The organism is Mycoplasma sp. 6934 (genome assembly GCF_055523595.1).
Genome location: NZ_JBVFVE010000001.1, coordinates 1 through 57,671, shown reverse-complemented (window position 1 = coordinate 57,671; position 57,671 = coordinate 1). Strand labels below are relative to the sequence as shown.

Here is a 57,671-nt window from a genome sequence, read left to right as displayed (position 1 = left end):
GAAGGTAAAACAGTCCGAAAAAAATTTCCCAGTTTAATTTTGCCAAACTAAAAAAAGTTATATATAATATAACCAAGAAATAGGAGAATAGATGAAAGTAAATATTGCAATTGATGGCCCTAGTGGTGTAGGCAAATCCACTGTAGCAAAGGAATTAGCAAAAATCTTGGGCTATACTTTTATAAACAGCGGAAGCATCTATAGGGCAATTACTAAAAATGTTATTGATAAGGGTATTGATACTCGTGATGCACAAAATGTAATCAAAACCTTAGAAAACGGAATGATTAAATTACTAGAAAATGATAAAGTGCAGCTATATGGAGTTGATGTTTCAACTAAACTAAGAGCAGATTATATTTCGCAAGTAACACCAAATATAGCTAAAATACCAGAAGTTCGTAATTATGTAGTGAATCAAATAAAAACCATTACAAATCAAAATAAAGGTTATATTATTGATGGTAGGGATACTACCTTTAAAATTATGCCTCATGCCGAAGTTAAAATTTTTCTCTGAGCTTCCGCCGAAGAAAGAGCTCACCGTCGCATGGAACAAAACCGAGAGCTCATGTATAATGTTAATTTTAATGAAATCTTGTTAGATATTCAAAAACGTGATGAACAAGATATGAATCGTGAAATAGATCCTTTGCATAAAACTCATGATTCTACCTTTATAGATTGTACAAATTTAACACTCGAAGAATTACTTAATGTAATTTTAAAAATTGTAGAAAGTAAAACAATTAACTAATGAAAAATACAGTAGCAATAATTGGAAAACCAAATGTTGGTAAAAGCACTTTATTTAATCGTATTATAGGTAAAAAGATTTCAATTGTATACGATGAACCAGGTGTAACCAGGGATCGCTTATACGAAACAATTTCATGATCTGGTGAACAAATAAAATTAATTGATACTGGTGGGATCGAAATTGAAAATAAACCATTTCAACAACAAATTCAAATTCAAGCTAAAATTGCAATTGAAGAAGCTGATGTAATTTTATTTATTTTTGATGGAAGAACTGAAATTTCAAATGATGAACTTTTCATCATGAATACTTTAAGAAAAAGTAACAAACCCATAATTGCCGTTGCCAATAAATTAGAAGCAAACCAAGATTTTGATTATGGTTGATATGCACTAGGCGTTGATGAAATCTTTCCTATTTCTGCATTACATGGTGAAGGTGTCGGTTCAGTTTTAGATGCTTGTATGAAGTATTTAGATTTTTCTGAACCTGATGATCAAGAATTATTTAGTCTAGCAATTATTGGTAAACCTAATGCTGGCAAAAGTTCACTTCTTAATAATTTAACAAATGAAAACCGTTCAATTGTGTCCGAAATACCCGGAACTACAAGAGATAGTGTTAAATCAATTGTAGATATCAATGGCACAAGCTATAGGGTTATTGATACAGCTGGAATTACAAAGAAATCTAAATTAGTCGAAAGTGTTGATCACTATGCTTTATTAAGGGCTATGAACTCTTTAATGGAATCAGATCTTTCACTTGTAGTAATTGATGCAACTCAGCCTGAAATATCTCATTTTGACTCAAGAATAATTGGTTATGCTTTAGATCATAATAAACCAATTATTATTGTGATTAATAAATGAGACTTAATTAAAAAAGAAACTAATACAATGGCTCAATACGAAAAAAAACTGCGTGAAAAATTTCATTTTGTCCCTTGAGTACCAATTATATTTATTTCTGCTAAATACAACCAAAGAATAAATAAGCTTGGTGATAAACTAACCGAAGTTAGGGCAAACCTAGAAAGAGATATTAAACCTTCATTATTATCCACTCTTATTTTAGAAACCCAAAGCATTCAACCAGCACAGCCCTTTAATGGTGGACGTTTAAATATATATTACGCCCGTAAAGAGCTTGCCAAAATTCCAACCTTTACCTTTTTTGTAAATAATAATAAGTTTGTTCATTTTTCTTATGAAAGATTTCTAGAAAATCAACTTAGACAATCATTTAATTTTGATGGTTGTCCAATTAAATTAAATTTCAAAAATAAGAATGGAATTGAATAAATAAAAAATATTTTTAAGTAAATTTTAAAAATATTATAAAATAATAAAAAATGTAGATAGAACAAGGAGCATATTATGCGTAAAATCGTAAGATTAAAAAATAAATTACGTCTTGAAAAAAGAAGACAAAAATTAGCTAAAGAACACGCTAGAGACGTAAGAAGACAACAAAGAAACGCTGAAGCATCAGCTTAATACCTAAAAAATAAAGCTCACAAATATGAATGAGCTTTATTTTTAGTTTGAGGTTTTTAGTCCCTAATATTAAGCATTTAAAATATATAAGATTATTAGTGAAGATTTATAATAGATAAGTTTTTTGCATATTCTTAATCTTTTCAAGTATATTAGATATAAAATATTTTCTGTTAAAATTAATTTATTATATATTGAGGTAAACAATATGAATAAAATTGAGAAGTTAATTAAAGAATTATGTCCAGGTGGTATTGAGTATAGACTGCTAAAAGAGTTGTGTTCAATAACAACAGGTAAATTGAAAACTGGGCAGAAAAATGAAAATGGCCAATATCCATTTTTTACATGTAACATGCAAACGTTTAAAATTGATAAATATGCTTTTGATACTGAGGCAATTATCATTAGTGGTAATGGTGTAAATGTTGGAAATATAAAATATTATGACGGTAAGTTTAATGCCGAACAAAGAACATATGTTTTATTTAATTTTAATGAAATATCTCCAAAATTTATAAAGTATTACTTATTAACTTACTTTAAACAATACATTTCAAATAAACAGATAAAAAATTCTGCAATACCATATATAACATTACCTATATTACAAAACTTTGAAATACCAACACCGCCCCGCGCGATCCAAGATGAAATTGTGAAAATTCTTGATAATTTCACAGAACTTACAACAGAACTTAAATACCGTAAGCAACAATATGAGTATTACAGAGATAAATTATTAACTTTTGATGAATCAAAAGTTAAGGTTGAGTATAAAAGAATTGATGAATTATTCAAATTAAGCAGAGGAATCGTTATCTCTAAAGATTATATTAGAGATAACCCTGGAGAATATCCAGTATATTCATCACAAACCGAAAATAACGGTGAACTAGGCAAAATTAATACGTACCAATACGATGGAGAATATATTACCTGGACCACAGACGGAGCACATGCCGGAACAGTATTTTATCGTAATGGTAAATTTAATATTACTAATATTTGTGGATTATTAGACCTTAAAACTAATGATAATATAAAATACCTATATTATGCATTATCCATCCGTACAAAAGAACATGTAAATATCGGAATGGGTAATGCCAAACTAATGAGCAATGTTATGGCTGGAATTCAAATTCCCCTTCCACCTCTTCCAGTCCAAAACCGCATTGCTGAAGTATTAGACAATTTCGAGCAAATTTGTCATGATCTCAAAATTGGATTGCCTTCTGAAATATCTTTAAGACAAAAACAATATGAATATTATAGGGATCTCTTGTTATCATTTAATATTAATGATATTGAGAGAGAGAGAGAGAGAGAAGATAATTCAGGATTAACCAAATTATTTGAATATGTCTTTGGGAATATGTTTTTAAATTCTTTAATTAGATCTAAAACACTTAAAGAATTAGGTAAATTTTATGGTGGACTAACAGGTAAAACCAAAGACGACTTTAAAAATGGTAATGCTAATTTTATAACATATATGAATGTTTTTAAAAATCCAGCTGTAAATTTTGATTTAACTAATAAGGTAAAAATACTGCCAAATGATAAGCAAAGAAAATTAGAATACTTAGATGTGATCTTTACTGGTTCTAGTGAAATCAAAGATGAAGTAGCTATGTCTTCAGTTGTAACGCAAGAACTAATTGGAGATTATTATTTAAATAGTTTTTGTTTTATCTTTAGATTAAATAATAAAGAGTTATTTAATCCAAATTTTCTCAAACATTTGTTTAGATCTACAAATGTACGTAAGCAATTAATCAAAACTTCGTCAGGTGTAACTAGGTTTAATGTTTTAAAAAAATTAATGGAAAATGTTTTGATACCTCTCCCTCCTCTTCAAATTCAAAACAAAATTGTTGAGATCCTAGATAATTTCTCTGACTTAACAAACGATTTAACTAAGGGCTTACCAGCTGAAATAAATCTTAGACAAAAACAATATGAATATTATAGGGATAGATTATTGAATTTTAAAGAAGTAAAATAGCACCTTTTATCCCTGAATCCTAATTGTTAACTAAAGATATAGACCAAATTAATGAAAGTTATAATATATCTAGGTTTAACGAGAATTATTTTAAGGGTATTAACTTAGTCTATAACCAATTTGTCAAAATAACCAATATTTATGAATTTAAGAATATTATCATTGATAGATGAAAAGAACTTTACAACAAAACTGATGTAAATATGACTGATACAGAAATAAAAGAAATGTTTGAACAAATATATTTAAAAAAATAAAGATATAACAAATGTATTAAATAATAATGATTTATATATTCTTGAAAATAAACATGACATTAATGAGGAATGGTGAGCCACAAAAATTGTTCCATTTTATACTAATGATAATATATTAATCAATGTGATTCTAGCTAGCCGTTCTTCAGGATTGCCTGATTCTATGACCCGAATTACTTCATGGGCTGTTTTTAAAATTGCTAAAAACAAAAATGTTGCTTTTAATACTCCAATCAAATATAATAAAGATTCACATGATCCATTTGAATACATTAAAACAATGACCAAATGATATGATAAATAATTTACTAAAAAAACAAAATAAAAAAATTCTTTATCTCAACAAACAAAGTTTATTAGATAATACAATGCGATAATCTAATAGTAAATATCTTTATTAGATTATCATCATACAAATGCACCTGAATCAATTGCCTAAATTATTTAAGTTTTATTTACATCTGTTGCTGGTAGTCTTTTATGGTATTGTTACTATAATAATATAAACCTCTAATATACCCAAGAATTTAAATAATATTATTAAAATTAATTTGAAAAACTCATTTGCGCTACAAAAGCGACATGAGTTTTTATAATTCCATAAACAACAAAATACTTATATGAATAATATAATTTTCAATAAAATTGCCTGTTTCTGGGCATTTATAGATTTCATAATAATCCCTTTAGAAAAAATAAAAAAACCAAAAAATTAAAAACTTTTTAAATTATAATTAATATAGATTTTTAAGAAATGGAGGTTAATTAATGGATAGTTATAAAACATTATATCGCAAATATCGTCCTAAAACTTTTGAGCAAGTTGTAGGTCAAGAACACGTTGTACAAAGTTTAAAAAATGCTCTTGCGAACGGTAAAATAGCCCATGCTTATTTATTTTGTGGTCCAAAAGGAACTGGAAAAACTTCATTAGCAAAAATATTTGCTTCTGTTTTAAATTGTTTGCATAGTGGTAATCCAACTAAGGCCTGCGATTTATGCCTAATTGATAGTGATCGCAGTTTTGACATTATTGAAATGGATGCTGCTTCAAATAATGGTGTTGATGAAATAAGATTATTAAAAGATAAAATTGAGCAATCACCAATTAATTCAAAATATAAAATTTATATTATTGACGAAGTGCATATGCTTACTAAATTTGCATTTAATGCTTTATTAAAAACACTTGAAGAACCTCCGCATCATAGCATTTTTATCTTAGCTACAACCGATCCTCAAAAAATACCTTTAACAATTCTTTCAAGGGTCCAAAGATACAATTTTAAACGCATGAGTGATTCAAACATTATATCTCATTTAAAAGATGTTTTAGACAATGAAAAAATAAGTTATGAAGAAGATTCGTTAAAAATGATTGCTCTTTTAGCTACTGGTGGCATGAGGGATGCTTTATCAATCGCAGATCAAGCAAGTTCTTTTAATGATAACCACATTAGCCCAGTTGCGCTTGAATCTAATTTTGGACTTTCATCCATTGATAATTACATAACCTTGCTTAATGCTATTTTAAAACATGATTTAAATAATCTTATTAGATTACTCAATGAATTTAACAATAATGGATCAGATGCTTCTTATCTCGTTCGTGCATTAATGAATATTTCTAAAGAATGATTGTTATACTACAAAACAAAAGATGAAGGTTTTTTAGCTTGAGCCTCTAAAACTCAAATACTTAGCATTACCTTAGATTCAAAAAATGCAGTTATTTTATATGATCATTTTTATAAATTACTAGTAAATTTACAAAATCACGAAAATCCATATGAATTATTACAAATTGAATTTATTTCATTAATGGATAATTTAAATCCAAGCACAACTATAATTCCAGAAGTCGCCCCTAAAACTGATCTACCGCCTAAAGAAGTAATAAAACCAAAATTAGAGCCTGTTATAGAACATAATACAAAATCTGACCACCAAGACTTTTTTGCACAAGTGAGTGGTGATAATTACTTTAACGACAAATTTATTTTTAGGAAACTAGACTTAGGACAAGAAACAAAAACAATCACTCCTGAATCACAAGCCATAATCAATGATGTTTTAGAAGAACTCAATAATCAAAAAAATAATTCAACAAATTTCAAACCTTCAAATCCAATAATCTATGATGAGACAACTTATAATGATATTGTTAATGTTTTTCTGTATGCTCAATTTGAAAAACATCAACAAAAACAGGATTACACACAAAAATATACTAAATTAAAACAAGATGCAGAAATGATCTCTACAGTAGTAAATCAAGAGTTTTACGAACAAAAAAACTTACTTAAAAATGCGACTATTTGGATTGCTAGTAAAAATGCAATTGTCTTTTTTGTTCAAGATGAATTATCTTACCTTGAGAAACTACGTTTACAAAGCAAAGACCATAATATGCAATATTACATTTCTGAAATATTACAAGACACATTTAAAAAACTATATTTCTTAAATGCATCAGATAAAAGTATTATAATTAAAAAAATTAATGCACTAAAAGGGGCTGATGGCAAAATTAAATTGCCAGCTAGTTTAAAAGAGCCTCAACCAGAAATTTATATTAACCCAAGGAAATAAAAAGGAATAAATATGAACCCAGAATTATTAAAGAAATTTAAAAACTTACAAAAAGAATTAGAAGACAAACAAGCACAGTTAGCAGCAAAAGAGTTTGTTATTGAAAAACAAGGAATTAAAATAACTGCATTTGGAAATAACGAAATTAAAAATATTGAATTAGATGATATGTTAATTGATCCAGATGACAAGGAACTACTTCAAGATCTTCTTGTTGTTGCACTTAATGAATTAATGGATGAAATTAAAAAACAACAAGATGATATGACTCCTGCAATGCCTGGTGGCTTTCCATTTTAATAATGTTTCATTCAGAAAAAATTACTGATACACTTCTTAAATTAACAAAACTTCCTGGAATTAGTAAAAAAACTGCAGAAAGAATTATTTACTGAATTTTAGAATCTTCTGAACAAGATGTTAATTTATTAGCAAACTCATTAAAATCATTAAAATATGATGTTGTTTATTGCAAAATGTGCACTGCACCATTATTTGATAAACAATCTTGCGAAATTTGTAATAGTTATGATAGAGAAAATAAATTACTAATTGTTGAATCATTGCAAATTATGCAAAAAATTGAAAAAGCAAAGTTTTATAAAGGCAAATATTTTGTATTTCGTAAAAAGTTGCTTTCAGAATACATTATTAAAAAAGAACAAAATTTAATTAATGAATTAGTCGAATACTCACAAAACTTTGATGAAATCATCCTTGGGCTTTCTCCCAATATGGATGGTGAAATCACCAAACATGTGCTAAAGAACTTTATTGAAACTGTGAATCAAAAAATAACTGAACTAGCTGTGGGTTTACCAGTTGGTTCTTCAGTTGATTATATTGATGAATTAACCTTGAAATTATCTTTAGCAAATCGTAAAAAAACAATTGAATAAAGGAATAAGATATGTTTATTACATTTGAAGGTTTAGATGGTAGTGGTAAAACTACAGTACTTAAAGAATTCTCTAAAAAACTTAGAGAATTCTTTCCAACTAAAGAAATAATAGAAACAAGGGAACCAGGTGGCAAAGATCTTGTAGTTGCAGAAAAACTCCGTGAAATTATATTAGATCCAAGTAGCGATCTATCTCCTGTGGTTGAGGCTATGCTTTATTCAACAAGTCGCAGAATTCACTTAGAAAAAGTGGTTTGGCCGTCTTTAGAACAAGGTAAAATAGTTGTTTGTGACCGTTACATTGATAGTTTTTATGCATATCAAGGTTTTGCACGTGATTTAGGGTATCAATTTACCAAGGATTTAACAAATCTTATAATCAATAAGTCAATTCCTGATATTACAATTTTTTTAGATATAACTCCTGAGGACGCTAAAAAACGGAGAGATAGCTCAAGACTTTTTGAAGATCGCTTGGAAAATGAAAAACTGGAATTTCATCATAAAGTTGATCAAGGATTTAAACACTTAATTAATGAAGAGCCAAAGCGTTTTATAGTGGTAAATGGGTTGAACTCTCCTGAAGAAGTTTGTGATGAAATTTTTGAAAAACTTAACAAGAATCAAAAGTTCCTTGATTTTATCAATAATTAATTATGCAAAATATTTATCAAAAAATTAATAAACTTATAGCACAAAATAAACTAGCACACTTATACATATTTGATACTAAGAAAATCTTTAATACAAAAGTGCAAATTGCAAAGCTTATTTTTATATTAAATGACCAGGAATTACCTGATACAAATCTAGAAAACTTGGATCTACAGTCTTTATTCCCAAATATTTACTATTTAGATGGAAGTATTGACAAACTAAAAAAAGATACAATAGAATCTTTTTTTAATAATTTGATACTTAATAACATTGATTCAAAATATAAATATAAAATAGCTATTATTGAAAACTTAGAAAATACTCAAAAAGAGTCATTAAATAAGATTTTAAAAGAAATTGAAGAGCCTTCTGACAATATTGTTTTTTTTCTTTTTTCCAAAAAACCAAAAGAACTATTACCAACAATTTTATCAAGGGCACAATTACTTCAATTAGAAACTGACAATGATGAAATATATACTAATGATGGTTTTAGTGTAATTGCAAAATCTTTTTCAAATTATGATCAAAAATTAATCCATGAATATAGTTCACAAGACTATGAAGATTTATTTTTAAAATACACTAAAACACTTAAAAATATTATTAAAAATAAATCTAAATTTAGTTTGCTATATTTAGATTTAAATGAAGATTTATCCAAAGAAAACCATAATAAAAATAAATTTATTTTAAATATTTTAAAGTATGCAATTTTAGGAACTCAAGACAACTCTAACTTTAATAAAAACAAATATATTATGCAACTAAACAATTTAAAAAAAGATTTGTGAAATTCATATCCAAGGGTTGGTAATTGAATTAAAGATATAAATAACTTCTTTCAATCTTTAAAACTAAATGCTAATTTTAAAATTCAGAAACAAGTTTTATTATTAAAATTAGGAGAAGTAAATGACTAAGATTTATATTGTGGGCACCCCCATTGGTAATTTAAATGACATAACATTAAGGGCGCTTGAGACATTAAAATTTGTTGATGTAATTGCTTGCGAAGATACTAGAGTTACACAGAAATTACTTGATAAGTTTCAAATAACTAATAAAAAATTAATTATCAATAATGCTTTTACAGAATCCAAATCTGTAACAAAAATAGTTGAATTAGTTCAAGATGGAAAAAATGTAGCAATTGTTTCTGATGCAGGAATGCCAGCAGTTTCTGACCCAGGTTTTAGTATTATTACATTTGCAAGAGATGAAAATATTCCTGTAGAATTTATTCCAGGTGTAAGTGCTCCAATCTTAGCTTTTGTCGGTTCAGGTTTTAGTAATACTTTTACTTTTTTAGGTTTTGTCAAAGATAAAACCGCCCAAAGAATTAAGGATTTTCAAACTTTAATTAAAGAGTTTAATCATACCTATATTTACTTTGTTTCGCCTCATAAATTATTAAACGTATTACAAGATCTTTATGCTGTCTTTAACGATTCAATTAAAGTATCCTTAGTTAAAGAATTAACAAAAATTCATGAAAATTGATTTATTGATAACCCCTCTAATTTAATTAAATATTTATCTAGTCTAGAGACAATTAAAGGTGAATTTACTATGTGCATAATGTTACCCAAAGATAAACATAAAAAAATAAATAAGTATCAACACTTTTCAAAACACAAAAATTAATTAAACTAGGAAAAATATTTAGATAATTTAAAACCTAGCAGAAAATCCTTTTCTGCTAGGTTTTATTATTTGTAAAATTTAAATACTATTTAATAATAAATATTTTTTTTACTTTTCTTGTTTTTTGTCTTGGAAGATAATATATTTTTCAAAAGTAGGAATAAAAGCGTTGTTTTGTTCTTTTAATAATTTATGCGCTAATTTTTTCATTAACACAGCATCAGCTGCACGCCTCACATCAACTTGATTATTATTTGGATTATTTAAAAATGATTGCACTCTCTTAATCTCATAATCTAATTCTTCATTCGTGATGCTCATTTCAAACACTTTTGCAACATAATTAAACCAAAAGTAATTTAAAATTGAATTTTTAACAATTTCGTATTTGTTACCCGTAAAATCTGGAGCAAAATTAAATGCTTCAATATCACTTTGAATTAATTCTTCAGGTAATTCAATTTCTTTGTTAGCTTGACGAATGCTATCAATTACTCTTCAACCATATTCAAATAAAGCTTCACTAACAATTTGTTCCATTAATGAATCATGGATAAATTCTTTAACATCTTTTAAGGTATTGATATTCTCAATCCCTATTTTTGATGCATTTAAGTCTGTAATTGGCTCTTGAACCATTTTAAATACTTGTTTAACATTAATTTCTAAGTTGAATTCGGGGTTAGGTGCAAAAGTAAATGTTTCACCATTTTTCTTAGTTAAAATAACATATTCAAGGTTTTCTTGCGGAACATCTTTTGAAGCAATAATTTCAAAATGTTGAGTTGAATTATTTTTAACGTCTTTCACCTCCAACACAACCACATCGCTATGTTCAATTTCTGACCCATCATCTTTTGGTTTTCTAAATTTAAAGTTGGTAATATATTGCTCAGTAAATGATGCAATTTCTAGTTGATAATTTGGTCTTAAATTAAACGGAAGCATTTTGTATGCATCATTTGTAAAGTCTTTTAGGTCATCTTTATCTATATAATATGATTTAAAGTCAAAGCTAAGTTTGTTGATATCAACAGTTTTGTTAATAACCATTGGTCTAAAATAAAATACATAATCATTAACTTTTTGAGATAAAGCATGAAATTCGTTATTAATAGCAACTTGAATATATCCATTTGATGCAAAGTCTAAAATTGCTTGTTGGTTAACTTTTTGCTTTTGATTTTCTAAAAACTTTAATGATTCATTTTGAATCTTAATTCATTCATTACCTTCAACGGTAATATTTTTAATTGTATGTTTCATTATTCTCCTAATCTAATAATAATTATATAAAAACTATCCAAATTATATGGATAGTTTTTTTATTATATTTATTTTCTGTTAAGACCTTCCCATTTTCAGTATCTAACTTCATCAATATCAATACCAACTTCTTTAATATATTTATTGTGGTAAGCAACTTTTTGTTCCATTAAGTTAACAAAGTCTTTTGCAGCTTCACCATACACAGCTTGAGCAGCAGTTTGAGAAATGTGGAATCTGTCCATTTCTGACATTAAACGAATATCAAATGATGTTGTAATATCACCATGTTCTCTGTAACCATGAATAAATAAGTTGTGGTTTTGACGTGAGAAGAAGATATCTCTAATAAGTCCTTCAAATCCGTGGAATGCAAATACAATAGGTTTATTTGTTGTAAATACACTATTGAATTCAGCGTCAGATAATCCACGAGGATCGATGCTTTGGTGTCTTAATTTTAATAAATCAACTACATTAACAAATCTAATTTTAAGATCTGGGAAATGTTTGTTAAGAATTGAAATAGATGCTAAAGCTTCTAAGTTTGGTTCAGTACCTGATGCCACCACAACTAAATCTGGTTCTTCACCAGGTTTTGTAGTTGAAGCTCAATCAATAACTTTATAACCTCTTTCAACTAATTCTTTAGCTTCTGCAACTGAGTAAAATTGTTCACGAGGTTGTTTAGAAGCAACAATTAAGTTAATAACATCTCTTTCTCTAAATGCTTTATCTAGGACAGCTAATAAAGTATTAGAGTCAGCTGGTAAGTATTCACGAATTAATTCTGGACGTTTATCAGCTAAGTGTCCTAAGATACCAGGATCTTGGTGTGTATAACCATTATGATCTTGTTGGAATGCTGTTGAAGTGGCAATAATATTTAATGAAGGGTAATCTTTTCTTCAATCAATTTTACGAGCTTTAACAACTCATTTCATGTGTTGAGTAAGCATTGAGTCAACTACTCTTAAAAATGATTCATATGAAGCAAAGAATCCGTGACGTCCAGTTAATACATAACCTTCTAAGAATCCCTCTGCTTGGTGTTCAGATAATTGTGAATCAATTAATCTACCAGCAGGACTTAAAAATTCATCTAATTCTGGATCAATTTTTTCCATTCATTGTCTATTTGTTACTTTGAAAATATCAAATAGTCTGTTTGATTTAGTTTCATCAGGTCCAAAAGCACGGAAGTTAGTTGGGTTACGTTTGATCATGTCTGCAAATCATGTCCCAGCTGTAACCATGTCTTGTCCTTTAATTTCTCCTGGTTTTGAAAATTTAAGAGCAAAATCTTCTCAATTTCCAAAGTTAAGAAGTGTAGGATTAACACCACCATTTGCAACTGGGTGCATTCCCATTCTCTTCAAACCTTTAGGAGCAATTTCGGCAAATTCTTGTTTAAATGAACCATCTTTATTAAATAATTCATGTGGATGATATGACATTAATCATGTCTTTAATTCATCCATCATTTTTGGGTTTTCTGATGTAACAGGCAAGGGAACTTGGTGAGCTCTAAAACTTCCTTCATAAGTTAAGCCATTGATCTTGTTTGGTTGTGTTCAACCTTTAGGTGTTCTTACAATAAGAGCAGGTCAAATCGGTTTTTTAGCTTCTTCAGCTGGTTTTAATCTAGCTTCTGCTTGAATTTTTTTAATTTTTTCAATAGCTAAGTCAAATTTCTTAGCCATTTGCTCGTGAATGCTGACTTGATCATTAACATCAGCTTCTACAAAAATAGCTTCCCAACCATACCCGGCTAACATGCTTTCAATTTCTTTGTTAGATTTTCTTGCAAAAATAGTTGGGTTTGAAATTTTACCACCATTTATGTGTAAAATTGGTAATACAGCACCATCGTTAACTGGGTTGATAAATGATGTTGCAAATCATCCTGCAGCTAATGGACCAGTTTCAGCTTCTCCATCTCCAATAACAGTAGCCGCAATAATATCTGGGTTGTCCAAAATAGCTCCTGTAGCATGTGAAAGTGCATATCCTAATTCACCACCTTCGTGAATTGAACCTGGAGTTTCTGGTGCCGCATGTGATGCTGTTCCACCAGGGAATGAGAATCTTTTGAACATTTTAGTAAGACCATCTAAGTCCTTTGTGATTTCTGGGAATAATTCTGTATAACTTCCATCTAAGTATGAGTTAGAAATCATAACTTGTCCACCATGTCCAGGACCTTCGATGTAAAACATTTCTAAGTCATATTTATTAATAACACGGTTTAAGTGTGCATAAATTAAGTTTTGTCCAGGAATTGTTCCTCAGTGCCCAATTGGGTACATTTTGATATCTTCTGGTTTTAGTTCTTCTAATAATAATGGGTTTTTTCTTAAGTACATTTGACCAACAGATAAATAGTTAGCTGCTCTCCATCAAGCGTGCAATTTGTCTAAATATTTTTTGTCGTCAAAATTTGATTTATTCATATTTTCTCCTTGAATTTTGTGATATAAAACAACATATAGATAACTTCAACTAAATCTATATGTATAAATATTTTACCGAATTTTAAAATATTAATAAATAAAAAAGCAATTAAAGACTAAAAATTTGCTAAGGTACAAATAATAAATTCATTTTTTTAATACTAAAAACTAGATATTTAAACCATTAAATTTTTAGTAATTTTTAGCTGTTTTTATTCTAATTTTTTTCTGGTATAATTACATATAACTTAATAAATACATTAAGCAATACTAGTATTAAAATTAACGCTAATAATAATATTTTAGTAAATCAATATACTAAAAATTATGGACAGGATCTAGGTGTAAGACTAGACTAAGGTTGGTTTTAGCGCTAAAACATACATTAATAAAAATTATATATAACAAAATAAATACAAATTTCAGAAAGGAATAAAAAATGGCAAAATTAGATTTTGACCGTAGTAAAGAACACGTTAACGTTGGTACTATTGGGCATGTTGACCACGGTAAAACAACATTAACTGCTGCTATTGCTACAGTTTTAGCTAAAAAAGGATTATCAGAAGCTCGTGATTATGCTTCTATTGATAATGCACCAGAAGAAAGAGCACGTGGGATTACAATTAACACCTCACACATCGAATATCAAACTGAAAAACGTCACTATGCTCACGTAGACTGTCCAGGTCACGCTGACTACGTTAAAAACATGATTACCGGTGCTGCTCAAATGGATGGGGCTATCTTAGTTGTTGCTGCAACAGATGGACCTATGCCTCAAACTCGTGAACACATTCTTTTATCTAAACAAGTTGGTGTTCCTCGTATCGTTGTTTTCTTAAACAAAGTTGATATGTTAGAAGGTGAAGAAGAAATGATCGAATTAGTTGAATTAGAAATTCGTGGTCTTCTTTCAGAATATGGATTTGATGGAGATAATGCTCCAATTATCCGTGGATCAGCTTCAGAAGCTTTAGCTGGAAATGCTAAATATGAAGAAAAAATTATGGAATTAATGGATGCTGTAGATACATACATAGAAACTCCAGTTAAAGAATTTGAAAAACCATTCTTAATGGCTGTTGAAGACGTTTTCACAATTACAGGACGTGGAACTGTTGCAACAGGACGTGTAGAACGTGGAACTTTAAAATTAAACGATGAAGTTGAAATCGTTGGACTTAAAGCTACTAAAAAAACAGTTGTTACAGGAATTGAAATGTTCCGTAAAAACCTTAAAGAAGCATTGGCTGGTGATAATGCAGGATTATTACTTCGTGGTGTAAACCGTGATGAAATTGAACGTGGTCAAGTTTTAGCAAAAACTGGTTCAATTATCCCTCACACAGAATTCGAAGCAGCTATTTATGTTCTTAAAAAAGAAGAAGGAGGGCGTCACACTCCATTCTTCAAAAACTATAAACCACAATTCTACTTCCGTACAACAGACGTTACTGGTGGAGTTGAATTCGAAGCTGGACGTGAAATGGTTATTCCAGGTGAAAACGTTAACTTAAAAGTTAAATTAATCGCTCCTATCGCAGTTGAAGAAGGAACAAAATTCTCAATTCGTGAAGGTGGACGTACAGTTGGTGCTGGTTCAGTAACAAAAATTATTAAATAATTTTGTTGCAAATTTATATCAAAAAACTACAAGTTTCCTTGTAGTTTTTTTCTTTTAGCTATTTTTAAATTTAAATTCTTCAGGAATTGTATTAAGTCCATTAGGGAATAGGTGTGTTTTAAGATTTGGATTTTCTTTTAATAATGCCTCACGGTATGATTTACCTACTTTTTGATCCTTCCCGCCTCCATAAATAACATCATACTGTGGCAAGTTGTATGAACCATAAAGTTCTTGGTAATTAAACCCTTCTGATCTAAAAGCTGCGGCAATTCCTGTTAATGCTGATTGATTTACACTATGGAAAATTCCAACGAGTTTATTTTCCTGGTTTCTAACTGAAGAACCTGATGCGCCACCACCGGGAGCAAAACGTCTTGGCATATATCCTAGATTCATAGCAACATATTCTTTACCATCATCCGAAGAACGATAAGCGCCAGCACCAGATAGTGGTGCATTTAAAAATTGATCCACAATGCCTGGTTTGTCAATAAAAGTACGATAACCTAGTGCATATGATAGTCCGTATCCTAATTCATAATTTAATTTAGATGCTTCATCATTAGTTGGGCCAGGCTTTTTGTAAAGATCGTATGAAGCATTAGTTCACAAGCTATAAGTATTTTTTGCATTTGCAATTAATACTTCATCTTCATATTTATCTAAAAAGAAGTCAAAAAATCCATTTGCTTGAGTTTGCGGATAACCAAGTGCAAACAAACTGTCATATTCACGTAATTTTTGTAATTCATTTTTATTTAATGATAAAGGTATGTCAATTTTTTTGTAGTTATGTAAATAATCATAATTAACAAAAGATATTTTTTTATCATTTTTATCTGCATAATTATTAGTAATACTTCTAATTTGTTCTTCGGTGAAGTTGGTTTTGCTAAAATCAACTTCGAATACTGCAAAGTCAATGAATTCTTTTTTATCAAATGTTTTATCGGCTAAAAAGTCAGATGGGTCTTTTTGTAAATAATCACGACCATCAAAAATACGTTTTAGTGAAAGTTTATTATTTCCAGCAAAATCTAATGATACATATCTATCATCATGAGGTACAGTTTCCAATTTTTGATAAAGTGATGGGTTGTTTTCATTTAAAACAGTTAATTGGAAATTTTCAAAATTATCTTTATCCATTCCGTCAAGTACGTGTAAATTAGTTGCAAAATAAAATTTCTTAGGATATTGACCTTGAGGGGCTAATTCATGGTCAATTATTCATGCCGTACCTGCACGAGGTGTAACACTACGGTATCAATTTTCCAAGTGTCTAAAGTTAGTTGTTTCTTTAACTCTTTTAGTAATATTTGCTTTTGTTTTTTCGCTTAATCCTGCGGTATTATTCATTTTGTCTAAAATAAGATTTTGGCGACCAATAATATATTCATCATACAAGGAAGAAGCTTGTTGATAATCTGAATTTTCAGCTAATATTTGATTTCAACCTTGGGAAATTAATTCATCGACAACACCAGGGGTCTTAATATTTCTGTCTAGTTTATCTTTTAGCTCTTGTTTTTTCGCAGAATCTTTTATTTTTTCAAATAAATTGTGAACTAATTTATCATCATTTTTTAAGATTTCTTTTGCTAAGTTTCTTTCTTGTTCATTAATAGAAACAGATCAATTGGTTAGTTTAAATTGATATGTTTGAGTTGCCATCGTTGCATATTGTTCATTAGTAATAGTTCTGGCTAAACCAATATTTTTAAATGTTTCCTTGTTGTATCCATCTACCCACGAATAAGTTTTTGGTGCCTCAGCTTTTTGCATATTTAAACCTATAAAATTTCCAGCCTCATCATATTCAGGAATTGTCATTCCTAAACGATTAGATCTATCATAAGTTGGCACTCCTACTTCATTAGCTTTAAGATCAAACTTTTGCTTATCGCTAGTTTTTATATTTGTTTCTCTTAATTGGGAATTTCTCGCAAGACCTTGGTCGTATTGTTCCATGTCCTTTTCATATCTTTGTTTTTGTGTAGAACTAACATATTTACCTCACTCAGATTGTGAGGCGCTTCGCTGTTGAATTATAAAATTATTTTCAGCTTTAAAACCAGATACTTCAAAATTAAAATATTCTTCAGTATCTCTATAACTAAAGATTAATCTAACTGTATTTTGTTCAAGCGACACTGCATTTACAAAGAAAAACTTGTCTGAATGAGCTTCTTTAAGCGAAACTTCAAGTTCATTAGAAGCAAGTTGATCACTAAATTGTTTGCTTGTTAATTGTTGTTTAAAATTACTTGAATCAATAAAAGAACCATTAACTTTAAATAATTCTTCAAAACTTTTCCCATTTACATATTCTTTTACAGATTGTAATGTAGGGAGTTGTGTTTTAAAAATATTTGGATCAACTTCTCGAAGATTAGATCCACCACCATTATCAGGAGGATTAGGTGTATCATTATTTGGCGGTACTAATGGTTCACTTGTACAACTTGTTAAAACAAGAAAACCAAATGCACTTAAAACAGCGCTATTCATTAATAGAAATTTTTTATTTATTTTTTTCATTTATTCTCCTTATTAATATAAATTCAAATTCATACTATTATATATATTATTATATATGATTAATGGTATAATAATACAAAAGGATACAAATTTATGTTAAAAGTTATAAACCATCCTATTATTAATATTAAAATAGATCAACTAAGAAACATAGAAACAAATCATACACATTTTAGATCAATTATGCATGATTTGTCACGTTTGCTTGTATACCCAGTTATGCAAGATTATATAACAACTAAAACTCAAAAAATTAGTGGAACAAATACTGAATTTGAAGCTAATTCATATCATCAACCTATTTTATTAATTCCAATATTACGGGCAGGCCTTGGTATGGTTCAGGGCTTTAGTGAACTATTACCTCATGCTAAAATTGGTCATATAGGTTTATACCGCAACACTAATGGAAATATTAAAGAATATTTATACAAATTACCAGAAATAAGCAAAAATGCAAAAGTTATTTTACTTGATCCAATGCTTGCTACAGGGGCATCTTTAGAAATAGCGATTCAAAAATTAAAAGATGATGGATTTAGAGATATCATTGTTGTTAATTTAATAGCATCTAAATGTGGAACAGATGTTATTCACAACAAACATAAAGATGTTAAGATATTTGTTGCAGCACTTGACAAAGAATTAAATAACAAAGGATATATAATCCCTGGACTTGGAGATGCTGGGGATCGTTTATTTGGGACAAAATAATCCTATTCACTTTTGAATAGGATTATTTTATAAAATTAAAGTATTATTATATAAAAATATTTCTAAGAAAATATGAAATTATGTATAATTTAAGTAGTGTTTTTTGGAAAAGTCACTTGCGAGATATTAACAAAATAATTGCGTTTTAATTTTAACATAAATTTTACATAAAAAATGTATGCGAAAACAGAAAACACGGCAGTGTTTTCTCGTCGGTTTTGCTTACTTTTGTCAAAAGTAAAGGCTCCTTTGATTGCAATCAAAGGCGGGGGATTAAAAAAATTTTAGGTTATCTTATATTGCCGGACAACTTGTCGATAGTTATTTATTTTTTTCATCATATAATCAATTTCTTGCTGAGAGTATTTATCTAGACTTTTTCCTTTGGGAATGTAATACCTAATTAAGCGGTGCATATTTTCTATTGAACCTTTTTGTCATGAACTATATGGTTGGCATTTAAATAATCTTTCAGTTGGAATGACCTGGTGCAATAAGACATTTTCACTACCATTATCAACTGTTAAAGTTTTAATGTCTAAGTTATGTTTCTTGATTAGTTTGATAAGAGTTTGTTTTGTAGCTTTGGAGTTGCGTTTTGAAAGCATAGCATAAGACTTTCTGCTTTGCCGTTCAATTATGGTTACAATACAATATGCGTCATTGATTTTGCCAATAACGGTGTCTAATTCAAAATGGCCGTGTTCAAAATAAATCCGGACAGAAAAGTTAACATGTAAATGTTAGCTTTTCTGTTACCATTCGTTGGTACCAACGAAGAATTTTTTTGAAAGGATAAATTATGTCAAGACATTTAAAGAAAGAAGAATTTGCAAAAATATATGAAGAATATCAAAAGTCAGGTTTCCCAGGTGCTTTTCGGGCTATTTACCAAATATCACCAGAAACAAAAAACTTACAAAGAAATAGTGTAAAAGTTAGAATTAATAAAATAATTAAGTATTATAATTTAGGTATGGAAGACTTATTGCAGACAAAGAAAGGTGAAAACCGTAAAAAAGGAAGCGGCAAACCTAAGACGAAAAGAGAACCAAATTGAGATATTTTTGATCGTGATGATTTGTTACAAATAGCTAAAAGATATTATGAAATTACCAACGAATTACCTAAAAGTAAGAAAGTTATTGAATCTAAAAGTTTTAGTATAAGTTATGTTAAGCTTGCAGAAGTTTTTGGCATTTCTAGACAAACAATTTCTAAAACTCAAAATATTAAAATTGCACAAAAACTCCCTAAATATAGTGATGTAATCGAAAAATCGTTCGCAGAAACAAAGTCAAGATATGGAAGGTTAAAACTAAGTGTTTACATATCTAAAAAATACAAAATAGATATAAACGAACGTTCTTTAGGGAGATATATGAACCTTTTAGGCCTAAAATGTAAGCTTAGACAAAAATCAAAACGAAAAGAAATTAAAAATCTATCTACTCAGATTGATAACTTCGTAAATCGTGATTATAATGATCAAAACAATCGAAATATTTATGCAACTGATGTTTCATATATAAAAGCGCCAAAAGATGTGTTAGAATCACACGTTTATTTGTCTGCAATTTTGTCTCATAAAACTAAACAAATTATTGGTTTTAAATTATCAAAAAGTAATAATCTAGAACTAGTTTTAGACAATTTAAATTCATTAAAGCAATACAAATCCAAAAATTTTATCATTCACTCAGATCATGGCTTTCAATATACACATCATCAATATATTAAAGAAGTTAAAAATCTTGGTGGGATTATTTCGTTATCAAGAGTGGGAAATTCTCTTGATAATCGAGAAATTGAATATTGGTTTGGAATCATTAAAACTGAATTATTAAATGATTTAGATTATTCAAAAATAACATTTAATGAACTTAATGATATGATACAAGAATATGTAATTTGGTACAACAATGACCGAATTCAATCAAACTTAAACTGAAAAACTCCACAGCAATTTGCTATGGAATTATAAATAACTAAAATGTTAAATTTTGCTGTCCATGTTTAAAATCCGAATATTTTTAATATAGAGAAAAAGAGGTATTTATGAGACATTTAACGACTAAAGAATGAGTTAAAATTTTTGACTTATATGATAAATACTTGAACCTGGGAATAACCAAAGCAGAATTTGAAAATTTCTGTTTTGACATCAGAAAAGCATACTGAAATAAAGAATCAATGAAAAATATGTTAAAGAAAAGAAAACTGTATAATTTAAATATGAACATAGAATCACAAAGCGGTAAATCACCCAAGAAAGATAAAGGTGTTGGGAGAAAGAAAAAGAAAGTTCTCGATTATACATGAATTAATACTCTTAAAGATGATGAAAAAGATGCAGTTATAAAATACTACTATCGAATTTTTAATGAAAATAATATTGATGCAGATATTAAAAATATTAAAGAAATTGAAAATCTTTCATCAAAATACAAGGCAAAAATTTTTTTAATAGCAAGATCCACATATTATGAGAAATTGAAAGATAACAACAAAGCTAAAGAGATAAATGTCAAACACAAAGAAATAATTTTTAAAAGTTTTGTCGAAAATAAAGAAAGGTATGGACGAAGGAGGCTTGCTAAATATATTTTCCAAGAATATAATATTCAAATAAATCCTAGAACCCTTGGGAATTATATGAAAAAACTTAATTTAAAAACATTTGTTAGACAAAAACGTAAAAACAAAGAATCTAAAAATACTTGTGTTAAAGTGCCTGATTTAGTAAAACGAGATTATAATTCAATCAACAATAATATATATGCAACAGACGTGACCTACATACCAGCACCAAAAGACATTGAGCAAAATCATATTTATTTATCCGCAATTATCGACCATAAAACTAAGTTTGTGACCTATGAATTATCTCTTAGAAATGATACTGAACTAATTTTAAATAATATCAGTAATACAAAATTCAAAAAAAATTTTATTTTACATTCTGACCATGGATCTGCTTATTCGTCTGTTGAATATACTAAAAAAATAGAATTGCTAAAAGGTAAAATATCAATGTCAAGAATTGGCAACAGTCTAGACAACCGTGAAATTGAATATTTCTTTTCAATTCTTAAAAGCGAGATTTTTCCAAATTTTGATCAAACCTGTAAAAGGCTTACTTTTATTGAATTATCACAAAAAATCAAAGAATTTATAAACTGATATAATTATAAAAGAATAAGATAAAAAACCTTCCAAAAGCATTCCGTTTGGCTTAGCCAAATGGTATGGTTGGGGAAGGTAAAACCGTCCGAAAAAAATTTCCCAGTTTAGGTTTGGTTTGTTTTTTCTTCCTAATGCCATATTTGCCTTCAGATTTTTTAACAATATGGTCAAAATCAAGGAAATAAGGGTATTTTTTAATTATTTTATAAATTGTACTAGGTGAGGGAGCAAATTCATCAGGGGATAATTTTTTAAAAGAATTCACAAGATAGGTAACTGATTTCTTAACTTCTTTTTGCTGCAAATTCTTTTTATTTCTATTTTTATTGTATGTATTAAGCTCACTATACCAATATTTTCTGTAGGCCTTTCATTTCTCTTTAATTGTATCACTTACAAAAAAGAGTCGCGAAAACGAATAGCCTGATAAATGTTCGTATAGCTTGGTAAAATTAAGGGTTTTAACCCGCATTACTCTTTTTGAACACTTAGGACAAACATAGCGATTTTGTTTATCTAAACTAAGTGGTCTGCGATTTGTAATAATTTGGATTTTACTTTTTATACTTCGAATGTCTCTATCAAAAATCTTGGCTACTTCTTGGATTGAGAAGCCTTCATAAAGTTCTTGTAAAATATTATAAAGTTGTTCTAGATCGATTTGGTTTGCTCGTAATTTTCGATGCGACTCAAGAGCTCCTTGCATCTTCAAGATAGTGTTGTAATTCTCTTCGATTTTAAAATGTTGATATTTATTTTCTTTTCGATATTTGTCAAAAACACAAATATATTTTTCTAAATTTTTCATATAATTTTAAAGTCTCCTTTCATTTTTTAAAAATTATTAATACAACTATTTTATTACAAGGCAGACAAAAACAATGTCACATGCAAAAAACTTGCATGTGACATTAAACACGGACAGCAAAATTTAACATTTTAGTTATTTATAATTCCATAGCAAATTGCTGTGGAGTTTTTCAGTTTAAGTTTGATTGAATTCGGTCATTGTTGTACCAAATTACATATTCTTGTATCATATCATTAAGTTCATTAAATGTTATTTTTGAATAATCTAAATCATTTAATAATTCAGTTTTAATGATTCCAAACCAATATTCAATTTCTCTATTATCAAGCGAATTACCCACTCTTGATAAGGAAATAATTCCACCCATATTTTGAACTTTTTTAATATATTGATGATGTGTATATTGAAAGCCATGATCTGAGTGAATGATAAAATTTTTGGATTTGTATTGTTTTAATGAATTTAAATTGTCTAAAACTAGTTCTAGATTATTACTTTTTGATAATTTAAAACCAATAATTTGTTTAGTTTTATGAGACAAAATTGCAGACAAATAAACGTGTGATTCTAACACATCTTTTGGCGCTTTTATATATGAAACATCAGTTGCATAAATATTTCGATTGTTTTGATCATTATAATCACGATTTACGAAGTTATCAATTTGTGAAGATACATTTTTAATTTCTTTTCGTTTTGATTTTTGTCTAAGCTTACATTTTAGGCCTAAAAGGTTCATATATCTCCCTAAAGAACGTTCGTTTATATCTATTTTGTATTTTTGAGATATGTAAACACTTAACTTTAGCCTTCCATATCTTGACTTTGTTTCTATGAACGATTTTTCGATTACATCACTATATTTAGGGAGTTTTTGTGCAATTTTAATATTTTGAATTTTAGAAATTGTTTGTCTAGAAATGCCAAAAACTTCTGCAAGCTTAACATAACTTATACTAAAACTTTTAGATTCAATAACTTTCTTACTTTTAGGTAATTCGTTGGTAATTTCATAATATCTTTTAGCTATTTGTAACAAATCATCACGATCAAAAATATCTCAATTTGGTTCTCTTTTCGTCTTAGGTTTGCCGCTTCCTTTTTTACGGCTTTCACCTTTCTTTGTCTGCAATAAGTCTTCCATACCTAAATTATAATACTTAATTATTTTATTAATTCTAACTTTTACACTATTTCTTTGTAAGTTTTTTGTTTCTGGTGATATTTGGTAAATGGCTTGGAAAGCACCTGGGAAACCTGATTTTTGATATTCTTCATATATTTTTGCAAATTCTTCTTTCTTTAAATGTCTTGACATAATTTATCCTTTCAAAAAAATTCTTCGTTGGTACCAACGAATGGTAACAGAAAAGCTAACATTTACATGTTAACTTTTCTGTCCGGCTTTACATTTCCAATTAATAATAATTTAAGTAGACAAAAAAGCAATAATTAATATTTTAATTAAAATTTAAAATATAACTAATACTTTGTTTTGTGTCTGTTTAAAAAATTAAGAAAGGAATTTATGTGAAAAAAAATACACATTAAGAGGAAATTTTTGTTGCCAATTTTATCAATGATAGCTATAACATCCTTGATTTTTGTTATTCCGGATAGTTACAAAATACAAAAATCAAATTTATGATATCAAGATTTAACTAATGGTAAATTTGAAGTTAGAGATCAATTTTTCATAAAGTCCACTGAAGATAACTCTACAACCGACCAAGTTTTTATTAACAATAATTATGAACTTAAACTTTTATTAAATGTTAACCAAATTACAGATAATGAAAATATTATTTTAAGCTACAATGAAAGTTTTTTAAAGAAAATCCAGAATTTAAGTTTAAACTACTCATCTAGTGACACAAGTAGCATTATGCCGGTAGCATGATTCTATTTTAACAATGAAAATGATCGTGAAATTTTTGTTAATACTATAAAAGATTGGCCTGAAATTCACAAATTTATAATATATAAAAATGAAAATATTGCACCGCAAAGATCAACATTTGATATAGATTATCCAGATTTATACAATCCAGAAAGTCCAGATGGCCCTTATTTAAATATATTGCATAATAACTTAAGGCATTTTAAAAATTCAGTTATTAAAAATGCTGAAATCGTGGGCGTAAATAATTCGAACACCTCAAACATAGGTACAAACAACTCTAAAATTGGAATATTAGAATTTTCTAAGGGTTATAATGATAAAAGATTTTACAAATATTTTCCAAAAGGAATTGAGATAAAAAACAATGCAACTATAAACAATATTCAAACACAAACACATGCAGCAATGGTATCTATGATAGCAGGTGGTGAATATGGAATTGATAAGAATTCTAAGATATATTTGAGTACATTTAACTCAGATAATGAGTGAACTAAGTCAATTGAGCAAATGGTAATTAATGATGGTGTAAGGTTGATAAATCATAGTTATGGAACTAGTTATGGTGAAAATGGTGAATTTTATAAACAATACAGCGAAAACTCTTATTATTTAGATTATATTGCAAGAAAATATGGTGTTATTAATGTTTATTCCGCAGGAAATGATGGACACAAAGAAAATCATTTAATTGATAATCACAAATTATCATTTAATTCCATTATGGTCGGTGCACTTAGTGATTATGCTTCAAAAAATACATTAAAAACAAATAATTATGCTGCATATTCAAGTTTTAACTTAGAAACCCGTTATAAAGATCTACCAAAGCCTCTTGTTGTAGCACCAGGTTATTTTTACCAGTTATACTATAAGATGAAAGATGTTGGCGCATTTACACAATATGCTAATGGAACCAGTTTTTCAGCACCAACCGTCACAGCACTAATTTCATTATTGTTACAAAAAAGATCAGATATTAATAATAGTGAATTTAAAATTCCGATTATAAAATCAATATTATCAGCATCATCAATTAGCCCAAAACTATCATACACAAAATACAAAGGTAGTGGATATGAGGAGAAGTTTGGTGCGGGAACAGTTAATTTTCAGTCTATGTTAGAGGCTGCTAATAATTATTCTACAGTTAAAGTACACCCAACACAAGATCGTGGCACTATCTTGACAAGTAATGAAATTTTTTTAAATACTAACCAAACAATTAAGGTTTCAAGTTCATGAACCTTTAATGCAGGTCTATTAAAGAATGCTGAAAAATAAACCTAAATATAGTTTTACAAATAATTGATGAAATTCATTCCAAAACTTTTTTAATAGCAGAAGACGCCTTGAACAAGAACTAGAAAAAGAGAAAATAAATACACAATTAAAGAAATGAAACGAAACTCATAAAAACGAATTTCAATTAAAATCTGCTGAAACTTTTAAAAATCAGGATAATAAATTTTTTTCAGATTATGACTTATATTTAGAATATAAGAATCCAAATGGAACCTGACAAACAATTAAGAAAGTCACAGTGGCCAGCAGTAATGATGAATTAATTGACTATAAAGTAACAAAAAGTGGTATATATAGATACAGAATCTATAAATTTTCTATAAATTCATTTTGAAATTCTGTGGATGACTTAATTGCAGTAACACACATGGTTAAAAACGATGAAAATTAAAAAAGTATTTTTAGCAGCGCTTTCTTTTGTTTTACCTTTATCACTTATCTCTTGCGAACACAAACAATCCTCTGGCGAAGACAAGCCATTAATAGAAGACGAAAACACAATATACCAAAAAATTCAAGATATTTATGTGTCAATTGAACAAGATTTTTATAAATTTGTAAAAGTAGCAACATTTGTAACAAATAATACACCCTGGAGCTCTAATAATACAACTAATGGACGTCAACAACTTAATGCAGGTATTTTTAATGACGTTCCTGAGAGCAATAAACATAATGGATATATTAAAATATCTACAGCAGATGACTTTAATAATTTTATTATTAAGAAATATATAGAATGACATGATGTTAGTAATGTTGAAGGTATTGAATCTGAAATTAAAAAATACTTTGAAGACGTTTTTTTAGATGCAAAGGATGTTTATGAGACCTTAAATAAATATGATATATTTATTTATGATACAATAATATCTCGACAACTTGAACATAGTATTTTAATACCAAATGAAGATAGTAATAAATTTGAAATCCACAACCTTGGGAATGTAGGTTTTTCATACCCTATTACGGATGAACTAAGAAGATATAACTATTGGGGAGTCTTTAAGATTCCTAAAAGTAAAGAATTAGTATTTAAACGAGTAGGTTTTATTAGTCCTGGAGATGATAAAAAGACATACCTTAATAAAATAAAGTCATGATATAATAATGAATACAAAAATCAATAAAGAAAGAAGATTAATTTAATTAATCTTCTTTTAAATAATTAAAATATTAGTTTTTTTGTATACTAAACTACTAAAATGGTACTAATCTCTTATTTGTTAATTAATAAAAGCATTAGTATAATAAAAACACATTTTCCGTGCTATAATTAATACAAAGATTAAATAAATCGAGGAATTAAATGAAAACTAAAATCAACCAAACACTTGAAAAAATTATTGATGAAACATTAGAAAAAACATTATCAGAACGTTTTGAAAGATATGCTAAATATGTTATCCAGCAGCGAGCCTTGCCTGATGCACGTGATGGACTTAAACCAGTGCAGCGACGAATTATTTATTCAATGTTTTCACTTGGTTTAGACTTTGACAAGCCTTATAAAAAATCCGCTAGGGTTGTTGGTGATGTAATTGGTAAATATCACCCTCATGGAGATTCCTCAGTTTATGAAGCCATGGTTAATATGTCTCAATGGTGAAAAAATAATATTCCTTTGTTAGATATGCATGGTAATATTGGTTCAATTGATAACGATCCAGCTGCTCAAATGAGATATACTGAGGTAAGATTATCAAAAATAGCTAAATATATGATTGGAGATATAAAGAAAAAAACCACATTATTTGTCCCAAATTTTGATGATTCAGAAAAAGAACCCTTAGTACTCCCAACATTATTCCCTAATTTATTAGTTAATGGGGCTATGGGTATTGCAGTTGGTATGGCTACTAACATGTTGCCGCATAATTTAAATGAAATCATTGATGCAACAATTCATAAAATCAAAAATCCTACAGCATCTTTAAAATCAATTTTAAAATATATTAAAGGTCCAGATTTTCCAACTGGGGGGATTATTCATGGAACTAATGGAATCATTGAAGCTTTTGAATACGGTAATAATTCAACCAAAAATAAAATAAGACTCTTTAGTAAATATGATATTTATACTAAAGGAGAATATAAATTTGTTGAAATAACTGAAATCCCATATGGGGTTGTAAAATCAGCTTTGGTTTATTCAATTGACGAAATAATTCAAAATAAATCAATTGCTGGATTATTAGAAGTTAAAGACCAATCAGACCGATCAGGAATTAACATCTTATTAACCTTAGAAAAAGATTCTAACGATAAAAGCATTATGAGTTATTTATTTACCAAAACTAAATTACAAAATACATATAACTATAACCAAGTAGTTATTGTTAATGGTCGACCCAAATTAGCTTCTTTATTAGATCTTTTAGATAATTACATTTTACATGTCAAAGAGGTTAAAACAAAAACCATAACTTTTGATTTAGAAAAAAGTAATTTGAGATTAGAAATAATTTTGGGTCTTTTAAGAGTAAGTGAAATAACTGATGCTATCATATCTGTAATTAGAAATGCACAGGGGTCAAAAGCAGGTGTTATACAAGCCTTAATTGATAATTTTAAATTTACTCAAAATCAGGCAACCGCCATTGCTGAACTTAGATTATATAAATTAAGTAAAACAGACAAAGAAGCTTTAAACCAAGAAAAAGAGGAATTGCAAAAAAATATTGGTCTCTTTGAACTGTTGTTAAGTAATGAAGATAAATTTAATGGGTATATAATTAATGAACTAAAGGAAATTAAAAAACTCTTTGGTTATCCTAGAAAAACACAAATAATTGAAGAAGATTATATCTTTACATACCAAGAAACAGATTTAATCAAAGATGTGGATAGTTATGTAGCAATTACTAAACAAGGATATTTAAAAAAATTAAGTGATAAAACTGTGAGTTCTAATTCATTATCATCTTACCCCTTAAAAGAAAATGACTTCTTAAAATATTTCACTAAATTTAATTCAATGGATACTTTATTAATTTTTACAACTCATGGTAATTATATTCAATTGCCAGTCTATAAAATTAATGAATATAAATGACGCGAAGCTGGGCAAAAACTTAGTGAACTAGTTGATTGAAAACTAAACGAAGAGGTTGTTTCAGTTATTAAAGTCAATAATTGAAGCGAAAAGATTTTTTTAGTTATTGGTACAAAAAACGGTTTATTTAAAAAAGTAAAATTATCAGATTTTAAAGTACAAAAACTTAATAAAAGTTATACTGCAATTAATATTTCTAGTGGCGATGAAGTTGTAAACGTTACAATCAGTAATGGCTTACATGATATACTCATTTTAACAAATAATGGTTTATGCTCTTTATATAGTGAAACAGACTTAGCGATTTACTCACCTAAAGCAAAAGGAAATAAAGGAATTTATCTTTCGCTAAATGATAAGGTGGCCCAATTTATCATGGTTAAAAACCAGGATATCTTAAATATTCTTACCAGTAATGGCCAAATTAAGCATCTGCATGTTAGTAAGTTACAATATGTAACAAAACTAATCAAAGGTAAAAAAATAATTAATATTGATAATTTTAAGGTTGCAGATTTACAAACAGGTTATAATTTTAAAATTATTGGTCAAAATTCAAGCAATCAAAGTTTTATTGAAGAATCATTTATTCCAACCACTATTAAACATGGTTTTGAAACAGATTTAAAAATACAATCATTAATAGAAATAAAATTCCTTAAACTAGAAAATGAATCAGACTTTCAAACAAAGGATTTATTTTCAAAACAAACACTAAAAGATGAACAAGAAGATTTTATAAGAAGTGAAGCAAAAATTAATGAAAGTTCATTAAGATTAGAAGAACTTTTAAAAAAATTAAACAATGAAAAGTAGGTAACAATGCAAAAATATACAGAACAAGAACTTGTCAGACGTAATAAATTAAAAACTTATAAAGATCTCAATATTGAACCATTTGCCAAAGCAAATTGTTTAAAAGAACTACAATATTCAGATCATATTCTTAAAACTTATGAATCATATACTAAAGAAGAGTTACATGAGTCTAATCATGAAGTCGCAGTAGCGGGTAGAATTATGACTATGCGGGGCCCTTTTATCTTAATTCAAGACTATCATTCTAAGATCCAAGTTTACTTTAACAAAAAAGAACATGAATCTTTAGCATCATTAGTTAATACTTTTGATATAGGTGATATTATCTATGTTGAAGGTAAAGTTATGAAAACAAATACCGGTGCAGTATGTATAAAAACAACCAATATCAAACTTTTAACTAAAGCCCTTAAGCCTCTTCCAGATAAATTCCATGGACTAGTAGATGTTGAAGAAATCTACAGACATAGATATGTCGATTTAATTATGAACGAAGAATCAAAGAAGGTGTTTTGAACAAGAACTAAAATTATTTCAGAAATTAGACGATATTTTGATGATTTAGAATATATGGAAGTGGAAACTCCTTTTTTACATAACTACCTTTCGGGAGCTTCAGCAAAACCATTCACCACTCATCATAATGCCTTAAACCAAGATTTTGTTTTAAGGATTGCAACTGAAATTCCACTTAAAAAACTTTTAGTTGGTGGAATTGATCGAGTTTATGAAATAGGACGTATTTTCCGTAATGAGGGAATTGATACTACTCATAATCCAGAATTTACATCAATTGAATTTTACGAGGCTTATTCAAACCTTGAAGGTATGATGAATCGTACTGAAATCTTAATCAAACAAATCGCTAAAAAATTAGGTAAAACAAAGATTCTTAATAAAGGTGTTGAAATTGATTTAGAAACACCATTTAAGAGAATTGATATGGTAGATGCTGTTTCTAAAGCTACTAAAGTAGACTTTAGAAACATTAGTTTAGAAAAAGCTTTAGAAGTCGCCAAAAAGAATGGTGTTAAACTGCAAAAATACTTCCAATTAGGTCATATTATTAATGAACTTTTTGAACAATTAATTGAAAAAACATTAATTCAACCAACCTTTGTCTATGGACATCCTATCGAAATATCACCATTAACAGCTAAAGCAAATGATCCAAGATTTACAGAACGTGCTGAATTATTTATTAATACTAAAGAATATGCTAATATGTATACCGAACTTTCAGATCCTATTGATCAATTGGAACGTTTTGAAGCACAATTAGAAGAAAAAAACAATGGAAATGATGAAGCTAGCGATATTGATTGAGACTTTGTAGATTCATTAAATTATGGTATGCCTCCTGCTGGTGGCTGCGGTATTGGAATTGATCGTTTAACTATGCTTTTAACTGAAAAAGAATCTATACGTGATGTTCTTTTATTCCCCACATTAAAACATAAAAAATAATGTTAAAGCAAGTCTTACACCTTGCTTTTTCTATAACCTTTTTATGTGCTATAATTAAATAATATTTAATGTTATTTAAAGGGAGGTTTAATAGTGAACAAAATTGAGAAACTGATTAAAGAATTATGCCCTAATGGAGTAAAAATAGTAAAACTTAGGGAAGTTGCAAAATGTACACAAGGAAAACAACTATTAAAAAGCAAATTAAAAAATAATGGTTATCCAGTAATAAATGGAGGAACTTCTCCGGTTGGTTTTTCAGATTCATACAACTATAATGAAAATAAAATAACTATTGCAAGAGTAGGATCCGCTGGGTTTGTCTCTTGACAAAGTAAAAACTTCTGAGCTGGTGATTGTTTATTTGTTATAACTGATATTAACAATAATGTTAATCATAAATATCTTTACTATGTTTTAAAAAATAGTGAATTAAAACTACAAAAACAAGCTATTGGTGCTATACCTAACTTAAGAACTAATGATATTTATAATTTAGATATCCCAATCCCTCCCCGCGCGATCCAGGATGAAATCGTGAAAATTCTTGATAATTTCACAGAACTTACAACAGAACTTACAACAGAACTTAGATACCGTAAGCAGCAATATGAGTATTACAGAGATAAATTATTAACTTTTGATGATTCAAAAGTTAACGTTGAGTATAAAAGAATCGATGAATTATTCAAGTTAAGCAGGGGAATTGTTATCTCTAAGGATTATATTAGAGATAACCCAGGAGAATATCCAGTATATTCATCGCAAACTGAAAATAATGGTGAACTTGGCAAAATTAATACGTACCAATACGATGGAGAATATATTACCTGGACCACAGACGGAGCACATGCTGGAACAGTATTTTATCGTAATGGTAAATTTAATATTACTAATATTTGTGGATTATTAGACCTTAAAACTAATGATAATATAAAATACCTATATTATGCATTATCCATCCGTACAAAAGAACATGTAAATATCGGAATGGGTAATGCCAAACTAATGAGCAATGTTATGGCTGGAATTAAAATTCCCCTTCCACCTCTTCCAGTCCAAAACCGCATTGCAGAAGTATTGGATAACTTTGAGAAAATTTGTCATGATCTCAAAATTGGCTTACCTTCTGAAATATCTTTAAGACAAAAACAATATGAATATTATAGAGATCTCTTATTATCATTTAATATTAATGATATCGAGAGAGAGAGAGAAGATAATCCGGGATTAGCCAAATTATTTGAATATGTCTTTGGTTTTGAACTAGTTAACTTTGGGTATGAGGTTAAATATAAACCTTTATGAGAAATAACTACTTGAAACAAAAAGTTTCAAGATGTTGCTTCTCATAAACAACAAGATATTTATAAATACAAAAAATATTTTAGTGCTAAAGAACTAAAAGATTTAGCAGATGATAAAGGTACAATTAAAATCTTAACTACTAATAAAACCAACATATTTGCTAACGAATCAAAAGTTAGCAAATATGTTGATGAGCAAGAAGTAATTTACCTTCCAACGGGTGGCAATGCCATAGTGCAATATTATAAAGGTAAATTCATTACTGGGGGTAATGTAATTGCATTACCTAGAGACAGTAATGAACTAAACATAAAATATTTATATTATGTATTAAATAATAAATTAGATTTAATTGAATCTTATTACAGGGGTGCAGGAATCCAGCATCCACATATGCCTGATATTTTGGAAATTCTTATACCTCTCCCTCCCCTTCAAATTCAAAACAAAATAGTTGAAATCCTAGATAATTTCTCCGACTTAACAAACGATTTAACTAAAGGCTTACCAGCTGAAATAAATCTTAGACAAAAACAATATGAATATTATAGGGATAGATTGTTAAACTTTGATAAAGTTAATTAAAACAAATATAAAAAACGTTTATGCTTGTAAACTATGCATAAACGTTTTATTTTTCTAATTCTTGATATAAATTTAATATTTTTTCTATTTCTAATTCTTGAATTCTTGTATTATCATTTAAATTAAGCTTTAAATATGCATTATTGATCTTCTCAAATGAATATTTAGATTTTAAACTAAAACTAAGTTTTTTTCTTCTATTAGCAAAACATAGTTTAAAAAATTCTTGTAGTTCTAGCCAAGATTCTTTTGTGATATTTGGATAAAATTCAAATAAAACAATAGCAGAATCTACTTTCGGGGCAGGTATAAAACAACCAGCAGGTACTATAAATTCTAAATTAACCTTAGCTAAATATTGAGCACTAACAGTTAATTTAGAATAATCATAAGCTTTATATTTAGCTATTAATCTTTGTGCTACTTCTTTTTGAACCATTAAAATAGCCTTTGAAAATTTATCTCGGTGTTCAAAGATTTTAAATAAAATATCTGTTGTAATATAGTATGGTATGTTGGCAATAACTATTGAATTTGGTAAATTTGATAAATCTGATTTTAAAAAGTCTTGATGTCTCAAATCAAGGTTATTAAGATTAATATTTTTATTTAAGACATCAACCATATCTTTATCAATTTCAAAGGCAATAACTTGTTTTGCTTTTCTAACTAATTCTTTAGTTAAAGCCCCTCTACCAGGTCCTATTTCAACTATAACTTGATCATTAATATCAAATAATGAAACTATTTTATTAATAATATTTGAATCATGTAAGAAGTTTTGCCCAAACTTTTTTTTGGCAAAAACGTGTTTCTTATCTTTCATTATAAATTAAATAACTTTCTAACATTTTTATTAATACGATCTACATATTTATCTAAACCTACTTGTTTTATGCCTGCAATATAATAATAAACATATAAAACGGTATTAGGTTCATTCTTTTGCCCAGTATACGGATGTACCCTTAAAAATGGTGCATCCGTTTCATTTAAAATTCTTTCTAAAGGTAAAAATTCGATAACTTCCCTAGCAGTTATCGAAGATCCAAAAGTAACCACCCCGCTAAAAGAAAAATATAAATTTGGGAATTCCAAAAACTTTTTGGCTCATTCTAAGTTTCCGGCGAATGTGTGTAACATACATTTAATTTTAGGATATTTTACTAAAATGTTATATACATCTTGGTATGCTAAATACTCATTATCTTTATCTCTAATATGAATTACACATGGTAAATTATTACCATATGCCAATTTAACCTGATTTTCAAAACTTGCTATTTGATTTTCTCTAGTTGGTGAGTCTTCATAATAATAGTCTAAGCCTATTTCACCAATTGCAATAATATGCTCTTTATTTAACTCCAATAACTCTTTAACTTGGAGATAGTCATCTCCATCCTTGCCAGCTTCTGGGTGAATTCCAATACATGCTTTAAATAAAGGGTATTTTTTAGCTAATTCAATGACCTCTATATTTTCTTGTGGGTGTCCACCATTATTAACAAAAAATTCAATGTTATTGTATTCAGCTGCTTCCATAATTTCTTGAATGTGAAATTCTTGGTATGACCTAGTTGAAACGTGGCAATGTGCATCAATAAATTTATTTCTTTTTTTACTCATATTACTTACCTAAACAAAAATTCTTGAACATAACATCAAGCAAATCTTCGCGATTTACTTGACCTTTAATATTTTGCAGTGAATCCCAGGCATCATATAAATCAACAATAATTACATCAAAAGTAGCATTATCTAAAATGGATTTCTCAGCTTGAATTAATGAATTATGTGCTTTTTGAATTAAAGATAGCTGCCTGGTATTAGATAAAATACGTTTATCCATAATATCTAAATTTTCGAAGTTTTTTACTAATGCATTTTCAAGTTCTTTTATATCATTATTTAAAGCACTAACAGAAATTAAATCTTGCTTTTGATTATCAACTAAATCTGACTTATTTTGAATTTTTAAATAAAACTTACCTTGCTTTTTGCTTTCTTCCTTAATCACTTTATCAAAATCATTCTCATCTTGAATTGGATCAACAACATGAATTATTAAATCAGATTCTTCAATTTGCTTTAATGATCGTTCAATTCCTATTTGTTCAATTATATTATCAGTTTTTCGTAATCCAGCAGTATCTACTAATTTAAATAAAATACCATTAATTTGATATGAAGCTTCTACTAAATCCCTTGTTGTTCCTGCAATATCTGTCACAATTGCTTTTTCTTCCGAAAGCAATGCATTAAGTATACTACTCTTACCTACATTTGGTTTACCTAAGATCGAAACTTTAACCCCTTCAAACATATAGCGGCTATCATTAGACACTTTTATAATTTCTTCAAATTTAGTTTTTAAAACTTTAAGTTTTTCGAGCATAATCTGGCTATCTAGTTGTTCTATATCATCATATTCAGGGTAATCAATATTAACTTCAGACATCCCAATTAAAAGAGCGATATCGTTCGATAAACTATCTATTAAGTTAGAAGTTTGACCAGTAAAACGGTGAACACTAGCTTTAGCTTGTGTTAATGTTTTAGCCATAATTAAATCATGTATTGCTTCAGCTTTTATTAAGTCTAATTTACCATTTAAAAAAGCACGGCGAGTAAATTCTCCTGGTTCAGCCATTCTTGCTCCATTTGATAATAAAAGCTCTAAAACTTTATTGGTAACAACAATTCCGCCATGACAATTTATTTCTACAATTGGTTCACCAACATAATTATTATAAATAATCTTTCCATTTTTTTCTTTGCCCAAAAATCACATAACCAAAACTTCGTCAATTAATGTTTGTTCATCATAAATATTACCATAAGTAATATCATGATCTGTCCCTATTTTCCCTTTAAATATTTTTTTAATAATATTTAAAGTATCAGGACCCGCTAAACGTATTATTGAAATTGGTTGATTGATTCTTGATCCTGAACTAATTGCTGCGATTGTATCATTCATAAAATAAATTATATATATTTATTTAAAAAATTTTCACATTTAATCATATGGATAGGTCTAATTAACCATCATGTTTGAAATGTGGTATAATTATACAATGCAATTAGCAATTACTATATTGGGGTACATTGGAGCTATTTTAGTGGCTTCGCTTAGTATCCCTCAACTATTCAAAATAATCAAAGACAAAAAAACTGGTGATGTAAATTTCTATTCTTTTTGGATTTTTCACACTGGTATTCTTTTATGGATTGTATGATCAGCGCTAAGTCCAAATTCGTTACATAATATCATAATCCCAAATACAATAACATTAATTATTGAAACAATAACACTGGGACTAATGTATTTATATAAAACAGAATTTAACAAAAAATTAAAAGTTAAGGCCTGAAGTGCTCTTGGTGCATATCTTATTATTGGCTTAATTTTTGTTGTTTTACATATAATTATTTATGCTGGTGGGGTATGAACATCATTATTAATTCCTTCTACAGTTGAAGCAATTATGGGATTTGTTTTCCCTGCTTTTACAACTTTAGCATTTTTACCACAATTCATACAATCATTAAAAACACACAAATGAGGAGGATTGTCATATGGAATGTTTGTTATTTATATAACAAACAATTTTGTTTGAATTATTTGATGAATTTTACAAATTATTGAAGCCTCAGCCGCAAATGCTCCAATAGGATCTTTTGTTGGAGGACTTATTTGACAAATAATTTCAATTTCACTTTTTAGCGCTCAATTTACATTGACTATAAAACACCAAAAATAGTTATTTTTTATAACTATTTTTTTAATATAATAAACACATGAAAAAAGAATTATTTATAGCAGGTGGTTGCTTTTGAGGTGTAGAGGCTTTCTTTTCAAGAATCAAAGGTATTTTAAGTGCACAATCATATTATATTAACGGAGGTTTTGAAGGTGTATCATACAAAGAGGTGTGTACAACATCAAAGCACGTTGAAGCAGTTTGCATAGAATATGATGATTCAATCATAAGCGAAGAAACAATTTGAGATTTTTATTTAAAGATAATTGATCCTTATTCTTTAAATAAACAAGGGGGAGATCAAGGAACACAATACCGAGTTGGTATTTATACAAATAATGAGGAATTACTTAATAAATTTAAAGAATTAAATAATCATTTTGTTAAAAAAGAAGGTAAGAAAAATTACTTAGAATTCTTGCCAGTAAGTGACCAAACCTTAGCTGAAGAATATCACCAGCAATATTTGGTGAAAAATCCAATGGGTTATTGCCATATTAACCTGAATACATTACCTGATAAATATTTAAAAGAAGAGTTCAAAAACCAATAACTAAATTAGTTATTGGTTTTGTTTTTTTCATTAATAAGGTCTTCATGTCTTTGGTTAATAATTTAAAAATAGCGAAAATTCTCCATAAAATCTTTATTTCTGCATTTATCTTTTGAAATATTGCATTTTCCTCTGAATATCTTATATTACAGTAAAAATACGGCACCTTTCTTGGCACCGTATTTTATGAGATTTAAACATAACTGTTTAAGAAATATATTATACACTAAATCGCAAAATACATAAAAATCTATTATAATATTTATATGTATTTTGACATTTGAATAACCAAGCAAGTTATCTTCAAGACAACATACTAAAGAATTAAATATTTATATGCAAATAATACAAAAATATTAAGGAGTTATTAGTAAATGCATTTTCGAATCAATAAATGAAAAACAACAATTTTTAATTCTATTACCTCTGTAGTAATTGCTGCACCTTTAACATTACTTGCTAGTGTGCCTACACAGCAACAACAATTTCAAGGAGAAATTACAATCGACTACAAAAATCACCCTCAACAATATTTAAGAGATTCTTTAATTAAAATTGTTTTTGAAGGCAACGAAAATAATAAAAATTATATAAATAACATAGAAACTCAAGTTAAACATATTGTTCAACAGCAATTAAAAAATAAGTTAACAGAAAAAGAAATAAAGTCAATTGCACTTAATTTGATTAAATCTACAAAAGATAACTTTCAAAATAAAGAACTTTTAGAAGAGGCTTGATATCATTGATTTCCAAGGGCCTTTTGATGATCAGTTTATATAGCTCTAGAGGCGGTTGATTTTATTGTAAAAGGTTTTGGAGAATTATTTCAAATGTTGCCACTTGGTTTAGATTTTCTTGAACTTTATCTTAATTATTTGAGTCTTAACATTCCTGCTGCCCAGGCCAAAAAAGGTTGAATTATAGCTAAAATATTAATGGCAATGACTACTAATGATGATAGTGTGATCGTTGGGATATCAACTGGTGTAGTGTTGGATATTTTAGAAAAGTGATCAAATACACTTAGCAGGACCGCACTTTTAACTTCTTTTTTAAAAAGTCTTGTTATTAATGGTCCCTTTACCTACTTAGTTCCAAAAGTAAAAGAACTAACACAAAAAGCCAGTTCCTATCTTGAAGATAAAAAAACAGAGGCATGGGGTAAATATTTGTATTATAAGAAATTAACTGATGGTCAATAATTATGTTATGGCGCAAGTATTTATTTAAAATGTTTTTAACAGGATTATCAATATCAACAATATTCCCTATTGCTGTTTCTTGTGGTGATGTTCCAGAAATAAGACTTAAAAAAGAGTTGGCAAATGAAAATAAAGAAAAACAAAATTTTATATTAGAAACTATTGTTAAGTTTCAGGATGCTCAAAACAAACAAGACACATATAAAACTTTTACTTCTACTTACTTAGCAACAAATAATGATAAATATTATTTTTTAACAAGCCGTGGAGATTTAAAAAATTTAAATCAAAAAACAATTGATATCAGCCTAACAAATACAAATTTGGAAAATAACTATCCTTTATATTTTTTTAGTGGCGAGGTTATCTTTGACATAGTTCTTAATCACGAAAATTATATAGTCTATGCAATAGAAAAATCTAAATTATCTTCAAGTTGAGGAGATAGACTTATTCAGGCTCCAAATCACGGTGGTGAACCTATAAGAAATGAATTTTCAAATAATCATAATGTAATTGAACAAATTAGTTCAGCTAAAAGTTTAGACCTTAACATAGATGAAGTTATATCATACACCCCTATACAGCCAACATCAATACTATATAAACAAATTTACTTTGGCATGTTTAAGTCTATTCATTCTTCTATAACTGCTTTATCTTCGGAAATAAAAAAAACAGATCAAACCGTAACTTATAATCATCCAGCACATATTAATAATCAATTCTTCGGTAGCCCTTTGTTTCATAATTCTAAAATTGTCGGTATTTTAAACAAATACCAAAATTATTTAATTAATTCTAAGGATTATTATAAAGTAACTTTTTACATTTTTAATCTTGACGATATTCAAAAAATAAGGCAAGTAGTAACTACCTAAAAATCCTGTCCGTATTTTTTAGTTATTTTTATGTAATAAACATTTAAATTTTTGTATAAAAAAGATGAGGCTTTTTCAAGCCTCACTTATATTAAAATTTACGTTATAAAATAATTTAAGGAACTATATTATAACATAAAATTATCTAAATATAAAGAAAAAAATTTGTTTGTTTTTTGGTGTTTTTTGGAAAAGTCACTTGCGAGATATTAACAAAATAATTGGTATTTTAAATTTATATAAAAATACACAAAATAGCGGAATTAAATCTGATAAATATTTACATTTTTATAAAAACAGAAGTTAATAATATAAATAACGTAATTAATGAGGTATGTAACTAATGTATAGAAAATTAAAATTTAAAAAACTTATATTAAATGATAAAAACTATATAGTGCTTTGGTTTTTATCTTTTCTTATTTTTTTAAAAATAATGGCTTTTATACTATTATTTACACTTGACAATAAATTGAGCCAATCTTTAATCTACAACAACCCAAGGGGTATAATCTTGGAAAATCCTGAGGGTTATATTTCATTTTTGCCAAATGATAATGTTAATAATTCTTCATTTACTCTGAATAAAGATTTAATTGCTTTGATATTTTTTGTTTCATTTTGTTTTGCATTTATAACCAGAATCCATTTAATTTTAGTTCTAAAAAATGATCAAAAATTCATAATGTCAGGTCTTAATCTAAAAATATACAGAATATTGTTATTCTTTTGGCCTTCAAGTTTTGTAATTAAAATAATTACAAAGTCTTATCATAAACAACACAGTTTCACAACTAGACAATTAATTATCAAGTGGAAGATTGTTAATTTGTTTAGGGATTTATTTAGCATTGGTGTTTTAATAGGAATGATAGTTGCACTTTATTATTTATTTCCTAGTATTTCACAGATAATTAATAATGCATTTAAAGACTTTACAAATTATATTGTGTATATTGTGTTGGTAGTTATTTTAAGTCCACTAATTGGGTTTAGTATAATAGCATATCCTACATCTTTTATTTCTTTATATTCTGCTGAAATATATAATGAAATACTACAAAAGGAAGGCAAACAATGGAAGAAGGGTGGCTTTATATTTTTTGTTGTTTTTATTTATTTTAAGGGTTGATATAACATTTTGGATTTAGAAAAAGATATAAAAAACCAAAACGTTAAAGAAAAACAAGATATAGGATATCTATATAATATATTAAATAAAGAAACAATAATTAAGTTTATTTGGCATACTTCAGCCATACTCTCTTTTGCTTCTGCACTGACTTTAGCAATTAAAAGAATTAATTTTATTGGTGGTTTAGACATCAATACAATTGTAGGTTTTTGGTTATTTCTTGGGTGTTTTATTTATATAGTCTATTTTGCACCTCGTTATATTGCAAATATCATGTTATTAAAAACATCAACTAAGCATATAAAAATTATGTATATAATTGATTTAATTGTTCCCATCCTATCAGTTTATAATATTATAAATTATCGTAAAAAGAAAGAGATTTATAGTGGAATAAATTAAAAATAATTTTTGCCAAAAAACAAAACAACATTCGGATAAATTAACCGAATGTTGTTTTGTTTATCTAATAATTTTATATGTTACTTATTCATTAATTCTGATTCTTTTTCTTTTGTTAACATATTGATTTTTTCAATATATTCATCAACTAATTTTTGAATTTTATCTAAGTATTGCTTTTGTTGATCTTCGGATAACTCTGCATCTGATTTAATATTTTTATTTATATTTTGGCGAGCATTACGAACTCCAACTTTAGCTGCTTCAGAAATTTTGCCGAGGCTTTTAATTAGTTCTTTCCTACGTTCTGTTGTTAAAGTTGGAAAATTTAAACGTACTTGGTGGCCTTCATCAATAGGCATAACCCCTAAATTAGCTTTTTCTAAGGCTTTATAAATATCTTTAGTAGTTGTTTGATCATAAGGTTTAATTAGCAGTTGTTGTGGTTCAGGAACACTTATATGAGATAATTCTTCAAGCGGTGTTAAAGTATCATAATAATTAATCTTTATACCCTTAATTATTTGTGGATTTGCTCGCCCTGTTGAAATCTTAGACATTTCAAATCTTAAATGACTAATTGGTTTTTCTGCAGTATCTTCAAACTCTAATATATATAAATCAAGTTCCATTATTTTGTTACCTCTGTATGTTTAATAGATGAATCAAGTACTCTTAAAATTGAGTTATCTTCTAATAAGTTAAAAATTATTAAGTCAATATTGTTATCGCGTGCCATACTAGTGGCTGTTAGGTCCATAACTTGTAATTTATTTTCTAAAATTTGGTCATAAGTTATTTTGTCATAACGTTTTGCACTTGGGTTTTTTTTAGGATCACTATCATAAACTCCATCAGTTCCATTTTTCCCCATTAAAATAACTTCAGCACCTATTTCAGCCGCATAAAGAGTTGAAGCTGTATCGGTTGTGAAAAATGGTCTACCGGTTCCCCCAACAAAAATAACAACTTCCCCATCTTTTAAATATTTAATTGTTTTTTCATTTACATAGTTTTCGGCTATCTTAGGATCTAAACTTAATGAGCTTTGAACTCTTGATTTCAAACCCACAAGTTCAAACCCACTACGAAGAGCTAAACCATTCATAATAGTTGCTAACATTCCAATATAGTCCGCTCTATTGCGCGGGATCCCGTTTTTTTCCGCAGAAGCTCCTCTTCAAAAATTACCACCACCAATTACAATTGATACCTGGATGCCTTTATTTACTATTTCTTTTAATTGTAAAGCTATTTTCTTAACTAATTCATTATCAATAGCTAAATGTTTTTCTTTATTTGCAAAACCTTCACCAGAAAGTTTAATTAAAATCCGTTTGTATTGTTTCATAATCTTCCTAAAGATAATTAAATTTTATATTTAATCTATAATATTTTATAAAAAAATATAAATTATTTTAATTTTGCCCGAATTTTCTTTCTTGATGTTTAAGCAGTCTTTGAATATTAGCTTTATGAGCAAAAATAACAATTCCAGCATTAAAAATATAAAAACATATAGTAATGATATTTGTGTTATACTCAACGCCAGAAACTCATGATAATGGCCCTGAATTAACTCAAGGAATTGCTATAAAAACAATCATAACTAAAGATGTTAACACACTTGCTAATGAAACATATCTTTTTCAAAACATAAGGCCAAAGAAGAAAATTGCTGCAATTGGTAATAAAATAATGTTAATTGAAATTAATAAGCCAACTGAACCAGCAACACCTTTGCCACCTTTAAATTTATAAAATACCGGATATACATTACCAAGTAAAACACCAATTCCGCCTAAAAGAGGAATTAAATATAGTTTTGAATATAATAAACTTACGTCTTTAGTTTTACGTATAAATTCTTCAGTTATTGCATCATTTACTGATTGGCTAACTAAACGACATAATAAGACAACAATGAATGTTTTAAAGATATCTATTAATAAAATAATAATAGCTGATTTTTTGCCATAAACTCTAAGAGAATTTGTAGCACCAGCATTTTCTGAATAATACAATCTTAAATCTGGCTTTTTAGTGAGTTTCCCAAATAAAATTGAAGTATTTAAAGAACCCAATAAATACCCAAATAAGAAGAATGTTAAATTAAGTAACATGGTTAGAAATATTTGCATTTTTAAACTCCTTTAAAATTTTAACCTAAAATATTATATAATTTATTTTAAGATGCAAAATAAAGAAAAATATAATATAAAAATTGTAGAATTGCCTGAAAATGTTCTGCGTAAGCGATCATTAGATGTAACATTACCATTATCTAATGAAAATATTGATCTTGCTAAACAAATGATTTATCATATCGATACGTCACAAAGTGGCGAATCTGAATTTCGCCCTGGTGTTGGTGTTGCAGCCGTACAATATGGAATTTTAAAAAATGTCTTTTATGTTTATTTAACTGATTCACAAAACAATATTATATTCAAAGATGTACTTTTTAATCCAAAAATTATATTTCAAAGCAAATCTTTGGTTGCTTTAAGTGATGGCGAAGGTTGTTTGAGTGTTCCTGAAGAACACCCAAATCAAGAAGGTTATGTACACCGCAGCAAAAGAATAATTGTTGATGCTTTTAGTTATTTAGAAAATAAACATATGAGATATGAAGTTACTGATTATTTAGCAATAGTATTTCAACATGAATTAGATCATTTAAATGGTAAATTATTTATCGACAGAATAAATCAAAAAAATCCATGAAAAAAACAAACAAAGGCAAAATATTTATAAAGAAAGGAAAAAATGTCAGAAACATTAAAAAATTTATTAATAAAATTATCAGAGTTATTTAATAACCAAAGCTCAACAACATATGTTTTGCTTATATTTATAGCAGCATTGTTAATTAGTTTTGGATTTGGTTTTTTATATGGTTTTAAGTGAACCATATTTAAAATTTCCGCAATTGTAATAACAATTGTAGCATCAATTATTATATACGGATCTTTATCAAGTTATATTAATAATTCGGAAGATAGTGATATAAGATCATTAAAAGGAGTGATTCCATTGCTAGTTTCTTTACTATCAATCATTATCTATCTCTCTGCAAGAAGTTTATTTTTTGTAGTTAACAATATTTTACACTTCATCCCTAAATTTAGACGCAAAAGAAAAACAGCAAAACATAAATGATTAAAGAGAGTTTCTTTTGGTATAACTAATGCTATTTCAACAATACCAGCTGGTTTATTAATGGCTAATGTTATGCTTGTTTCTTCAAAAAATGAAGACAGTTCAACAAACACAGTATCAAATATTGGAGTAAAAATAATGACTGGAGGTAAAGGAGAATCATTTGCTTCATTATTCTCAAAAGTAGATGATTTTCAAAAAGTAGTTGAAGGATTATCAGACTCAACACTTTGAAGTAAAAACTATTCAACACTAAGCAAAGAAGAAAAGGAAAGGGTTGATAAAGCACTTAGTGAAATTTCAAAAGTTATTAATAATGATCGTATCTTCGATATTGTGATTCCTGTCTTGCAGGAAAAATCAAAAGAATTAAAAATTGAAAAGAATTTAGAAGACATTGTTGATAAAGCAATTTCTAGAATGTCTGCAGAAAGACCTGATTATCTTGCAGCTAATTCAGACGAGAAAAAAAGGGAAATCTTAACTGATTATTTAACTCAAAATATAGATAAATTATACAACGAAGCTAAAACACTAGATTCTAAACTTGATGATAAAATTTACATTATTAAAAATGTTGCTGCTAATTTAGAAGATAAAACTCAAAATAATTTAGTTAAAAAACTAGATGAAATAGTAGAAAGCGAAAGTTTAAGAAAAAAAGCAGATGTTGGTAAATCATTAGATATCTTTATTAAGTTTTTAAAAGATAAAGCTAAAAGCAAAAGACCACAAAATTCATCAAGTAATAAAGATGAAGATCAAGATTAATATTTAAATACATATGTTTAAACCAAAACAACAAGATTTACCCATAAACAATGAACAAACGATTAAAAATCCTCATATAAAGAAAGACTTCAATCCAACAACCTTTAAAATAATAAAAAACGAGACAAAAACAAGGATTGTATCACTATTATTTTGATTATCTGTTTTAACGGTTTGTTTAATTGGAATTGGTTATAACGCCCTAACACATTTAAACACAGAATCGCTCGGAATTGGTCTTTACATCCTTATTTCGATTCCTGGATTTATTTCGTTATTCTATATAACCAAAAATACAATTAAAATCTTGCAATGAAAAAAAATCAACAAGAAGTACAAAGACAATTTTTCAAGCAATGATATTTCTTCAAGTCCTGTTTTTGCAGAATTATACCGTTCGCTAATTTTAAAAAGGCTTCGTATAACTTGGTTAATAATCTTCTTTTTCACATATTTTGGATTGTTTAATATTTTAATTTTTTCATTAAAGGATCAAATTATTGAAATCGGTAGCCAATTTTCGCCACAAGAAAATACAAGTTTTAATATACACTTTATTCTTGATTTTAAACAAGTATTTAATCAATGATTTAAAAATACAAATTTACTGTTAATAATAAATTTATCAATTATGATTAGTGCCCTTGCATTTTATATTTTTAGCTTGTTTTATGATAAAAAAAGAGCTGATGATATAATAAATAACTTTAATTCAAATGAAGCAGCAGTGCAATTACAAAATGTAGTATACGAACAAAAAACTCAAGAAAATAAAATTTGAATTAAATCATACGTAATAATTTTTGTTTTAACTATTTTATTGCCATTTGTTTTAATAATCTATTTAGTTTATCGTGGTATAGTAAGGAGAAAAAAATAATGAAATTATTAGTAATCATCGAAGATAAATTTAAAGATGTAGAATTAGTTACCCCTTTAACTATCTTTAAAACATCACAAAAATTCACTCAAATTTACTTTTATAATCCAAATCTTAAGGAAGTACATGGGAAAGATAATCTTGCACATATAAATAACATTTGTAACAATATCAATATAGAAGATTATGATGTTATCTTTGTTCCTGGAGGGCCTGGTGCACAAACTTTAAGAAAAAATGTTGTATCGCTAAATTTAATTCGTAAACACCACGAATTAGGAAAACCCATTATAGCTATTTGTGATGCTCCAAACGTCTTAAAAGAAGCAAATATAATTAAAAATAATGCCTTTGCTTCATATCCTTCAGATTGAAGCAAAGAATTAAGAAAACAAAATTGAATTGATTCCTTTACAAATTATAATGAACATAAATTTACAACTGGAAATTCACCATATGCATCAGCTCGATTAGCATTCATTGCACTAATTAAATTATTTGGATACGAAGTTGCTTTAGAAACATATAAAATTTATGCGGGTAAGCCAAATGCATCAAAAATTGTTTTATAAAAAACATATGAACAAAAAAAGTTAACATAGTTTTATGTTAACTTTTTATATATTTATTTTTATTTAAAAATTTCTAATAAATAAATTTTCTTTTTTCCAACGTGTAGTAATGAATACTTATTATCTCAAAAATTGCTATACATTAAAAACTCTTCAGAAATAGGAATTAAATTTACTTTAAGAGAGTTATTAGTAATAAACTCCCTTGCTTCTCTTTTTGATTTAAGAACATTAAATTTTATTAATTCTTCTACTAAATTAGTATTTTCTTTAATAGATAAACAATTTAAATCTTTTTTTAATAAAGATATTTGATGTGTTGTTATGCTATTTAAATCTAAGTCTTTATTAAATAAAATTTCAGAAAGTGTTTTACATTTTGTTGCGTCTTCAATATTGTGAACATCTTTAATAACTTCAAATGCCAAAGTTTTTTGAGCCATTCGTAACTTTGGATTTTCTGTGTGTTGTTGTAAAATATCTTCAATTTTATTTAGTGGTATGAAGGTTAATCATTTTAATAACTTTTCAATTTCTGAGTCTGGCTGGTTTAATAAAAATTGGTACATATCATATGGTTTGGTCATTTCAGGATCTAGCCATAAGCTACCACCACCTGTGGATTTACCAAATTTATTACCACTTGCATCTGTAAGCAAATTACATGTAAAAGCAAAAGCTTTATGGTCAATACCTTCCTTACGAGATATAATCTCAAGCCCCGTAGTGATATTTCCCCATTGATCAGATCCACCAAATTGACCATGAACATTTTTATCGACATAAAGTTTATAAAAATCCCATCCTTGTATTAAGGTATAGCTAAATTCAGTAAAACTTAATCCATTTTCTAACCTTGTTGCAATCGAATCTTTAGCTAGCATATAAGTGATATTAATTGATGAACCTACATCTCTTAAAAAATCAAAAACATTCATGTTTTTATATAATTCCAAATTATCAAAAACTTCTAAACCGAATTTTTGCAATTGTTTTACAATAAATGATTTATTTTGATTAATACTATCTTGGTCTAATAAAACTCTTTCTTTCGAACGAAAGGTGGGGTCACCAATCATTCCGGTTGCTCCACCTACAACAGCTAAAACATTAATACCAGCTTGTTTTAAACGTAACATTGTTGCGATTTGAATATAATTTCCTAAATGAAGGCTTTGTGCAGTTGGATCAAACCCCGCATACACATAAGCATCTTTTTCGATATTTTTAAATTTATCCAAATTAGTTACATCTTTTAGAATTCCTCTATTTTTTAATTCATTAATTATCATGTTTTATAATAAATTCCTTCCCAATATCTTCAATATCTCCAAAAATCAATCCTTGCTTATTAATTGATAAAGTTTGATACCCTGCTAGCATACCATTACTTTCAACATCCATTACCTTTCCAGGTGAAACGTTTAACCCTGAATATGTGGTAGAGCCTGGCAAAGCACAAACCAAAACACAACCTTCAAGGGAGTCAACGGTATTTGTAACAATTTGAAACTCCTTTTTAGAATCACTTACAGTCAACACAAAAAGTTTTTCAGATTTAGGGTGAACTACACGTTTAATAACTTTAACATAAACAAATTGAGGTTTGTCATTAATAATTAAATTATTTTCTAATGCTATCTTATTAATCGCCACTAACGCGCTTAATTTAGTAGTATAAAATTTATCATTTTTAATGTTATATTTTAAATTATTTAACACATTTATGCTTTTAACGTTGTTGTTTTTATCTATATTGAAAATTAAATCATCAACAATAATTCTTTTTGTATAAACCAATCTAGAATCAATAAAAATTATTGAGTTATTTTCAAAATGTTTGTTTATATTATTAATAATAATCATGTTTAAAATTATAACAAATTTTATATAATAGATTTTATGAAAGATATAGCAATAGTTGTCGATTCAGCTTGTGGCCTAGATAAACATCAAGCAGAAAAACTTGGATTCTATTTTTTGCCACTTCAGATCGAAATGAATGATGTTGTTTATAATGATGGTATTGATTTAAATACTAAAACATTTTTTGATAAATTCAACTTAAAAACTAAAGGAGTAAAAACATCTGCTACGCCAATAGGATATTCTGAAAACTTAATTAAGTCTTTAGTAAATGAATATAAACATGTGGTTGTTTTTCCAATCTCAGAGCATTTATCAAGTCAATATAGTTTTCTTAAAATTGTTTCAGAAAAATATCCAAACGTGCACATAGTTAAATCAGTAGACGTTGCACAAACAATTTTATTTAGAGTTAATAAGTTTTTAAGTTATCTTGATAAATTAGGCCTTGATAATTCTATAAAAAATGCTAGCATATGGAATGATTATGAATTAGATATTACGCTTGTCCCTAAGTATAATGATTATTTAGTAAAAGGTGGTAGGCTATCAAAACCAGTGGCAACTTTGGCAAAATTACTTAAAATTGTGCCACTAATTAAATTTAGTGATGGTATATTAAAAAAACAAGGCAAAGGCCGCCTCTTCTTAAGATCATTACAAAATGCCATAGATGAAAAAATGGAAACATTCAACAATGATGACGAAGTGATTTTATTAGGAGAAAAAACAGAAGAAGCAAATTATTTACTAAATTATTTGGATGAAAAATACAATATAAAAACTAATATAATTCCGATTCCAAACGTTATCTCAATTCATACAGGTCCTGAAGCAATTGTGGTTATTAAAGGCACCAAAATCAAAACAACACTAGAAAAATACTTTAATAATGAAAATTTATAATTTAACTGATGAGACACAACTTGATAAAGTTGTTTCTTTTTGACTACCTATAATTCAACAAAAAAAATATTTATTGTTAAATGGTGACTTAGGGTCGGGTAAAACTACATTCGTAAAATATTTAGCAAAACATCTAGGTATAAAAGAAAAAATTAATTCACCTTCGTTTAATTATATAAAAATGTACACTGGCTTAATTCATATTGATTTATACAACTTTAAAGGTGATATTGAAGAATTCGAGGATTATTTTGAAAATAATATCGTTGCAATAGAATGATCAAATTTACATGATTTAAAATTTAAAGAATATGTTATGGTTAATGCAATATTGAACCATGGCGGATCTCACACATATCAAATCGAGGCTAAATAATGAATTTATATTTAGATACTGCAACAAGTGATTTTTTAATAATTTTATTTAACAATAATATAAAAATAATTGATCAAATTTATATTAAGGATGTCCCTAAAAAAGTTAATTTATTAGTTGAAAATTTTGAACTTATTTTAAAGAGAAACTCACTAAATACTTATGATATAAAGAGTTTTTATTTAAATTTAGGTCCTGGTTTTTTTACTGGAATTCGTATTTCCTTGATTTTTTTAAGAACAGTCGCATTAATTCATGACCAAAAAATCTTTACTACATCTACTTTTAAAATTCTAAATTTTATTAATCCAAATTTAAATGAAATGTTTTTAGATGCGCAAGGTGACAAAGTATTTTATTTAAATAAAGCAAATTTTAGTAAAGAAAATTATATAGATAATATTGAGATTATACCAAAAGATAATCAACTCATTAATAAAGTTAATTATAATAAATTCATTAATGAGTTTTCTAATTCTATGACAATTTTCCAAGAAGAGTCAGATTTATTAAATATAAATCCATATTACATAAAAAAACCACAAATAGGTAATAAAAAATAATGAGAATATTAGGTATTGAAACATCTCACGATGATACATCTTTGGCAATATTAGAAGACGGAAAAATATTAGATATGTGGACTATCTCACAAATTGATATATTTAAAGAATTTGGAGGAACTATTCCCGAATTAGCTTCTCGAGAACATATTAAAAATATTTCAATTATCCAAAAACTTATTCAAAATAAATATGACTTAAATACTGTAGACTATATTGCATATACCAAAGAACCCGGCTTAATTGGTTCTTTACAAGTTGGATATTTATTTGCAAGTGCATTATCAATAAGCTTAAACAAGCCAACCATAGCAATAAACCATTTAGATGGTCATTTTCTTTCAGCAACAATTGACCATAAAGTTACGTTTCCTGCTCTTTGTTTATTAGTTTCTGGTGGCCATACTCAAATATTATATGCCAATGATATTGATGATATTAATATCATTGGGGAAACCCTAGATGATGCTGTTGGGGAAACTTTTGATAAAGTTGCAAATAAATTAAATTTAGGATTTCCTGGCGGCCCAATCATTGACAAAATACACCAATCTTATAATGGTGAATATATTAGTTTTTCAAAACCAAAAACACAAGATGAATTTGATTTTTCATTTAGTGGATTAAAAACACAAGTGCTTAATTTTATTAATCAATGTCAAATGCGAAACGAAATTATAAATAAAGAAAAAATAGCAGCAAGTTTTCAACAAACAGCAATTGAGTATTTAATACAAAAAACAGTTAAAGCACTACAAAAATACCCAATAAAAACTTTAATGTTAGGTGGGGGAGTTAGCGCTAACAAATACTTAAGGTCACAATTTAGTAAATTACATCCTAATACAATTATGCCAAATTTAAAATATGCAACAGATAATGGTGCAATGATAGCACAAACTGCTTATTTAAAAATACTTAAAACTAAAAAATAGACACATTTTCAATAAATAAATGTGTCTATTTTTATGAAACTTATATGTATGGTAAAATAGTTTTATGAATTCAAAAAATGATATTTTAAAAAAAATTATAGAATTAACTAGAAATATTAACAAATGAAATAACGAATATTATAACTTATCAGATCCAAGAATTTCTGATGCTAAATATGATTTAGAGTTAATCAAATTACAAACTCTTGAAAAGCAATACCCCCAATATATCCAACCTGACTCTCCAACACAAAAAGTGGGCGGAAACTCATTAAATAAATTTAATGAGTTTATACATAATAAACCAATGTTATCTTTAAATAAAGCTCACTCAAAAGAAGATATTTTAAAATTTATAGAAAATACAACTAAAAATAAAAATCAAAGTATTACATATAGTTTAGAGCCAAAAGTAGATGGTGTTTCAATTGCATTACATTATAAAGGTGGTAACTTAGTTAAAGCAGTTACTAGAGGAACTGGTTTAGTAGGTAGTGATGTCACAAATAACGTTAAAGAAATTAGTGACATTCCTAAAAAAATTAATTTTTATGATGATTTAGAAGTAAGGGGCGAGATCTACCTACCAAAAAGTGAATTTGAAAGATTAAACAACCTAAGATTAAAAAATAATGAAAAATTATTTGCTAACCCCCGTAATGTTGCTTCTGGTTCAATTCAACAAATTAACAATAGTAATATCAAAGAAAGGAATCTTGCTTCAATTATTTATGATGTGGTTGATTGTGACAAATTAAATTTAAAGTTACAAACACAAGTAATAAGAAAGTTAAAAAATTTAGGTTTTAAAACTAATCCATATGTTAAAGAAAAAGGTAATTTTGACGAAGTTTGAGATTCTATATTAAAATTCCAAAACATAAAAGATAATTTAGAATTTGAATGCGATGGTTTTGTTTTAAAAGTTAATCAAATTGACCTTTGAGATAGTTATGGCCAAACCTCTAAATTCCCAAAACATGCAATAGCATACAAATTTGAAACAGAAGTAAAGCATTCAATTATAAAAAATATAATTCCTGCAGTTGGACGCACTGGAAAAATAAGTTATGTTGCAGATATAGAACCAATTAATTTATTAAAAACAATAGTAAAAAGAGCTACATTACATAATTTAGATTTTATTAAAAATATGAATATAAATATAGGTGATGAAGTAAGCATAATAAAATCAGGCGAAATAATACCTAAAATTATTGGTGTAAAAGCAAAAAATGTCAAAGATTACTATAAAGGTATAAATAATTGTCCTTCTTGTAATTCACAATTAATTAATTTAAATAATTTGGTTGATCAGTTTTGTTTAAACTATTTGTGCAAAGAAAAGCAAAAAAAACAATTAATTCATTTTGTTAGCAAACATGCTTTAGATATTCAAACTCTCGGTGATAAAATAATTGATATTTTTTTCGAAAAAGGTATTTTAAATAGTTTTATTGATTTATTTAATTTATATACTTACAGAAGTGTAATTTTAACCTATGAAGGGTTTAAAGAAACTAAAATAGACAAAATAATAAATGCTATTAATGAAAGCAAACAAAAAACACCATTTTATAAAGTTTTATATGGTTTAGGAATTAAACATGTTGGTTTACGAGCGGCTCAACTTTTAAGTTCTAAAATAAATAATTTTCAAGAATTAATAGATATAGATTTAAATGAATTTCAATTAATTGACACAATTGGGCCATCAATTTTAGAAGAAATAGAAAAATATCGCACAGACCACAAAGAATTACTGCTAAACCTTGATAAAATTTTTACTTATAATAAAGCAAGCGATAAACAAACAAAGAAATTATCAAACTTATCTTTTGCTATAACAGGAAAATTATCAAACCCCAGAAGTTACTATGAAAAATTAATTATAAATAATGGAGGAAAATATTCAAATTCAATTTCCAAAGAACTTTCGTATCTTATAACAAATGATTTAGACATAAATAGTTCTAAATTTAAAAAAACAAAAGAATTAAATATAAAAATAATTAATGAAAATGAGTTCTTAGATTTAATAAAATAAAAATATTTGCTTAAATTAGCAAATATTTTTTTCTTTAAACTATTTATTTCGTGGAAAATTATCTTTTTATTTCTTTTAAACGAGCGCTCTTACCTTTTCGGTCTCTCATATAGTACAATCTTTTTCTGCGAACTTTGTTTGAACGAACAACTTCAATATGAGCTATTAAAGGTGAATTAGTAGGAAATGTTCTTTCAATACCAACACCGTAAGAAATTTTTCTTACGGTAAAACTTTCTCTAGTTCCTGATTCTTTTTTAGAAATTACTAAACCTTCAAAAATTTGAATACGTTCTTTTTCTCCTTCGCGAATACGAACATGAACTTTAACGTTATCTCCTGTTTGGAATACAGGTAAATCAGTACGTAATTGTGACTTTTCTACTAGTTCTAAGAAATTATTTCTCATTATTAATCCTTTCGATAATATCTGGTCGATTCTTCTTTGTTTTTAATATTTGTGCTTCCTTTTTTCATAAATTAATTTCTTTGTGATTCCCGCTGAATAATACTTCTGGAACTTTCATTCCTTTATAGTCTCTTGGCCTTGTGTATTGTGGATAATCTAATAATCCTTCGTTTTGAAATGAATCATTTATATGAGATTCTTCTTTAATAACACCTGGCAAAAGCCTTAAGATCGAATCAGCCATTACCATAGCAGGTAATTCACCACCAGTTAATACATAATTACCAATAGATAATTCTATATCAACTAAATCTGTAATTCTTTCATCAAAACCCTCGTAACGTCCGCAAATAAACGTTATTTCTTCTTTTAAAGATAAATCATTTGCAATTTGTTGATTAAAAACCTTTCCTTGTGGAGTTACTAAAACTTTGTAACCTCCGCGGTTTTTTAAACTATCTAGCGCTAAATCAATTGGTTCTATTTGCAGTAAAAGGCCGTGTCCCCCACCGTAAATTTCATCATCAACTTTTCTATGTTTATTTTTAGAAAAGTTTCTAAAATCTATAGTTTCGATTTGGATTAAGTTTTTTTGTATAGCTTTATTTATAACACTTTCGTCGCTAAGTGGTTTTATGTAGTTTGGGAATATTGTTAAGAAATTAATTTTCATAGCAAAATATTATTTTTGTTTTTTTAGTAAACTAGCAACTGTATCAGTTGGTTTTGCACCTAAAGAAAGTCATTTTGTAACTAATTCATTGTTTAGAACAAGTTCTTTTGTTTTTGGATTGTAATACCCAAGTGCTTCGATAATTTTACCGTCTCTGGGAGCTCTTGCATCAGCTGCTACGATTTTGTAAACTGGTCTAAATTTGCTTCCCATTCTTTTTAATCTAATTTTTACCATTAGTGATAATCCTCCTTGTCAAGTAAAACTGCTTTACAGTTTGTTTACATATTATACACATAAATGCTAAAATTTATTTAAAATTTTAATAAAAAAAGCAAAAAATTTATTTGCTTTTTACTCTACTTCGAGTATTTTTGTATTGTTTATTCATATTATATCGCCAGCCCTTGCTTTTGTGTTTTTTGAAATAACTTTTTCTCCGTTTATTGTCACTTCATTATCTTCTAAAAAGAATTTAGCTTGGCCTCCTGTGTCTATTAGTTTTGTATATTTTAGTAATTGCCCGATTTTTATAAATTCTTTTGTAATAGGGATTTTCATTAATACCTCCTAATAGGGGTAATTAATTGTATGTTTCCGTTGTTTTTATCACCAACCATATATACTCTTTTTTCGTCACTTGTTACACATAAATATATATTTTCTTCGTTAAATGCTCCAAGAGCATCCTTTATATAATGTCAGTCGATATCTATATCAAATGATCTTCCATTGTATTCAAAATTAGTTGTTGAGTGTTGTGAAATTCCTACTTCAGCAACTTCAAAGCTAGTTTTTATTTTTTCAGTGGAAACAGAAAATTCAAGTCTTTTTGTTTTTTCAGCATTATAAAATACAGTTTTATTTATTATTTTTAATAATTCTTCTTTTTTGATTTTTATATTTTTGGTATTGGAAAATTTTATTAATTTTTCAATATCATGGTATTTTAAATTCACAAGGTGTGTGAAAATTTTAGTATTATTATAAATGATTCCGATTTTATTTTTATTTATAAATAAAGTTATATTTGTAGGCATTTCTTTGTGGTATAACTTTTTGAAGTTTTTGGAATCAACATTTATGTTTAAATTTGATTCTTTGTTAATTTCTAATAAATGGGTTGACAACCTGAAACTATCTGAAGCAGTAATTCTTAGTTTTGTGTTTTCCGATTTAATGTTTATAACTTTTGTGGTAGGGTTTGATGTTATGTTATTTCCTTTTTCTTGGTTTAAATTAGATGATATATAAACATTATTTATTGTTGTTAATAACTCATTTGAGTTTATTTTGTAAGTAGATTCAACTAATGAAAAATCAAAATCAGGGTATAGTTTTTCATTTAAGAATACCAAAGTATAGTGCGTATTATTTTCAAAAACCTCTAAATTATTTTCTGATTTAAAGAATGTAATATTTTTTTCAAATTTTTTTATTAAGTTTTTTAAAATAGTTGCATTTATCAATAGTTTTCCTGTTGTTTCTACTTTCAAATTTTTTTCGTCTATTTTAATTGTTTTTTGAGCAGCTATATTTGTATTCCCAGCTGTAAAAATTAATTTGTCAAAATAAAGTTCAATTAAAATACCTCTAAATGGCAAAAATGTATCTAAAGGTTCCACGTACGCTGATAAAAAATCTATTGTATCTTCTATTAATTTTTTTGAAATTGTGAATTTCATTTTAACCTCCAATATTAATATTATTATATTTTGTGCTTTTTTGGGGTAAATACAAAAAAATATCAAAAATACATATTTATTTTGTAAAAAAAACACTTTTTTGCAAAACTAAAATTGTGAATAACTTTTATTTAGTTGTGTATATCTCGCTTTTTATTTGGTTTAAGACAAGTTTAATAGAAGAATATATTTCTTCATTTTTCTTTTTTTTCAAAGCATTCAAAATTGTAGTATGATCTTTATTTAAGTAGCGTCCAATTTCAGTTGAAGACATATTCAACATATCATCCATTAAAATAATAGCAATATGCCTGGCAATAACAATCTCTTTCTTTCTAGTTTTCCCCATAATTTCTTTAACACTGATCTTATAGTATGCTGAAACTTTCTTGATAATCACTTCGGGTGTTAGTTCCGCTATTTCCTTAAACCTCTCTTTAAAGATTTTTTTAATAACGCTAAATACATAATCAGTTTTTATAAGATCATCATTGTAATATTTTATCTTTGTTATAGCGCCCAACAAAGATCTTATTGAACCCCCGAATTCTTTAACAACAAATAATTTAGACTCTTTATCAATTATTTTTGGATCAATGTTGTTTTTTTCTAATAAAAAATTTAATATATTATCAATTTCATTTTCGGCGGGCTTGCTGATTTTACTTATAAAACCTGATTCAAGTCTAGTATACAAGCGATCTTCAAACTGAAGCTTCAATTCTTTTAATTCTTTTTCTGATGAAATAATTGTAGGAACATCTTTTTGCATACGGGCTTCGATTATTTGGTAAATAAAATTCTTGGTTTGTTTTTTTTGACCTTCTCCAAAGATATGAAAATCATCAAAAAGAACAATATCAGCATTAGTTATATAGTTAATTAATTTAGTTATATTATTCGTTTTATTATCCTGGATAGCGGTAAGTATTTTTTTATTAAAAATTAAAGGAGTTATATATATTGATTTTTTACCACTTTCTTCTATTTTTTTGCCGATAGCTTGTAATAAATGGGTTTTTCCACCACCTGAAGGTCCAGATAAAAAAAAGATATTAAAATCTACAGTAAGTTTTGATATGCTTGTTCCAATATCAACAGCTTCTTTATTAAATCCGCCCTTTAAATAATTCTCGAACGTTGATTTATCTGAATAATCATTTTGAAAATAGTTTTTAGTTTGCTTTGGTTGCTCAATTATTTGGTTTAATGCTTGTTCAGTTTTTTTATGGTCTTTTTCTGTAACAATTTTATATTTTATAAATTTGCCAAATACTTGCTCTACTGACTTATCAAGACTTTCTTTATAAATATTCAAATAAATTTGCTCTGAATTTTTATTGTAATTTTTGAAACTTAGTAATAGTTCTTGCGATTGTATATCTAAAATTTCTACATCACTAAAAAAAGTTTTATAAATCATATTGTCTTTTACTTCGTTTGACAAAAATTCTCTTAATTGTTTCGTCCTAATATTTTTATCAACATCTCAGTTTGTTTCATTGACTCCTATCAT

At 27.4% G+C, this 57,671-nt stretch carries 55 protein-coding genes; 35 read left to right on the top strand and 20 right to left on the bottom strand.

Features of this window, described 5'->3' with window-relative positions:
- Nucleotides 1-91: 91 nt before the first annotated feature.
- The 11 genes from cmk (at nucleotide 92) to rsmI (ending at nucleotide 10,324) form a co-directional block, all read left to right on the top strand.
- On the top strand, nucleotides 92-757 hold the full coding sequence (gene cmk, locus AC0B4S_RS00275; RefSeq protein ID WP_465101143.1) for a (d)CMP kinase: 666 nt from the start codon (nucleotides 92-94) through the stop codon (nucleotides 755-757).
- Nucleotides 757-2,064, top strand: coding sequence for a ribosome biogenesis GTPase Der (gene der / locus AC0B4S_RS00270; RefSeq protein ID WP_465101142.1), 1,308 nt, complete (start codon nucleotides 757-759; stop codon nucleotides 2,062-2,064). Before cmk ends, der begins: the two co-directional genes overlap by 1 nt.
- A gap of 403 nt (nucleotides 2,065-2,467) precedes the next feature.
- Nucleotides 2,468-4,270, top strand: coding sequence for a restriction endonuclease subunit S (locus AC0B4S_RS00265; RefSeq protein WP_465101141.1), 1,803 nt, complete (start codon nucleotides 2,468-2,470; stop codon nucleotides 4,268-4,270).
- Nucleotides 4,271-4,293: 23 nt separating this feature from the next.
- A complete protein-coding gene (locus AC0B4S_RS00260; protein WP_465101140.1) occupies nucleotides 4,294-4,527 on the top strand; it encodes a hypothetical protein in 234 nt (77 codons plus the stop codon).
- Between the two features lie 124 nt (nucleotides 4,528-4,651).
- The gene (locus AC0B4S_RS00255) at nucleotides 4,652-4,831 is read left to right on the top strand and encodes a hypothetical protein (protein ID WP_465101139.1); all 180 of its coding nucleotides are present in this window, start codon (nucleotides 4,652-4,654) and stop codon (nucleotides 4,829-4,831) included.
- Nucleotides 4,832-5,295: 464 nt separating this feature from the next.
- Complete coding sequence (gene dnaX, locus AC0B4S_RS00250; protein ID WP_465101138.1) at nucleotides 5,296-7,119, top strand: DNA polymerase III subunit gamma/tau; 1,824 nt, start codon at nucleotides 5,296-5,298, stop codon at nucleotides 7,117-7,119.
- Between the two features lie 12 nt (nucleotides 7,120-7,131).
- Nucleotides 7,132-7,419 (top strand): YbaB/EbfC family nucleoid-associated protein, encoded by a 288-nt coding sequence (locus AC0B4S_RS00245; protein ID WP_465101137.1) that lies wholly within the window; start codon nucleotides 7,132-7,134, stop codon nucleotides 7,417-7,419.
- 2 nt (nucleotides 7,420-7,421) lie between these two features.
- Complete coding sequence (locus AC0B4S_RS00240; RefSeq protein ID WP_465101136.1) at nucleotides 7,422-8,018, top strand: hypothetical protein; 597 nt, start codon at nucleotides 7,422-7,424, stop codon at nucleotides 8,016-8,018.
- Nucleotides 8,019-8,029: 11 nt separating this feature from the next.
- Nucleotides 8,030-8,674: a dTMP kinase gene (tmk, locus tag AC0B4S_RS00235; protein ID WP_465101135.1), complete on the top strand. Its 645-nt coding sequence runs from the start codon at nucleotides 8,030-8,032 to the stop codon at nucleotides 8,672-8,674.
- 2 nt (nucleotides 8,675-8,676) lie between these two features.
- The gene (locus AC0B4S_RS00230; RefSeq protein ID WP_465101134.1) at nucleotides 8,677-9,600 is read left to right on the top strand and encodes a hypothetical protein; all 924 of its coding nucleotides are present in this window, start codon (nucleotides 8,677-8,679) and stop codon (nucleotides 9,598-9,600) included.
- Nucleotides 9,593-10,324, top strand: a complete 732-nt coding sequence (gene rsmI, locus AC0B4S_RS00225; RefSeq protein WP_465101133.1) for a 16S rRNA (cytidine(1402)-2'-O)-methyltransferase — start codon at nucleotides 9,593-9,595, stop codon at nucleotides 10,322-10,324. Before AC0B4S_RS00230 ends, rsmI begins: the two co-directional genes overlap by 8 nt.
- A gap of 108 nt (nucleotides 10,325-10,432) precedes the next feature.
- Here rsmI and AC0B4S_RS00220 read toward each other — a convergent pair whose 3' ends face one another.
- Both AC0B4S_RS00220 and AC0B4S_RS00215 read right to left on the bottom strand, forming a co-directional pair.
- Nucleotides 10,433-11,590, bottom strand: coding sequence for a trigger factor-related chaperone (locus AC0B4S_RS00220; protein WP_465101132.1), 1,158 nt, complete (start codon nucleotides 11,588-11,590; stop codon nucleotides 10,433-10,435).
- A 68-nt stretch (nucleotides 11,591-11,658) separates the two neighbouring features.
- Nucleotides 11,659-14,043 (bottom strand): phosphoketolase family protein, encoded by a 2,385-nt coding sequence (locus AC0B4S_RS00215; RefSeq protein ID WP_465101131.1) that lies wholly within the window; start codon nucleotides 14,041-14,043, stop codon nucleotides 11,659-11,661.
- A gap of 439 nt (nucleotides 14,044-14,482) precedes the next feature.
- On the opposite strand from AC0B4S_RS00215, the gene tuf reads away from it, so the two are divergent.
- Nucleotides 14,483-15,670: an elongation factor Tu gene (gene tuf / locus AC0B4S_RS00210; RefSeq protein WP_465101130.1), complete on the top strand. Its 1,188-nt coding sequence runs from the start codon at nucleotides 14,483-14,485 to the stop codon at nucleotides 15,668-15,670.
- A gap of 54 nt (nucleotides 15,671-15,724) precedes the next feature.
- On the opposite strand, the gene mip is transcribed toward tuf, so the two are convergent.
- On the bottom strand, nucleotides 15,725-18,214 hold the full coding sequence (mip, locus tag AC0B4S_RS00205; protein ID WP_465101129.1) for an Ig-specific serine endopeptidase MIP: 2,490 nt from the start codon (nucleotides 18,212-18,214) through the stop codon (nucleotides 15,725-15,727).
- A gap of 93 nt (nucleotides 18,215-18,307) precedes the next feature.
- On the opposite strand from mip, the gene upp reads away from it, so the two are divergent.
- Complete coding sequence (upp, locus tag AC0B4S_RS00200; protein WP_465101128.1) at nucleotides 18,308-18,928, top strand: uracil phosphoribosyltransferase; 621 nt, start codon at nucleotides 18,308-18,310, stop codon at nucleotides 18,926-18,928.
- Nucleotides 18,929-19,212: 284 nt separating this feature from the next.
- On the opposite strand, the gene AC0B4S_RS00195 is transcribed toward upp, so the two are convergent.
- A complete protein-coding gene (locus tag AC0B4S_RS00195) occupies nucleotides 19,213-19,644 on the bottom strand; it encodes an IS30 family transposase (protein WP_465101881.1) in 432 nt (143 codons plus the stop codon).
- Between the two features lie 86 nt (nucleotides 19,645-19,730).
- Here AC0B4S_RS00195 and AC0B4S_RS00190 point away from each other — a divergent pair, with 86 nt between their 5' ends.
- A complete protein-coding gene (locus AC0B4S_RS00190; RefSeq protein WP_465101127.1) occupies nucleotides 19,731-20,912 on the top strand; it encodes an IS3 family transposase in 1,182 nt (393 codons plus the stop codon).
- A 74-nt stretch (nucleotides 20,913-20,986) separates the two neighbouring features.
- Entirely contained in the window at nucleotides 20,987-22,135 is a 1,149-nt protein-coding gene (locus AC0B4S_RS00185) for an IS3 family transposase (protein WP_465101126.1), read from the top strand.
- 28 nt (nucleotides 22,136-22,163) lie between these two features.
- Here the strand turns inward: AC0B4S_RS00185 and AC0B4S_RS00180 are convergent, their stop codons facing one another.
- Together AC0B4S_RS00180 and AC0B4S_RS00175 are read right to left on the bottom strand one after the other, a co-directional pair.
- Nucleotides 22,164-22,922, bottom strand: a complete 759-nt coding sequence (locus AC0B4S_RS00180; protein ID WP_465101125.1) for a hypothetical protein — start codon at nucleotides 22,920-22,922, stop codon at nucleotides 22,164-22,166.
- A 139-nt stretch (nucleotides 22,923-23,061) separates the two neighbouring features.
- Nucleotides 23,062-24,243, bottom strand: a complete 1,182-nt coding sequence (locus AC0B4S_RS00175) for an IS3 family transposase (protein ID WP_465101124.1) — start codon at nucleotides 24,241-24,243, stop codon at nucleotides 23,062-23,064.
- A 243-nt stretch (nucleotides 24,244-24,486) separates the two neighbouring features.
- On the opposite strand from AC0B4S_RS00175, the gene AC0B4S_RS00170 reads away from it, so the two are divergent.
- The 6 genes from AC0B4S_RS00170 (at nucleotide 24,487) to AC0B4S_RS00145 (ending at nucleotide 33,367) form a co-directional block, all read left to right on the top strand.
- Nucleotides 24,487-26,112, top strand: coding sequence for a S8 family serine peptidase (locus tag AC0B4S_RS00170; RefSeq protein ID WP_465101123.1), 1,626 nt, complete (start codon nucleotides 24,487-24,489; stop codon nucleotides 26,110-26,112).
- On the top strand, nucleotides 26,099-26,524 hold the full coding sequence (locus AC0B4S_RS00165; RefSeq protein ID WP_465101122.1) for a hypothetical protein: 426 nt from the start codon (nucleotides 26,099-26,101) through the stop codon (nucleotides 26,522-26,524). Before AC0B4S_RS00170 ends, AC0B4S_RS00165 begins: the two co-directional genes overlap by 14 nt.
- Nucleotides 26,514-27,263: a hypothetical protein gene (locus tag AC0B4S_RS00160; RefSeq protein ID WP_465101121.1), complete on the top strand. Its 750-nt coding sequence runs from the start codon at nucleotides 26,514-26,516 to the stop codon at nucleotides 27,261-27,263. The genes AC0B4S_RS00165 and AC0B4S_RS00160 overlap by 11 nt, the downstream gene beginning before the upstream one ends.
- 179 nt (nucleotides 27,264-27,442) lie before the next feature.
- Nucleotides 27,443-30,004, top strand: coding sequence for a DNA topoisomerase IV subunit A (locus AC0B4S_RS00155; RefSeq protein WP_465101120.1), 2,562 nt, complete (start codon nucleotides 27,443-27,445; stop codon nucleotides 30,002-30,004).
- 6 nt (nucleotides 30,005-30,010) lie between these two features.
- Complete coding sequence (gene lysS, locus AC0B4S_RS00150) at nucleotides 30,011-31,474, top strand: lysine--tRNA ligase (RefSeq protein ID WP_465101119.1); 1,464 nt, start codon at nucleotides 30,011-30,013, stop codon at nucleotides 31,472-31,474.
- Between the two features lie 93 nt (nucleotides 31,475-31,567).
- The gene (locus AC0B4S_RS00145; protein WP_465101118.1) at nucleotides 31,568-33,367 is read left to right on the top strand and encodes a restriction endonuclease subunit S; all 1,800 of its coding nucleotides are present in this window, start codon (nucleotides 31,568-31,570) and stop codon (nucleotides 33,365-33,367) included.
- Nucleotides 33,368-33,413: 46 nt separating this feature from the next.
- On the opposite strand, the gene rsmA is transcribed toward AC0B4S_RS00145, so the two are convergent.
- Genes rsmA through mnmE form a run of 3 tightly spaced genes read right to left on the bottom strand, consistent with a single transcriptional unit; the run spans nucleotide 33,414 to nucleotide 36,350 of the window.
- Nucleotides 33,414-34,193, bottom strand: coding sequence for a 16S rRNA (adenine(1518)-N(6)/adenine(1519)-N(6))-dimethyltransferase RsmA (gene rsmA / locus AC0B4S_RS00140; protein WP_465101117.1), 780 nt, complete (start codon nucleotides 34,191-34,193; stop codon nucleotides 33,414-33,416).
- Entirely contained in the window at nucleotides 34,193-34,996 is an 804-nt protein-coding gene (locus AC0B4S_RS00135; protein WP_465101116.1) for a TatD family hydrolase, read from the bottom strand. The genes rsmA and AC0B4S_RS00135 overlap by 1 nt, the downstream gene beginning before the upstream one ends.
- A gap of 1 nt (nucleotide 34,997) precedes the next feature.
- The gene (mnmE, locus tag AC0B4S_RS00130; protein ID WP_465101115.1) at nucleotides 34,998-36,350 is read right to left on the bottom strand and encodes a tRNA uridine-5-carboxymethylaminomethyl(34) synthesis GTPase MnmE; all 1,353 of its coding nucleotides are present in this window, start codon (nucleotides 36,348-36,350) and stop codon (nucleotides 34,998-35,000) included.
- A gap of 97 nt (nucleotides 36,351-36,447) precedes the next feature.
- On the opposite strand from mnmE, the gene AC0B4S_RS00125 reads away from it, so the two are divergent.
- The 5 genes from AC0B4S_RS00125 (at nucleotide 36,448) to AC0B4S_RS00105 (ending at nucleotide 41,310) form a co-directional block, all read left to right on the top strand.
- Nucleotides 36,448-37,134, top strand: coding sequence for a PQ-loop domain-containing transporter (locus tag AC0B4S_RS00125; RefSeq protein ID WP_465101114.1), 687 nt, complete (start codon nucleotides 36,448-36,450; stop codon nucleotides 37,132-37,134).
- A gap of 37 nt (nucleotides 37,135-37,171) precedes the next feature.
- Nucleotides 37,172-37,687: a peptide-methionine (S)-S-oxide reductase MsrA gene (gene msrA, locus AC0B4S_RS00120; RefSeq protein ID WP_465101113.1), complete on the top strand. Its 516-nt coding sequence runs from the start codon at nucleotides 37,172-37,174 to the stop codon at nucleotides 37,685-37,687.
- 374 nt (nucleotides 37,688-38,061) lie between these two features.
- Nucleotides 38,062-38,892 (top strand): hypothetical protein, encoded by an 831-nt coding sequence (locus AC0B4S_RS00115; protein WP_465101112.1) that lies wholly within the window; start codon nucleotides 38,062-38,064, stop codon nucleotides 38,890-38,892.
- 2 nt (nucleotides 38,893-38,894) lie between these two features.
- Nucleotides 38,895-39,773, top strand: coding sequence for a hypothetical protein (locus tag AC0B4S_RS00110; RefSeq protein ID WP_465101111.1), 879 nt, complete (start codon nucleotides 38,895-38,897; stop codon nucleotides 39,771-39,773).
- Between the two features lie 343 nt (nucleotides 39,774-40,116).
- Nucleotides 40,117-41,310 (top strand): hypothetical protein, encoded by a 1,194-nt coding sequence (locus AC0B4S_RS00105; protein ID WP_465101110.1) that lies wholly within the window; start codon nucleotides 40,117-40,119, stop codon nucleotides 41,308-41,310.
- An 80-nt stretch (nucleotides 41,311-41,390) separates the two neighbouring features.
- Here AC0B4S_RS00105 and frr read toward each other — a convergent pair whose 3' ends face one another.
- The 3 genes from frr to plsY all read right to left on the bottom strand — a co-directional run bounded on the left by frr (nucleotide 41,391) and on the right by plsY (nucleotide 43,451).
- Nucleotides 41,391-41,942 (bottom strand): ribosome recycling factor, encoded by a 552-nt coding sequence (gene frr, locus AC0B4S_RS00100; protein WP_465101109.1) that lies wholly within the window; start codon nucleotides 41,940-41,942, stop codon nucleotides 41,391-41,393.
- Complete coding sequence (pyrH, locus tag AC0B4S_RS00095) at nucleotides 41,942-42,661, bottom strand: UMP kinase (protein ID WP_465101108.1); 720 nt, start codon at nucleotides 42,659-42,661, stop codon at nucleotides 41,942-41,944. Before pyrH ends, frr begins: the two co-directional genes overlap by 1 nt.
- Nucleotides 42,662-42,728: 67 nt before the next feature.
- On the bottom strand, nucleotides 42,729-43,451 hold the full coding sequence (gene plsY / locus AC0B4S_RS00090; RefSeq protein WP_465101107.1) for a glycerol-3-phosphate 1-O-acyltransferase PlsY: 723 nt from the start codon (nucleotides 43,449-43,451) through the stop codon (nucleotides 42,729-42,731).
- 52 nt (nucleotides 43,452-43,503) lie between these two features.
- Between plsY and def the strand changes: the two genes are divergently transcribed.
- The 4 genes from def to AC0B4S_RS00070 are packed head-to-tail and all read left to right on the top strand — an operon-like array spanning nucleotide 43,504 to nucleotide 46,695.
- A complete protein-coding gene (gene def, locus AC0B4S_RS00085) occupies nucleotides 43,504-44,067 on the top strand; it encodes a peptide deformylase (RefSeq protein WP_465101106.1) in 564 nt (187 codons plus the stop codon).
- A 12-nt stretch (nucleotides 44,068-44,079) separates the two neighbouring features.
- Nucleotides 44,080-45,243, top strand: a complete 1,164-nt coding sequence (locus AC0B4S_RS00080; protein ID WP_465101105.1) for a hypothetical protein — start codon at nucleotides 44,080-44,082, stop codon at nucleotides 45,241-45,243.
- Nucleotides 45,244-45,256: 13 nt separating this feature from the next.
- Nucleotides 45,257-46,123, top strand: a complete 867-nt coding sequence (locus AC0B4S_RS00075; RefSeq protein WP_465101104.1) for an MSC_0882 family membrane protein — start codon at nucleotides 45,257-45,259, stop codon at nucleotides 46,121-46,123.
- On the top strand, nucleotides 46,123-46,695 hold the full coding sequence (locus AC0B4S_RS00070) for a DJ-1/PfpI family protein (protein ID WP_465101103.1): 573 nt from the start codon (nucleotides 46,123-46,125) through the stop codon (nucleotides 46,693-46,695). The genes AC0B4S_RS00075 and AC0B4S_RS00070 overlap by 1 nt, the downstream gene beginning before the upstream one ends.
- Before the next feature lie 59 nt (nucleotides 46,696-46,754).
- Here the strand turns inward: AC0B4S_RS00070 and tyrS are convergent, their stop codons facing one another.
- Nucleotides 46,755-47,987 carry a tyrosine--tRNA ligase gene (tyrS, locus tag AC0B4S_RS00065; protein WP_465101102.1) on the bottom strand — a complete coding sequence of 411 codons (1,233 nt, stop codon included), beginning with the start codon at nucleotides 47,985-47,987 and terminating at the stop codon, nucleotides 46,755-46,757.
- Nucleotides 47,977-48,561, bottom strand: coding sequence for a TyrS-associated PheT N-terminal domain-related protein TapR (tapR, locus tag AC0B4S_RS00060; RefSeq protein WP_465101101.1), 585 nt, complete (start codon nucleotides 48,559-48,561; stop codon nucleotides 47,977-47,979). Before tapR ends, tyrS begins: the two co-directional genes overlap by 11 nt.
- 36 nt (nucleotides 48,562-48,597) lie before the next feature.
- Between tapR and AC0B4S_RS00055 the strand changes: the two genes are divergently transcribed.
- From AC0B4S_RS00055 to ligA, 5 genes are all read left to right on the top strand, one after another.
- The gene (locus tag AC0B4S_RS00055) at nucleotides 48,598-49,467 is read left to right on the top strand and encodes a DegV family protein (protein ID WP_465101100.1); all 870 of its coding nucleotides are present in this window, start codon (nucleotides 48,598-48,600) and stop codon (nucleotides 49,465-49,467) included.
- Nucleotides 49,454-49,843, top strand: coding sequence for a tRNA (adenosine(37)-N6)-threonylcarbamoyltransferase complex ATPase subunit type 1 TsaE (gene tsaE, locus AC0B4S_RS00050; protein ID WP_465101099.1), 390 nt, complete (start codon nucleotides 49,454-49,456; stop codon nucleotides 49,841-49,843). The genes AC0B4S_RS00055 and tsaE overlap by 14 nt, the downstream gene beginning before the upstream one ends.
- Entirely contained in the window at nucleotides 49,843-50,406 is a 564-nt protein-coding gene (locus tag AC0B4S_RS00045) for a tRNA (adenosine(37)-N6)-threonylcarbamoyltransferase complex dimerization subunit type 1 TsaB (protein WP_465101098.1), read from the top strand. The genes tsaE and AC0B4S_RS00045 overlap by 1 nt, the downstream gene beginning before the upstream one ends.
- A complete protein-coding gene (gene tsaD, locus AC0B4S_RS00040) occupies nucleotides 50,406-51,341 on the top strand; it encodes a tRNA (adenosine(37)-N6)-threonylcarbamoyltransferase complex transferase subunit TsaD (RefSeq protein WP_465101097.1) in 936 nt (311 codons plus the stop codon). Before AC0B4S_RS00045 ends, tsaD begins: the two co-directional genes overlap by 1 nt.
- A gap of 64 nt (nucleotides 51,342-51,405) precedes the next feature.
- Nucleotides 51,406-53,388: an NAD-dependent DNA ligase LigA gene (ligA, locus tag AC0B4S_RS00035; RefSeq protein ID WP_465101096.1), complete on the top strand. Its 1,983-nt coding sequence runs from the start codon at nucleotides 51,406-51,408 to the stop codon at nucleotides 53,386-53,388.
- 58 nt (nucleotides 53,389-53,446) lie between these two features.
- Here the strand turns inward: ligA and rplS are convergent, their stop codons facing one another.
- From rplS to AC0B4S_RS00005, 6 genes are all read right to left on the bottom strand, one after another.
- Complete coding sequence (gene rplS / locus AC0B4S_RS00030) at nucleotides 53,447-53,797, bottom strand: 50S ribosomal protein L19 (protein WP_465101095.1); 351 nt, start codon at nucleotides 53,795-53,797, stop codon at nucleotides 53,447-53,449.
- Nucleotides 53,787-54,470, bottom strand: coding sequence for a tRNA (guanosine(37)-N1)-methyltransferase TrmD (gene trmD / locus AC0B4S_RS00025; protein WP_465101094.1), 684 nt, complete (start codon nucleotides 54,468-54,470; stop codon nucleotides 53,787-53,789). Before trmD ends, rplS begins: the two co-directional genes overlap by 11 nt.
- A gap of 9 nt (nucleotides 54,471-54,479) precedes the next feature.
- Nucleotides 54,480-54,707: a 30S ribosomal protein S16 gene (gene rpsP / locus AC0B4S_RS00020; RefSeq protein WP_465101093.1), complete on the bottom strand. Its 228-nt coding sequence runs from the start codon at nucleotides 54,705-54,707 to the stop codon at nucleotides 54,480-54,482.
- Between the two features lie 117 nt (nucleotides 54,708-54,824).
- Entirely contained in the window at nucleotides 54,825-55,031 is a 207-nt protein-coding gene (locus tag AC0B4S_RS00015) for an RNA-binding S4 domain-containing protein (RefSeq protein ID WP_465101092.1), read from the bottom strand.
- Nucleotides 55,031-56,155 carry a DNA polymerase III subunit beta gene (locus AC0B4S_RS00010; protein ID WP_465101091.1) on the bottom strand — a complete coding sequence of 375 codons (1,125 nt, stop codon included), beginning with the start codon at nucleotides 56,153-56,155 and terminating at the stop codon, nucleotides 55,031-55,033. Before AC0B4S_RS00010 ends, AC0B4S_RS00015 begins: the two co-directional genes overlap by 1 nt.
- 127 nt (nucleotides 56,156-56,282) lie before the next feature.
- Nucleotides 56,283-57,671, bottom strand: a 1,389-nt coding sequence (locus AC0B4S_RS00005; RefSeq protein WP_465101090.1) for a DnaA ATPase domain-containing protein, incomplete at its 5' end; no start/stop codon positions are given.